54 protein-coding genes and 1 tRNA gene (1 of these 55 running past the window's edge) are annotated in these 57,671 nt (G+C 53.4%); 21 read left to right on the top strand and 34 right to left on the bottom strand.

Annotation, left to right across the window (positions count from 1 at the left end; genetic code table 11):
- Positions 1–107: 107 nt before the first annotated feature.
- Both TH468_RS17010 and TH468_RS17015 read right to left on the bottom strand, forming a co-directional pair.
- Entirely contained in the window at positions 108–1,772 is a 1,665-nt protein-coding gene (locus tag TH468_RS17010) for a thiamine pyrophosphate-binding protein (RefSeq protein ID WP_085645783.1), read from the bottom strand.
- 60 nt (positions 1,773–1,832) lie between these two features.
- Positions 1,833–2,531, bottom strand: coding sequence for a FadR/GntR family transcriptional regulator (locus TH468_RS17015; RefSeq protein ID WP_097051922.1), 699 nt, complete (start codon positions 2,529–2,531; stop codon positions 1,833–1,835).
- A gap of 234 nt (positions 2,532–2,765) precedes the next feature.
- Here TH468_RS17015 and TH468_RS17020 point away from each other — a divergent pair, with 234 nt between their 5' ends.
- The 5 genes from TH468_RS17020 (at position 2,766) to TH468_RS17040 (ending at position 7,023) form a co-directional block, all read left to right on the top strand.
- Positions 2,766–3,677 carry an NAD(P)-dependent oxidoreductase gene (locus TH468_RS17020; protein WP_168177170.1) on the top strand — a complete coding sequence of 304 codons (912 nt, stop codon included), beginning with the start codon at positions 2,766–2,768 and terminating at the stop codon, positions 3,675–3,677.
- 95 nt (positions 3,678–3,772) lie between these two features.
- The gene (locus TH468_RS17025) at positions 3,773–4,774 is read left to right on the top strand and encodes a TRAP transporter substrate-binding protein (protein ID WP_139834748.1); all 1,002 of its coding nucleotides are present in this window, start codon (positions 3,773–3,775) and stop codon (positions 4,772–4,774) included.
- A 99-nt stretch (positions 4,775–4,873) separates the two neighbouring features.
- Positions 4,874–6,166 (top strand): TRAP transporter large permease, encoded by a 1,293-nt coding sequence (locus TH468_RS17030; protein ID WP_062947850.1) that lies wholly within the window; start codon positions 4,874–4,876, stop codon positions 6,164–6,166.
- On the top strand, positions 6,163–6,666 hold the full coding sequence (locus TH468_RS17035) for a TRAP transporter small permease (RefSeq protein ID WP_085645787.1): 504 nt from the start codon (positions 6,163–6,165) through the stop codon (positions 6,664–6,666). Before TH468_RS17030 ends, TH468_RS17035 begins: the two co-directional genes overlap by 4 nt.
- A gap of 27 nt (positions 6,667–6,693) precedes the next feature.
- Complete coding sequence (locus tag TH468_RS17040) at positions 6,694–7,023, top strand: NIPSNAP family protein (protein ID WP_085645788.1); 330 nt, start codon at positions 6,694–6,696, stop codon at positions 7,021–7,023.
- A gap of 167 nt (positions 7,024–7,190) precedes the next feature.
- Here the strand turns inward: TH468_RS17040 and TH468_RS17045 are convergent, their stop codons facing one another.
- From TH468_RS17045 to TH468_RS17060, 4 genes are all read right to left on the bottom strand, one after another.
- Positions 7,191–7,886 (bottom strand): Crp/Fnr family transcriptional regulator, encoded by a 696-nt coding sequence (locus TH468_RS17045; RefSeq protein WP_168177171.1) that lies wholly within the window; start codon positions 7,884–7,886, stop codon positions 7,191–7,193.
- Entirely contained in the window at positions 7,864–8,640 is a 777-nt protein-coding gene (locus TH468_RS17050; protein WP_085645790.1) for a Crp/Fnr family transcriptional regulator, read from the bottom strand. The genes TH468_RS17045 and TH468_RS17050 overlap by 23 nt, the downstream gene beginning before the upstream one ends.
- A gap of 70 nt (positions 8,641–8,710) precedes the next feature.
- The gene (locus TH468_RS17055) at positions 8,711–9,379 is read right to left on the bottom strand and encodes a Crp/Fnr family transcriptional regulator (RefSeq protein ID WP_085645791.1); all 669 of its coding nucleotides are present in this window, start codon (positions 9,377–9,379) and stop codon (positions 8,711–8,713) included.
- On the bottom strand, positions 9,366–9,989 hold the full coding sequence (locus TH468_RS17060; RefSeq protein WP_168177172.1) for a hypothetical protein: 624 nt from the start codon (positions 9,987–9,989) through the stop codon (positions 9,366–9,368). Before TH468_RS17060 ends, TH468_RS17055 begins: the two co-directional genes overlap by 14 nt.
- A 367-nt stretch (positions 9,990–10,356) precedes the next feature.
- Here TH468_RS17060 and TH468_RS17065 point away from each other — a divergent pair, with 367 nt between their 5' ends.
- The 10 genes from TH468_RS17065 (at position 10,357) to TH468_RS17110 (ending at position 19,373) form a co-directional block, all read left to right on the top strand.
- Positions 10,357–12,084: a nitrite reductase gene (locus TH468_RS17065; protein ID WP_085645793.1), complete on the top strand. Its 1,728-nt coding sequence runs from the start codon at positions 10,357–10,359 to the stop codon at positions 12,082–12,084.
- 74 nt (positions 12,085–12,158) lie between these two features.
- A complete protein-coding gene (gene cobA / locus TH468_RS17070; RefSeq protein WP_085645794.1) occupies positions 12,159–12,989 on the top strand; it encodes a uroporphyrinogen-III C-methyltransferase in 831 nt (276 codons plus the stop codon).
- Positions 12,973–13,311, top strand: coding sequence for a cytochrome c (locus tag TH468_RS17075; RefSeq protein WP_085645922.1), 339 nt, complete (start codon positions 12,973–12,975; stop codon positions 13,309–13,311). The genes cobA and TH468_RS17075 overlap by 17 nt, the downstream gene beginning before the upstream one ends.
- Positions 13,308–14,531, top strand: coding sequence for a cytochrome D1 domain-containing protein (locus TH468_RS17080; RefSeq protein ID WP_139834750.1), 1,224 nt, complete (start codon positions 13,308–13,310; stop codon positions 14,529–14,531). Before TH468_RS17075 ends, TH468_RS17080 begins: the two co-directional genes overlap by 4 nt.
- A gap of 9 nt (positions 14,532–14,540) precedes the next feature.
- On the top strand, positions 14,541–15,002 hold the full coding sequence (locus TH468_RS17085) for an Lrp/AsnC family transcriptional regulator (RefSeq protein ID WP_062960768.1): 462 nt from the start codon (positions 14,541–14,543) through the stop codon (positions 15,000–15,002).
- The gene (locus TH468_RS17090) at positions 14,993–15,565 is read left to right on the top strand and encodes an Lrp/AsnC family transcriptional regulator (RefSeq protein ID WP_168177173.1); all 573 of its coding nucleotides are present in this window, start codon (positions 14,993–14,995) and stop codon (positions 15,563–15,565) included. The genes TH468_RS17085 and TH468_RS17090 overlap by 10 nt, the downstream gene beginning before the upstream one ends.
- Positions 15,552–16,004: an Lrp/AsnC family transcriptional regulator gene (locus TH468_RS17095; protein WP_062960769.1), complete on the top strand. Its 453-nt coding sequence runs from the start codon at positions 15,552–15,554 to the stop codon at positions 16,002–16,004. Before TH468_RS17090 ends, TH468_RS17095 begins: the two co-directional genes overlap by 14 nt.
- Positions 16,001–16,534: an Lrp/AsnC family transcriptional regulator gene (locus TH468_RS17100; protein WP_062960770.1), complete on the top strand. Its 534-nt coding sequence runs from the start codon at positions 16,001–16,003 to the stop codon at positions 16,532–16,534. Before TH468_RS17095 ends, TH468_RS17100 begins: the two co-directional genes overlap by 4 nt.
- Positions 16,522–17,766 (top strand): heme d1 biosynthesis radical SAM protein NirJ, encoded by a 1,245-nt coding sequence (nirJ, locus tag TH468_RS17105; protein ID WP_085645795.1) that lies wholly within the window; start codon positions 16,522–16,524, stop codon positions 17,764–17,766. The genes TH468_RS17100 and nirJ overlap by 13 nt, the downstream gene beginning before the upstream one ends.
- Positions 17,763–19,373, top strand: coding sequence for a cytochrome D1 domain-containing protein (locus TH468_RS17110; RefSeq protein WP_085645796.1), 1,611 nt, complete (start codon positions 17,763–17,765; stop codon positions 19,371–19,373). The genes nirJ and TH468_RS17110 overlap by 4 nt, the downstream gene beginning before the upstream one ends.
- A gap of 16 nt (positions 19,374–19,389) precedes the next feature.
- On the opposite strand, the gene TH468_RS17115 is transcribed toward TH468_RS17110, so the two are convergent.
- The 7 genes from TH468_RS17115 to ric all read right to left on the bottom strand — a co-directional run bounded on the left by TH468_RS17115 (position 19,390) and on the right by ric (position 26,036).
- Entirely contained in the window at positions 19,390–19,755 is a 366-nt protein-coding gene (locus TH468_RS17115) for a cytochrome C oxidase subunit IV family protein (protein ID WP_085645797.1), read from the bottom strand.
- 7 nt (positions 19,756–19,762) lie between these two features.
- The gene (locus TH468_RS17120) at positions 19,763–20,383 is read right to left on the bottom strand and encodes a cytochrome c oxidase subunit 3 family protein (RefSeq protein WP_085645798.1); all 621 of its coding nucleotides are present in this window, start codon (positions 20,381–20,383) and stop codon (positions 19,763–19,765) included.
- 14 nt (positions 20,384–20,397) lie between these two features.
- A complete protein-coding gene (locus TH468_RS17125; protein WP_139834751.1) occupies positions 20,398–22,365 on the bottom strand; it encodes a nitric oxide reductase activation protein NorD in 1,968 nt (655 codons plus the stop codon).
- Positions 22,366–22,381: 16 nt separating this feature from the next.
- A complete protein-coding gene (locus tag TH468_RS17130; protein WP_085645800.1) occupies positions 22,382–23,191 on the bottom strand; it encodes a CbbQ/NirQ/NorQ/GpvN family protein in 810 nt (269 codons plus the stop codon).
- 128 nt (positions 23,192–23,319) lie between these two features.
- Positions 23,320–24,663, bottom strand: coding sequence for a cbb3-type cytochrome c oxidase subunit I (locus TH468_RS17135; protein ID WP_085645801.1), 1,344 nt, complete (start codon positions 24,661–24,663; stop codon positions 23,320–23,322).
- A gap of 27 nt (positions 24,664–24,690) precedes the next feature.
- Complete coding sequence (locus TH468_RS17140; RefSeq protein ID WP_085645802.1) at positions 24,691–25,143, bottom strand: cytochrome c; 453 nt, start codon at positions 25,141–25,143, stop codon at positions 24,691–24,693.
- A 185-nt stretch (positions 25,144–25,328) separates the two neighbouring features.
- Positions 25,329–26,036: an iron-sulfur cluster repair di-iron protein gene (gene ric, locus TH468_RS17145; RefSeq protein WP_085645803.1), complete on the bottom strand. Its 708-nt coding sequence runs from the start codon at positions 26,034–26,036 to the stop codon at positions 25,329–25,331.
- A 255-nt stretch (positions 26,037–26,291) separates the two neighbouring features.
- Between ric and TH468_RS17150 the strand changes: the two genes are divergently transcribed.
- From TH468_RS17150 to TH468_RS17160, 3 genes are read left to right on the top strand one after another with little or no spacing between them, the layout of a single operon-like run.
- Positions 26,292–26,996, top strand: a complete 705-nt coding sequence (locus tag TH468_RS17150; protein WP_246832373.1) for an SCP2 sterol-binding domain-containing protein — start codon at positions 26,292–26,294, stop codon at positions 26,994–26,996.
- Positions 26,997–27,020: 24 nt separating this feature from the next.
- Entirely contained in the window at positions 27,021–27,998 is a 978-nt protein-coding gene (locus TH468_RS17155; RefSeq protein ID WP_085645805.1) for a peptidase U32 family protein, read from the top strand.
- A complete protein-coding gene (locus TH468_RS17160) occupies positions 27,995–28,912 on the top strand; it encodes a U32 family peptidase (RefSeq protein WP_085645806.1) in 918 nt (305 codons plus the stop codon). The genes TH468_RS17155 and TH468_RS17160 overlap by 4 nt, the downstream gene beginning before the upstream one ends.
- Before the next feature lie 201 nt (positions 28,913–29,113).
- On the opposite strand, the gene TH468_RS17165 is transcribed toward TH468_RS17160, so the two are convergent.
- The 15 genes from TH468_RS17165 to TH468_RS17235 form a co-directional block, all read right to left on the bottom strand.
- Positions 29,114–30,103: an FAD:protein FMN transferase gene (locus TH468_RS17165; RefSeq protein ID WP_085645807.1), complete on the bottom strand. Its 990-nt coding sequence runs from the start codon at positions 30,101–30,103 to the stop codon at positions 29,114–29,116.
- Entirely contained in the window at positions 30,100–30,615 is a 516-nt protein-coding gene (locus tag TH468_RS17170) for a nitrous oxide reductase accessory protein NosL (protein WP_085645808.1), read from the bottom strand. Before TH468_RS17170 ends, TH468_RS17165 begins: the two co-directional genes overlap by 4 nt.
- Positions 30,612–31,436 (bottom strand): ABC transporter permease subunit, encoded by an 825-nt coding sequence (locus TH468_RS17175; protein ID WP_085645809.1) that lies wholly within the window; start codon positions 31,434–31,436, stop codon positions 30,612–30,614. Before TH468_RS17175 ends, TH468_RS17170 begins: the two co-directional genes overlap by 4 nt.
- Positions 31,433–32,362, bottom strand: a complete 930-nt coding sequence (locus TH468_RS17180) for an ABC transporter ATP-binding protein (protein WP_085645810.1) — start codon at positions 32,360–32,362, stop codon at positions 31,433–31,435. The genes TH468_RS17175 and TH468_RS17180 overlap by 4 nt, the downstream gene beginning before the upstream one ends.
- On the bottom strand, positions 32,352–33,650 hold the full coding sequence (locus TH468_RS17185) for a nitrous oxide reductase family maturation protein NosD (RefSeq protein ID WP_085645811.1): 1,299 nt from the start codon (positions 33,648–33,650) through the stop codon (positions 32,352–32,354). The genes TH468_RS17180 and TH468_RS17185 overlap by 11 nt, the downstream gene beginning before the upstream one ends.
- 11 nt (positions 33,651–33,661) lie before the next feature.
- A complete protein-coding gene (gene nosZ / locus TH468_RS17190; RefSeq protein WP_085645812.1) occupies positions 33,662–35,578 on the bottom strand; it encodes a TAT-dependent nitrous-oxide reductase in 1,917 nt (638 codons plus the stop codon).
- Positions 35,579–35,596: 18 nt separating this feature from the next.
- Positions 35,597–37,936, bottom strand: a complete 2,340-nt coding sequence (locus tag TH468_RS17195) for a NosR/NirI family protein (RefSeq protein WP_085645813.1) — start codon at positions 37,934–37,936, stop codon at positions 35,597–35,599.
- 462 nt (positions 37,937–38,398) lie between these two features.
- Complete coding sequence (locus TH468_RS17200; protein WP_085645924.1) at positions 38,399–39,394, bottom strand: ABC transporter permease; 996 nt, start codon at positions 39,392–39,394, stop codon at positions 38,399–38,401.
- Between the two features lie 26 nt (positions 39,395–39,420).
- A complete protein-coding gene (locus TH468_RS17205) occupies positions 39,421–40,161 on the bottom strand; it encodes an ATP-binding cassette domain-containing protein (protein ID WP_085645814.1) in 741 nt (246 codons plus the stop codon).
- 64 nt (positions 40,162–40,225) lie between these two features.
- Entirely contained in the window at positions 40,226–41,209 is a 984-nt protein-coding gene (locus tag TH468_RS17210; protein ID WP_085645815.1) for an ABC transporter permease, read from the bottom strand.
- A gap of 3 nt (positions 41,210–41,212) precedes the next feature.
- Positions 41,213–42,730, bottom strand: a complete 1,518-nt coding sequence (locus TH468_RS17215; protein ID WP_085645816.1) for a sugar ABC transporter ATP-binding protein — start codon at positions 42,728–42,730, stop codon at positions 41,213–41,215.
- Between the two features lie 99 nt (positions 42,731–42,829).
- Positions 42,830–43,777, bottom strand: coding sequence for a sugar-binding protein (locus TH468_RS17220; protein WP_085645817.1), 948 nt, complete (start codon positions 43,775–43,777; stop codon positions 42,830–42,832).
- Positions 43,778–43,911: 134 nt separating this feature from the next.
- A complete protein-coding gene (locus TH468_RS17225; RefSeq protein WP_085645818.1) occupies positions 43,912–44,916 on the bottom strand; it encodes a Gfo/Idh/MocA family protein in 1,005 nt (334 codons plus the stop codon).
- 84 nt (positions 44,917–45,000) lie between these two features.
- Entirely contained in the window at positions 45,001–45,996 is a 996-nt protein-coding gene (locus tag TH468_RS17230; protein ID WP_210402259.1) for a substrate-binding domain-containing protein, read from the bottom strand.
- Between the two features lie 36 nt (positions 45,997–46,032).
- Entirely contained in the window at positions 46,033–47,013 is a 981-nt protein-coding gene (locus tag TH468_RS17235) for an NAD(P)-dependent oxidoreductase (RefSeq protein ID WP_085645819.1), read from the bottom strand.
- A 302-nt stretch (positions 47,014–47,315) separates the two neighbouring features.
- Between TH468_RS17235 and TH468_RS17240 the strand changes: the two genes are divergently transcribed.
- Positions 47,316–48,368, top strand: coding sequence for a LacI family DNA-binding transcriptional regulator (locus tag TH468_RS17240; RefSeq protein WP_210402260.1), 1,053 nt, complete (start codon positions 47,316–47,318; stop codon positions 48,366–48,368).
- Between the two features lie 24 nt (positions 48,369–48,392).
- Here the strand turns inward: TH468_RS17240 and TH468_RS17245 are convergent, their stop codons facing one another.
- The 5 genes from TH468_RS17245 to TH468_RS17265 form a co-directional block, all read right to left on the bottom strand.
- Entirely contained in the window at positions 48,393–49,385 is a 993-nt protein-coding gene (locus TH468_RS17245; protein ID WP_246832374.1) for an SMP-30/gluconolactonase/LRE family protein, read from the bottom strand.
- 18 nt (positions 49,386–49,403) lie between these two features.
- Positions 49,404–50,405 carry an ABC transporter permease gene (locus TH468_RS17250; RefSeq protein WP_085645820.1) on the bottom strand — a complete coding sequence of 334 codons (1,002 nt, stop codon included), beginning with the start codon at positions 50,403–50,405 and terminating at the stop codon, positions 49,404–49,406.
- A 9-nt stretch (positions 50,406–50,414) separates the two neighbouring features.
- Positions 50,415–51,440: an ABC transporter permease gene (locus tag TH468_RS17255; protein ID WP_210402261.1), complete on the bottom strand. Its 1,026-nt coding sequence runs from the start codon at positions 51,438–51,440 to the stop codon at positions 50,415–50,417.
- The gene (locus TH468_RS17260) at positions 51,437–53,002 is read right to left on the bottom strand and encodes a sugar ABC transporter ATP-binding protein (RefSeq protein WP_210402262.1); all 1,566 of its coding nucleotides are present in this window, start codon (positions 53,000–53,002) and stop codon (positions 51,437–51,439) included. Before TH468_RS17260 ends, TH468_RS17255 begins: the two co-directional genes overlap by 4 nt.
- Before the next feature lie 74 nt (positions 53,003–53,076).
- Positions 53,077–54,189, bottom strand: a complete 1,113-nt coding sequence (locus TH468_RS17265; RefSeq protein WP_085645823.1) for a substrate-binding domain-containing protein — start codon at positions 54,187–54,189, stop codon at positions 53,077–53,079.
- 442 nt (positions 54,190–54,631) lie between these two features.
- Here TH468_RS17265 and TH468_RS17270 point away from each other — a divergent pair, with 442 nt between their 5' ends.
- Together TH468_RS17270 and TH468_RS17275 are read left to right on the top strand one after the other, a co-directional pair.
- A complete protein-coding gene (locus TH468_RS17270) occupies positions 54,632–55,837 on the top strand; it encodes an ATP-binding protein (RefSeq protein ID WP_085645824.1) in 1,206 nt (401 codons plus the stop codon).
- Positions 55,818–56,540 carry a response regulator transcription factor gene (locus tag TH468_RS17275; protein WP_085645825.1) on the top strand — a complete coding sequence of 241 codons (723 nt, stop codon included), beginning with the start codon at positions 55,818–55,820 and terminating at the stop codon, positions 56,538–56,540. Before TH468_RS17270 ends, TH468_RS17275 begins: the two co-directional genes overlap by 20 nt.
- Before the next feature lie 1,074 nt (positions 56,541–57,614).
- Here the strand turns inward: TH468_RS17275 and TH468_RS17280 are convergent.
- Positions 57,615–57,671 (bottom strand) — tRNA-Ile (locus TH468_RS17280) (it continues 20 nt past the right edge of the window).

The following is a 57,671-nucleotide window of genomic DNA, read 5'->3' on the forward strand; positions in this document are numbered from 1 at the left end:
CGCCGGCAATCAGATGTTTTCCTGTCAGGTTGTAGAACATTGGTGCTTCCTGTTTTTCTCAAATCATCTGATGAATTTTTCTATGGGTAGAACCCGCGAATGTTCATTTACTGCGCGCTTGCTCGAAGTTCGGACAAGGAGAACCTCGGGGTAAGGTCTTCGGGGTCGGTGATCACTTCAATCACAGCCGACTTTCCCGATGCTGCCACCGCGTCAAAGGCGGCTGCAAACTGTTCTGTTTTTTCCACCCTGGCGGCTGCAATGCCATAGGCCTCGGCAAGTTTGCCAAAGTCCGGATTGACGATGTCGGTTCCGCTAACCCGACCGGGATAGTTTTTTTCCTGATGCATGCGGATGGTACCATACATGCCGTTATTTACCAGAATGACGATCACGCGCGCACCGAATTGTTGTGCGGTTGCCAGTTCCTGAAGCGTCATCTGGAAACAGCCATCACCCGCAAAACAGATGCTGAGCCGTTCGGGATGACGCAGGCTGGCCGCAATGGCGGCAGGCAGACCGTACCCCATTGTACCGGATGTCGGGGCAACCTGGGTTCTGAAACGGCGATGCTGATAGAAACGATGCACCCAAACGGTATAGTTGCCTGCACCATTGGTCAGAATTGCATCTTCGGGCAGATTTTCATTCAGATGCTGAATGATTGCTGCCAGATTGACCGGGCCATGCGACGTAGGGTTTGGCCTCGACCAGATCAGATAATCTTCACGCGCGGCCTTTGTCCAGTCGGCCCAGACCGTTTTGGCGATTGGGGCATTGCGTTTCACCAATGCAGAAAGTGCCTGTTTCATGCCGCTGCAGACGCCAAACTCCGGTGCATAAACACGCCCGATTTCATTTGCATCCGGATGGATATGAAGGATTTTCTGCCTAGCGACCGGGACATCAAGCAAAGTGTAACCCGATGTTGTGCAATCCCCTAGGCGTGCGCCCAGAACCAGCAAGACATCGGCATCGCGAATCCGCTTGGCTAACGCCGGGTTAATGCCCAAACCGGCATCTCCGACATAAGAGGAATGCAACGCTGACATTCGATCCTGACTACGGAAACTGCATGTAACCGGCAAGTTCCATGCCGCCGCAAAATCAGCAAGATCGGCACAGGCCTGTTCATCCCAGGTTTCACCACCAGCAATGATCAAAGGTGATTTTGCCTTAGAAAGGATTTCGACAATTTCCACAACCTGCTCATCCGACGGCGCGGCCTGTATCGGGGTAACTTTTGCAGGAAGCACGCCCATTTCGACCACATCCCGCAGCATGTCTTCGGGCAAGCCAAGAACAACCGGGCCCGGACGGCCAGAGGTTGCAACCTGAAAGGCACGGGTCAACAATTCGGGAATGCGCGCCGCATTATTGATTGTCGCTGTCCATTTCGTCTGGGTTCCGAAGATCGCCTTGAGATCAAACTCCTGGAAAGCTTCGCGTTCTTCGTCATCCCGCCCGATCAGGCCGACCAGCATGATGAGCGGCGTTGAGTCCTGATAGGCAACATGCACACCAGCATATGCATTTGACGCGCCGGGGCCGCGGGTGACCAGAACAATGCCCGGACGCCCGGTCAGTTTGCCATCCGCGTCGGCCATAAAGGATGCAGCGCCTTCATGCTTGGTTGCGACAAATTCGATTTTCGGGGTATCGACCAGTGCATCCAGAACCGCCAGGAAACTCTCCCCCGGCACCCCAAAAATACGATCGACGCCCTGCTGAACCAAGACATCAGCGATCAGTTGACCTCCCGTGCGTTGCATCGGTGCCTCCACTAGACTGTTATTGATGTAAATTTTTACAGGGGCCTGGCGCCCCTGATTTTATGTGTCTGCTAGGTCTGCGCGATCCGCCAGACGTTGTGCTGCAAGCGAATAGTGATACCGCACAGCCTGCGACGCTGCGGTTTCATCCTGCGCGCGAATGGCCTCAAGCACAGCCTTGTGTTCGGCTAGAACTTCCGCACTCCATTCCGTGACGCGCGCATTCTTCATGGCAACAGACCGCAATTCCATATCGATCCGGGTGTCAAGCATCGAAAGGAATTCCAGAATATACTGGTTGCCGGATGCCTCTGCGATCCGCTGATAAAAGCTGCGCTCTGCCAGTACATGCTTTTCTGCTGCGGCATCCCCACCCGACAGCGAGCGTTCCATGCTGTCATATGCCGTATCCATGAACTGCAGGTCTGCATCCGTCCGATGAACGGCGGCAAGCCCGGCGGCTTCGGATGTGATGCCTGTGCGCAGTTGCAGGATTTCAAGCAGTTTCTGGCGTTTTTCAAAGCATGCAGGACTGATCCGGAAGGCGCTTCGCGCGCTGGGCTCTGCAATGAAGGCGCCAACACCCTGCCGTGAATCCACCAAACCATCATGCTTTAGACGCGAAATCGCCTCGCGGATAACAGTTCGCGCAACACCAAAGCTTTCCGCCAGGCTTTGCTCTGTCGGGAGCTGTTCACCCGCCGACAGCTCACCTTCCAAAATCATGCGCGACAGCTTCTGGGAGATATCATCCGTCAAGCTCGGGCGCCTGCTTAGGCGTGTGAAAGAGTCCAACTGCCAATGCCTTTTTTCAATTCGTACCGATCAAGTCACCATTGATCCTTGCTTGTCGGCTTTATGCAAGCCCAACGATGTTTTTGTCAACATAAAAACAGGTTGTCAGACAACAAGAGGACATGCTATGCGAATGACCTATAAAGTTCACCCGCCGTCCGATACGACTGAGACAGCGGTTAAAAAATGGAGGAAAACGTGGCTTTTGAGAAAGTTTTAGGTTTTGTCGGCTTGGGCGGCATGGGAAGTGGCCTTGTTAAGAACATGCTGCTCAAAGGGGTTGCCGTTCATGTGATGGATCTCGATCCGAAGAAAGTCGAACTTGCTGAAAGTCGCGGTGCGAAAGTCTCCTCCTCCGTTTCTGAAATGGCCAGAACATGTGATGTGCTGGCGTTCTGTATCGGCAGAGCCGAGGACGTTCAGAAGCTGACCATCGATGGCGAAACCGGCTGTCTTAAGGATATGAAACCGGGGCAGATCATTCTGGACCACACAACCACAAGCCCGGATCACGTTGATCTGATGAGCAAGGTCTGCGGCAATGCCGGTGTCCGTTATTGCGAGGCACCAATGACGCGTACACCGCTTCATGCCGATCAGGGCTGCGTGAATGTTCTCTACGGTGGCGATACAGACTTGCTTGAGGAGCTTCGCCCCCTTTTTGACACCTATGCCGAAAATATCTTCCATGTTGGTCCAAGTGGCCATGCCATTCGCCTTAAACTGATCCACAACTTCATTGCATTCGCCAATGTGGCTTCCTTCTGCGAGGGCTTTGCGCTGGCGGCGAAAGAAGGACTGGATATGACCAAGGTCATCGACATCATTTCAGCCGCTGGCGGCAAAAGCGGCATGATGGACCTGTATGGTCGCAAGACTCTGGAACGCGATTTCACCCCGTATATGGCCCTTGAATGGGCGGAAAAAGATGTCGGCTATTACGTGCGCTGGCTCGAAAAAGCGGGACTACCGGGCTTTATGGCAAGTTCCGTCCATCAGACCTATTCGCTGGCTTCCATCATGGGCTTTGGTCAGGAAGGCTGCACGGCCGTGATCAAGGCATACGAGAAGCTTTCCGGCGTCGAAGCCGCCTTCCCCAAAGATTCCTGAGGCCTTCCTGAAGCCTCTTTGGGGATCACTTGAAATGCCATCCCCCAACAAGAAAAAGCGTGTGAAGCGCATTTATATTCACCGGAGGAAACATCTTGAAAAACCAAAGAATGACCAAGGCTGCCTTGTCGGTTCTGGCAACGCTGCTTTCCGTTTCAGCAATCTCGTCAATCCAGTCCGCACAGGCTGAAACCGTTTTACGCCTGTCGCATTTCGCGGCCGAAACGCACCCGGGGCATATTGCCGCCAAGCAGTTCAAGGAAAACGTTGAAAAGCGCACCAACGGCGAAGTCGTCGTTGAACTGTATCCTGCAAACGAACTGGGCGCGCCGCCAGAGCAACTTGAACAAACCGTTCTGGGCATCATTGACATGAACCTCCCGACGCAGGGAGCGCTCGATAAATATGAAAAGGCATTTGGTACGGTTATGACGCCGTTTGCCTTTAGCAGCTATGACGAAGCACATCGGGTTCTTGACGGACCGTTTATGGAATGGGCGGCTCCCAAGCTTGAAAAGCAGGGTCTGGTCATGCTGTCGAACTGGGAATACGGCTTCCGCAATGTGACCAACTCGGTCAGACCGATCAATTCGCCAGATGACCTTGCGGGCCTGAAGTTGCGCACGCCGCCAGAACTGCAAATCGTCGCAGCCCTTGAAGCCGCAGGGGCACAGACCACACAAATCGCCTTCCCTGAATTGCCCGGCGCCCTTACCGCCGGTGTTGTCGACGGACAGGAAAACCCGATTGGCGTGATTTATCACAACAAGCTTTATGAATTGCAGGACCATCTGGCACTTACACGCCACGTCTACAATTCCATGGTGCATGTCATGAACAAGGCAAAATGGGATGCGCTTTCGGGCGAGGAACAGACGATTGTTCGTGAAGAAAGCGTCGCTGCGGGTAACCTGATGCGCAAACTTGTCCAGGAGCAGGAAGAAAAAGAACTTGCCGCAATCAAGGAAAGCGGCGTTCAGGTCACAGAGCCAGATCTTGCCAAGTTCAAGGCAAAGATGGGTCCAGCATATGAGCGTGTAAGCGAATATTCCGGCGAGGAAAATATGAAAACATTCCTTGGTTTTCTCGAAAACTAAACCAGAAATCTGATCGGCGTTTTCCCGATAAGCTTTCTTCGGAGGGGGTGTTCCGTACCCCCTCCTCTCGCACCCTGTCTTTTCTGAAAGTCTAAGATCATGCTCGCACTCATTGTGCTTCTTGCACTTGTAGGGTTGATCGTTTTTGGTGTGCCAATTGCCGTCGCACTGGCTGTCACCGCGATCGGCACCTATGTGGCGCTTGGTGAAACCGCAATTCTGACGATGTTGCCGCAACGCATGTATTCGGCGACCACATCCTTTACCCTTCTTGCGATCCCGTTTTTCATCCTGGCAGGTAACCTGATGAATACAGGTGGCGTGACAGAACGCATTTTCCGGTTTGCATCGGCCCTGGTCGGGCATATTCGCGGCGGTCTTGGACAGGTCAATGTCGTCGCCAGTCTGATTTTTTCCGGCATGTCGGGTGCCGCTGTTGCCGATGCAGCCGGACTTGGCCAGGTTGAATTCAAGGCAATGCGCGATCGTGGATATGATGAACGATTTTCCGCCGCAATCACCGCTGCATCTTCGACCATCGGACCGGTTTTTCCGCCCAGTATTCCGTTTGTGATTTTTGCCAGCCTGACCGGTGTTTCCGTCGTAAAACTCTTCCTGGCGGGTGTCGTGCCTGGGCTTTTGATGGCCGTTGCGTTGATGGCCGCCGTTTACGTGGTTGCGGTTATTCGCAAATTCCCGCGTGAAATGCGCGCAAGCTACCGCGAACTTTGGGCATCGTTCAAGGCGGCATTCCTTCCGCTTGGTACCCCTGTCATTATTATCGCCGGTATTCTTACCGGGATTTTTACCCCGACCGAAGCCGGTGTTACAGCAAGCTTTTATGCCGCATTCCTTGGTCTTTTCGTTTATCGCGAAATCCGCATTGCCGATTTGCCAAGCATTCTGTGGAATACGCTGCTTCATACCATCCGCGTGTTGTTTGTAATCGCTGCCGCCGGTTTCTTTGGTTGGCTCTTGATCCATCAGCGGGTCCCCAACAGCGTGATTACGGGCCTTTTGTCCCTGTCCGATAATCCGGCTGTCATCATGTCGCTGATCGTGGTGATCTTGCTGGTGCTTGGCATGTTCCTTGAAGGAATTGCGGTGATTGTCATCACCGTTCCGATTTTCATGCCGATCATGACCACGCTTGGCGTTGATCCGGTTCAATTTGGCGTCATCATGATCATGTGCTCGATGATCGGCTTGCTGACACCACCCGTCGGCATGGTGCTGTTTGCAATATCAAGCGTAACACAAGTCCCGATCTCGCCGCTTGTTCGTGAACTTTGGCCCTATCTGCTTGGCATCGTTGCCGTTCTGGTTCTGGTGATTTGCATCCCGCAAGTATCAACCTGGCTTCCCGAACTGGTCATGGGAGGCGGCAGATGATGAAATCACTGACGCTTATCGACCGTTTCGTCGGCGTCGTATTGCGCACAATCGCCATCGTCTGTCTGGCTGTTCTGATGGTTATTCTCGGTGGCAATGTCATCGCGCGCATGACCGGCTGGTTTTCGCTGGGCTGGTATGATGAGATCATCGAACTGTGCTTTGCCTGGATGATCTTTTTCGGTGCTGCCGAACTTTGGCGGGAAAACCAGCATTTTCGGATCGACTGGCTTTATTACTCGCTGCCAAAGGCGAAACGACGCATCCATACGATACTCGTCTCCCTGATCAACATTGTCTTCCTTGCCTTCCTAATGGTGGAAGGAAGCAACCTTGCGCAGAAAAGCTCGGCATTAACGCCAATCATCGGGTTCCCTGTAGCCCTGCTCTATGCCTGTATCCCGATCAGTGCAGCCATCATGCTGGCCTATGCCATTGCAGATCTTTTCAGACATTCCCCCCGGCATGCCGCCGAGGTTGAAGTCATCGACGATATGTAACCCCACATGAAACCAAGGAAATTGAACATGATTTACGATCACCGCACCTACACCTGCCGGCCGGGCACCATTGCCAAGCACCTGAAGCTTTATGAAGCAGAAGGTTGGCAGATTCAGAAAAAACATCTGGGGGATCCGGCCGTTTATGCGGCAACTGAAACGGGTGACGTCAATTCCTATGTCCACATCTGGCAATACGAAAGTGCCGCCGATCGCGCGGCGAAACGCGCCAAGCTGAAAGCCGATCCGGAATGGCAGGAATATCTGAAAAAATCAGCCGAAGCTGGCTATCTGATCAGTCAGATCAACAAAATCCTTGTTCCGACGGGTTTTTTCTCTGATCTGAAAAAAGACTAAGCTGATTAAGGGCAAATGGCACACAAAAAGCTATTTGCCCTCTCACCTCAAGCCTAAGATAAAACCGAGAGCAACAAGTTACCCTTAACCCAAAATCCAGTTGCTTCACTCGCAAGGCATCCGCTTACTAGCTTGCCACTATTTGGCGATAAAATCGTATGAAGCTCTTACCGAGACAGCTCTACTAAAACCGCCCTATCAAGAATTCTCAGCTTCGATCCTGCTGCAATTGCACCGGCAGCTTCCAGTTTGCGAAGCGAGCGAGAGAATGTCTCTGGCGTAATGCCGATCCGGCTTGCGATCTGACGTTTTTCAGGAAAGTTCGTCTCGTCCTCGCCACCCAGATTCTCGCCACTGCGTTCTTCGAAATCGATCAGGAAAGACGCAATTCTCTGGATCGGTTTGGTGTGGCGAATTTTGAAAATTTCTTCGAGGAAGAATCGTTCCCACCGCAGAAGTCCGGCAAGGACTTCGGCCATGACATCGGGCGCACTGCGTAAAACGGAAAGATAGGTATCGCGCGGAATGGCGATGATCTCGCAATCTTCCATGACCTCGCATTCCACCGGATATGCCCGACCGGCCAACGAAACGGCTTCGGCGAATGCCCCCGGTTGGGTCAGGAAATGCATGACGGTTTCTTCGCCCTGCGGGGAAACCTTTACAAGGCGCAAGTGCCCGGAAAGCAGGACATAGAAGTTACGGGCAACATCACCGGCACGAAACAGATGTTCGCCGCGCGAATGGCATTCAACACGACATTTTGCCATCAGATTATCAAGCCGCGCCGCGCCAAGAGCAGACAGGAACGGGACCTGTCGGACGATATCGTAATCGATTTCAGACAGCGGTCTTGAACGCATCTTCGCCCCCTTCCTTGGCATCATTCCCAGACAACCCGCACCAATCGGCCAGCATTTCCGCATCTGCAATCCGGATAATGTGACCATTGGCATGTTGCGAAACACCAATTTCAGAAAGTTTCTTAAGCGCGCGCGAGATCGTTTCGCTGGTCATTCCCAACTTGCGGGCCAAGGCAGACTTTTCAATGGTCAGGGGTGTTTCATGCACACCGTCAATCGGCACCGCATCTGCCAGGAAATAGATCGCCAGACGTTGTGCCGCAGACCGGCATTTAAGCTCTTCGGCCTGTCGCAACATCTGACACAACCGTTCTGTCATGGCCGACATCATGGTCAGTGCACGGTCGAAATGGGCCGTAAGAAAATCGGCAAAGCCAGCACCATCAATACGAACCGCTGTTGTTGCCTCCAAGGTACGAACCGAAACCGCATAACAGCCATCGGGCACCAATGCGCATTCCCCGACAAGCTGACCATTCCCCAGAAGATCAATGACCCCGTCTTTACCGTCCCGATCCTTGAAAGACAATTCGACATGCCCGTTCACAATCAGATAAAGCGCTGACGCCGTTTCATCTGCCGAAATCATCATTGTATCAGTGTCAAACCTGACCCATTGGCATAGGGATGCCAGTTCAAGGATATCTTCCTGCGGCCATGTTCGGAAATAGTTCGCAAAGCGAAGAACACCGGAAATGCGTTCGACATCATTCATCACGGCATCGTCCATTGTAGAAAAAAGGGAAGATTGCATTTACTGGAATAACTCTAACATCAGCCCAGATGATCAAGTTTGTTCCAGATCAATTTTGATCGGAAAACGCTTATCGACGCGAGAACTGCCTTAGCCCTTCTACATCAAGGATGCTCATCCTTGTATCCCGGGCAATAAATCCGTCGTCTTCAAGTTTGCGCAATGCGCGTGAGAATGTTTCCGGGGTGACACCGATCCGGTTTGCGATGACATGCTTGGGTACGATTTCCGCATCGTCAGACTGCGAGAGCAAAAATCCGGCAAGGCGCTGCGATGGGCTTCGCTGGCGCAAATCATTGAGCTCCCTGTAGAAAAACCGTTCCCTCTCGATCAATGACTGCATCATCCGACCAATCATCGCCTTGTCATTCCTGAGGCGATTGACCAGTTGCAGCCTGCTGATTGCGATGATCTGGCTGCCCGGATCGCATTCGGCAGACACCGGATACTTTTGCCCGGAAAGGACCACAGCCTCGGCAAAAGACTCGCCTGCTGAAACAAGATGAAAAAGGGCGACACGCCCATCACCGAGAATTCGAAACAGACGCACCTGTCCCTTGATGACAATAAAGAACTGTTCGGCGGGCTCCCCCTCGCTAAACAGCAATTCACGGCCTTTATAAATCACAACGGCCGCGCCATTTGTCATCGATACGATTTCATCGCGCGAGAAGGCAGAAAGAACTGCCACCTTCGACATCAGACTGAAATCCGCATCATTCAGGTTACGGCGTGACATGATCGGCTCCAAACTCTGTCCGAGCTGACTGCGATGGTTGAAAACTGATTCTGCGATGATGTCGACCGCAATTCACATGATCGGCCAACAGCGAAGACAACTCCCACCACGTGCCAACCGGTGCGAGCATGCCGACTTTCTCATCAGACCGGGAATTAACAGAAGCCGGAATATCAATGCGGCAATGCGCCCCGTCCCCCGTCATAAGGGGAACAAAAAGGGCATTTCTGCTCCTGGTCATGTTTCGCCAGTTGGCGAGAGACGGTTGGCCATCAATCTGAACATTGTGAATGTCATCATGATCAAGATGCCGGCAAAGCATCCCGCGCAACTGCTGCATTTCAGGCGATGGGCAGATGTCACTCTTCTGCCCGTGTGACACCAGAAAAATTGCCGTTTTATCCTTTTGATTTCCCCCCGCCTTTAACCGGGTAGCAATTCGAGCTGCCAGCATCCGGTCATATCCGGGCAAGTGCCCAGCAAACGGCAGAAGTGCCTTCTGCTCCAACCGGGCATCGGCAACAAGTGCGGACAGTTCAGCCACCAAACCGGCACCCGGCGTAAAGAACAGGGGAAAGACAAGCACGTCAGACGCCGAATTCCGCGTCATGACCTTCAACACATTCCCCGCTGATGGAGTTGATCGCAAAAATGAAAGGCGGATGTCGAAATGCGGTAACAGACGTTGCAGATGCGCGGAAAACATCACGCCGGGCACTGCACCCGTTCGTCGCGTTCCATGCGCGACAATCATCAAAACCGGATCGCAGACGGACATAACCATTCCCCTGTTTCACTCTCTCTGAACGCATTTTGCGGGCTTTTCCCCCAAGCGTATTGACTCCCGTCAAGAGTGGAACGGCTCAAAACCATAATGTTCTTATGGTTATTTGATCATCATCAAGGCTGCATCGCGTCGAAAGATCAAATCTCCGCAACCGGGAGCGAAGGCTTTCATTTTCCTAATGGAGGGACGCATGAAACTCACAACTCGGCTGAAACGGTCGGCGGCACCGCTTGCACTTGGTTTCGGCCTTATCTTTGCCTCGGTGGCAATCGCCCAGGAAAAACATCCTGACAGCGAAAGCACCTATGAACCCAGTCTCGAGTCACTTCCGACTGATGGATCACAGCCTGGCGCACACGAAGGTGTGCCCACGATGACGGCCGATGAATTCAATCAGGGTCGCAAGATTTTCTTTGAACGTTGCGCAGGTTGCCACGGCGTGTTGCGCAATGGTGCAACCGGCCCTGCCCTGACAACGGACCGCACCCGCGATCTTGGTTATGACTATCTGCATGACTTCATTACCTATGGATCGCCGGGCGGCATGCCGAACTGGGGAACGTCGGGTGAACTGTCCGAAGAACAGGTCGACATCATGGCCCGCTATGTCCTGCAGGACCCGCCCCAGCCGCCGGAATGGGGTATGGAAGCCATGAAGGAAAGCTGGAAAGTCGCCGTTCCGGTTGACCAGCGTCCGACCAAGAAGATGAACGATCTTGATATCGAAAACCTCTTCTCGGTAACGCTTCGTGATGCAGGTCAGATCGCCCTTATCGACGGTCACGACTACAAGATCAAATACGTTATCGACACCGGATATGCTGTTCACATTTCGCGTGTATCTGCATCGGGTCGATATCTGCTGGTTATCGGTCGTGATGCCAAAATCGACATGATCGATTTGTGGATGAAAGACCCGCAGGTCGTCGCGTCCCTTAAGGTCGGTCTGGAAGCACGGTCTGTCGAAACATCCAAAATGAAGGGATGGGAAGATAAATACGCCATCGCCGGTTCGTACTGGCCGCCGCAATATACGATCATGGACGGCGAAACGCTTGAACCGCTCAAGATCGTTTCGACCCGTGGCATGACCTATGATGAACAGGAATACCATCCGGAACCCCGTGTTGCGTCCATCGTGGCATCGCACTACAACCCGGAATTCGTGGTTAACGTCAAGGAAACCGGTCAGGTTCTTCTGGTCAACTATCAGGATCTTGACGCTCTTCAAGTCACCTCGATCAGCGCGGAACGGTTCCTGCATGACGGTGGTTTTGACGCAACAGGCCGGTATTTCCTTGTCGCGGCCAACGCACGGGACCGCGTTGCCGTCATTGATACCAAGGAACGCAAGCTAAGCGGGATTGTCGATGTTGGTATCAAACCGCATCCGGGTCGCGGGGCGAACTTCATCCACCCGGAACTCGGTCCGGTCTGGGCAACCAGCCATCTTGGCGATGACACCATTGCATTGATCGGCACTGATCCGGAAAAACACCCGGAAAATGCGTGGAAAATGGCGGCATCCATTGACGGGCTCGGCGGCGGGTCGCTGTTTATCAAAACCCACCCGAAATCAACCAATCTGTGGGTTGATGCACCGCTGAACTCGGATGCCGAGATTTATCATTCGGTTGGTGTGCTTGACATCAATAATCTTGATGCCGGTGTTGAAACACTACCGATCGCCGAATGGGCCGATCTGGGCGACGAAGGTGCGCAGCGCGTTGTTCAGGGTGAATACAACAAACAGGGTACTGAAATCTGGTTCTCTGTCTGGAATGGCAAAGCTGAAAAGTCAGCCATTGTGATTGTTGATGACAAAACCCGGAAGCTCAAGAAGGTCATCAAAGATGATCGCCTTGTGACCCCGACGGGCAAATTCAACATCTACAACACCCAACACGACATCTACTGATCTGCAGAACCGGAGGCCATCCACGGCCTCCGGACTTCCCGCATTTGAAACCTTGCCAAAACAGGGGAAAAGCCATGCAAAAATCCGGGCGTATTTATCTTGTCGGAGCCGGGCCAGGCGATCCTGAATTGCTGACCATAAAGGCAGCACGCCTTCTGGACCGCGCGGATGCCGTTATCTATGACCGGCTTGTCTCCGATGAAATACTTGAACTGGCCAACCCGTTTGCAGAACGCGTTTATGTCGGAAAATCCACAGGATCCCACAGCCTGAAGCAGTCCGAAATCAATACGCTTCTGGTACATATGGCCAGAAAACATTGCCACATCGTTCGTCTGAAGGGCGGGGATCCGTATATTTTCGGACGCGGGGGTGAAGAGGCAGAATGGCTTAGCCTGCATGATGTTCCGTTTGAAGTTGTTCCCGGAATTACAGCCGCCGCAGGATGCATGGCACAACTTAATCTACCGCTGACCCATCGCGGTCTGGCAACCAGTGTACGCTTTGTCACCGGTCACATGCAGGCAGACGCAGAACCCCATCACGACTGGCGTTCTTTGGCCGATCCGGACACTACGCTTGCGATTTACATGGGCGTAAAAACCATGCCGGTAATCGCGGGCAAACTGCTTGAACATGGGTTGCCCACCGATACGCCGGTGATGATTATCGAAAACGGCTCCACACCGGATCAACGACATTTCCGCAGTACGCTTGGCAATGTCTGTGACGATCTGAACCGCCTAGATTTTGACCCACCCTGCATGATTGTCATTGGCCGCGTCATTTCACTAGCGGATCGACTATCACTGCCCGAGGCCGAACTTCTATCCGAAAGCCGGTTTGACCAAAACCCAGCACCCGACTTCCCCGATGGGGGTCTACGTTATGCCCATACTGCGTAATTCCCTCGTGATCGTGATCACCACGCTCGCTTTGGCGGGGACCTATTCAGTAAGTGCGGAAAACGCGACTTCTTCCCGAAGCCCCCATGCGCTGGAGCAAATGGTGCGTCAGGATTGCGGTTCCTGTCATGGCCTAACGTTTAAGGGAGGTCTGGGATCGCCCCTTTTACCGGAAAGCCTTGCGGCTTACAGCGTCGAGGATTTGACAACCATCATCCTCGACGGATTGCCCGGGACAGCCATGCCACCCTGGCGCGCAATCGTGACACCCGATGAGGCCACGTGGATGGCCCGCTATCTGAAAACAGGAGAACCCGAATGATGCGCATTGCATTTTCGGCCCGCATTCCTTCCACCGCGTTACAGGCAACCCGCAACCTTTTGGTTTTTGGGGGCATTTTGCTTTTGGCGGGCTGCGCAAATATCTCATCCGTTCGCGGGACGGCTGATCTGGCAACCGTCGTTGCCCGGGCCACTGGCGAAGTTGCGATCCTTGATACAAGCACCCGCCAGTTTACCGGAATTGTCGATGGTCTGGGGGATCTGTCACATGCCTCGATCGTTTATTCCCGGGACGGCCGGTTTGCGTTCGTCTTTGGCCGCGACGGCGGATTGACCAAGGTCGACATCTTGCAGCGCAGGATTATCGACCGGACCCTGCAGGCAGGCAACAGTATTGGCGGAGCCATCAGCCAGGACGGCAGACTGGTGGCGGTTGCCAATTACGAACCCGGTGGTGTACGTGTTTTCGATAGTGAAACACTCGATCTAGTCGCAGACATTCCCGCAACCATCGGCGACGGCCCAGATCGTTCGAAGGTCATCGGGCTGGTTGATGCGCCGGGTAACCGCTTTGTTTTCAGCCTTTGGGATTCCGGCGAAATCTGGATTGCCGATTTTTCAACCGGCACCATCCCAAAGATCCGCCGCTATAAAGATATAGGAACGCAGCCCTATGACGCGCTGATCACATCCGATGGTCGCTATTACATTGCCGGCCTATTTGGCGAAGACGGCATGGCATTGCTTGATCTTTGGTATCCGGAAAATGGCGTGCGCCGCATCCTTGATCATTACGGCATGGGCGAAGAACGCTTACCCGTTTACAAAATGCCCCACCTTGAAGGCTGGGCGATTGCGGGGAAACGCGCATTTGTACCCGCCATCGGTCGCCACGAAGTTCTCGTGATTGACACCGAAAACTGGCAGCAGATCGGACGTATTCCCGTCCATGGACAGCCCGTTTTCGTCATGGCCCATCCCGATAACAGGCATGTCTGGGTCAATTTCTCGGTCCCGGATTACGACACCGTCCAGATAATCGACACGGAAAGTCTGGCAATCGTCGAGGAACTGAAACCCGGCACCGGTGTCCTGCATATGGAATTCAGTCCACGTGGCGATCAGGTCTGGCTGTCCGTTCGTGATGACAACAAGGTCGTTGGATACAACCCCTACACGCTCCAGCCGATTGCCGAACTTCCGCTCCCCAGTCCCAGTGGTATTTTCATGTCTGACCGTGCCGGACGGATCGGGTTGTAGGAGGCCATCATGAGCACCGAACTCACCCGCCTACAGACCCGGCTGATCGAACATTTTCAGCGCGGTTTCCCGACGACGCCACGCCCGTTTGAAACCATCGCCAATGAACTGGGCACCAACGAAGACGCGGTGATTTCCGCCATTTCCGATTTGAAGGACAAAGGTTATCTCGACCGGATTGGCGCGACCTATGCGACCGGGCGCGCAGGGGCATCAAGCCTTGCGGCGATGGAAGTTCCAGATGATCAGCTTGAAAAAATTGCCGCCCAAGTCAGCCACTTTACCGAAATCAATCACAATTACGAACGCGAAGATAAACTCAATCTATGGTTCGTCGTGACCACCGCCGATCAGGCCAGTCTGGATACGACAATCAAGGCAATCGAAGCCAAGACAGGCTTCCCGATATATCGGATGCCGATGATCGAACATTACCGTCTCGATTTGGGATTTGCGTTGAAATGGAACTGAGCGAGCTTCAACACCGGCTGATCAAAAGACTGCGCGACGGCTTGCCAATCGGCAAACGTCCCTACGCAAATATTGCCAATGACCTCGGCACGACCGAGGAAACGGTGATCGAAACGCTTGAACAGCTTATCGCCCACAAGGTTATCAACCGTTTTGGCATGATCATCCGTCATCGCGCACTTGGTTATCAGGCCAATGCGATGTGCGTTTTCGATATCGGTGATGATGCGGCATCCGACATTGGCAAGGCCATGGCGACACTGCCTTATGTCACCTTGTGTTATCGCCGGGAACGGGTTGCCGGTGTCTGGCCATACAATCTTTATTGCATGATCCATGGTCGCGACCGGCTGACCGTCCGGGCACAAATCCGCCATCTGATCGCGCGTCTGGAACTGCATGATGCGCCCCACAAGGTTCTTTTCAGCAAGCAATGCTTCACCCAGCGGGCGGGAAAATATGGTGCCCCAGCGATATCCGCATCCTTATCCGCATCCGGGCCTGCATCGACGCAGACGATCCCGTTCCCGATAAAATCAGGGAAGTACCATGAACAAGCTTGAACGCGATCTGATCAATAATCTTCAAGGCGGTTTCCCGATCTGCGCCCACCCGTTTCAGGTTCTGGCCGAACGTCTTGGTTATGACGAACAAACCGTCATTGACGGTGTCAAAAGGCTGATCGCGGACGGATATGTCAGCCGGTTTGGGCCGCTTTACAACACGGAAAGACTTGGTGGTGCTGTAACCCTTGCCGCGATTGCTGTCCCACCTGATCGCTTTGACGAGGTCGCCGAACAAGTCAATGCGTTTGACGAAGTCGCTCACAATTACGCCCGTGAAGATGCGCTTAATATGTGGTTCGTGATCCTTGCCGAGGATGAAAAAAAACTTCAGCACGTCATCACCCGGATCGAAAACGCAACCGGCCTTCGGGTGCTGAGTTTCCCAAAGGAACGGGAATATTTCCTTGAATTGCATCTGGAGGTTCCCGATCAATGATTTCCTTTCTGAACCAACCAGAACTGCCGGAACTTGATGAAATCGATCATGCCCTGATCCATGCGACGCAAACCGGATTGCCGTTAACGCCGTCACCCTACGGGGATATCGCGCTGGGCCTTGGACTTGGCCCGGATGAAGTTGAACAGCGCTTGCAACGGTTGCACGATGTCGGTGTCATCCGGCGGATCGGCATCATTCCCAACCATTACCGGCTGGGCTATCGCGCCAACGGCATGAGCGTCTGGGACATCAATGATGAAGCCGTTGATGCCATGGGCGAGATGATCGGAAAGCTGGATTTCGTATCGCACTGCTATCGCAGGCCGCGCCACCTGCCCGGTTGGCCATTCAACCTGTTTGCCATGGTCCACGGTACGACACGTGAAACGGTCGAGGCCAAGGTTCAGGATATCCTCGACCTTTTGGGCGAGAATGTCCGCAACCACCGCATTCTTTACAGCAACCGAATCCTTAAAAAAACCGGCCTGCGTTGGCGCAAAAGCGGAGAAAAGAAATGTTGCGGTTAAGCCAGTATATCCGTGCTGCCATCGACATTGCCGAAAATGGTACGGCTCCCGTTGCGACCTCGCGTAAGCATGCCCCGCTTTCCAATCGTGGGCCTGTCGTTATCTGGAACCTGATCCGGCGGTGCAATCTGACCTGCAGGCATTGCTATGCCTCCGCCGTTGATAAGGATTTCCCGGGCGAACTGACGACAAAACAGGTTTTTCACACCATGGAAAATCTGCGCGATTTCAATGTTCCGGTGTTGATCCTGTCGGGTGGCGAACCGCTTATGCGGCCCGATATTTTTGATATTTCGGCCTATGCCAGGGAACTTGGTTTCTATGTCGCACTGTCAAGCAACGGAACCCTGATCGATGATAGAAACATCGATCAGATAGCAGCCGCCAATTATGACTATGTCGGGATCAGTCTGGACGGGCTTGGCGCAACACATGATTATTTCCGCCGCCTTGAAGGCGGGTTTGATCTTGCGCTTCGGGGGGCAAAACTATGCCGTGATGCCGGATTGCCGGTTGGCATCCGTTTCACCATGACCCGCGAAAACTATCAGGACCTTCCCGGCCTTCTTGACCTTGTTGAACAGGAAAAGATCGACAAGTTCTATTTTTCGCATCTGAACTATGCCGGTCGCGGAAACCACAACCGCAAGGACCATGCATTCTACAATATGACCCGCGAGGCACTTTTGATGATGTTTTCCCGCTGCGAAGCAGATGTCAAAGCAGGCATCGCGCGCGACTATGTGACGGGCAACAACGATGCCGACGGGGTTTTCCTGAAATTCTGGATTGACGAACATTACCCGGCAGCATCCAACCAGATCGGGAAAATGCTGCAACGCTGGGGCGGGAACGCATCGGGTGTCAATGTTGCCAATATCGACAATCTGGGCAATGTCCATCCCGATACCATGTGGTGGCAACACACATTGGGCAATGTCCTGAAACGGCCGTTCTCGGAAATCTGGCAGGATGTCAGCGACCCTTTGATGGCCGGTCTAAAGCAACGCCCCCGTCTTGTGCATGGTCGCTGCGGCGAATGCCAATATCGCGATATTTGCGGCGGTAACACGCGAACGCGCGCCTATCAACTAACCGGTGATCCGTGGGCCGAAGATCCGGGCTGTTATCTTGATGATGCCGAACTTGGCATTGCTGGCGACCATAACCGTATTGAAACCGTTCCGTTTTCCGCAACCAGACGCCACGGTCAGGTGGAGGTCACATCATGACCACCGTCGTCAAGTCTGCCTTGGCGCGGATCGGCCTTGGCACGATGCTGGTTTCCGGTTTGATCGGCACGACAAACGCCTTTGGCCAAACCGCCCTTTCATCTGCCCAGATTGCCGATGCCAATGCGTTATATGCAACGCATTGTGCCGCCTGTCACAATGGCGACCGGCTGGGTGGAATGGGTCCGGCCCTTTTACCCGAAAGCCTCGAAAAAATGCGCGGCAACGGCATTTCGGATGTCATTCGCGATGGCCGCGCGGCAACGCAGATGCCGGCCTTTGGCGAAACCCTTGCCGCAACGGAAATCACCCTTCTGGCCGACTGGTTGCGACAACCGATGGACAGGTCGCCAGAATGGGGCATGTCCGAAATCGTCCAAAGTCACGACGTTTTCATCGATCCGGCGGAACTGCCCGACAAACCGAAATTCGAAGGTGATCCTTTAAACCTGTTCACAATTGTCGAGGCGGGCGATCATCACGTCACGATCCTTGATGGTGATACGTTCGAACCCCTTGATCGTTTTCCAACCCGCTTTGCCCTGCATGGCGGGGCGAAATATTCTCCGGACGGTCGTTTTGTCTATCTGGCGTCGCGCGATGGCTGGGTTCAGATGTATGACCTTTATTCCCTGCAAACCGTTGCTGAAATCCGGGTCGGCCTGAATACGCGAAATGTGGCGGTATCCGATGACGGCCGCTATGTGATGGCGGGCAACATGCTGCCGCACAATCTGGTTTTACTGGATGCACGGGATCTGACACCAATACGCGAGTTCGCCGTTATCGGTGATGATGGCAAATCATCTCGTGTTTCGGCGGTATATACCGCACCACCGCGCCATAGCTTTATCGTCGCCCTGAAAGACCTGCCCGAAGTTTGGGAAATTTCCTATGCCGATGATCCACGTCCGGTCTATCCCGGTTTCGTTCATAACTACGAAGCCAACATGGTCGAAGCACTGGATGTTCAGAACGGCCCATTCCCAGTCAGACGTATTCATCTTGATGATAGTCTGGATGATTTCTTCTTCGATCAGGATTATCGCCACCTGATCGGGGCGACGCGCAATGGCCGCGATGGGCAGGTAATCAATCTGAATGTCGGCCGAAAGGTTGCCGATATCGCACTGGAAGGCATGCCCCATCTTGGTTCAGGCATCACCTTTGACTATCAGGGCCATTCGGTGCTGGCGACACCGCACCTGAAAGATTCCAAAATCAGCGTCATCGACATGGAAAGCTGGCAGACCATCAAAACCATCGCAACAAAAGGCCCCGGATTTTTCACCCGCAGCCATGACAACACGCCTTATGCCTGGGTCGATGTATTCTTTGGCCCGGACAAGGACGTGGTCCATATCATCGATAAACGCACACTCGAAATCGTCAAAACGCTCCGCCCCGAACCCGGCAAGGTCGCGGCCCATGTCGAATTTGACCGCAGCGGCAAACACGCGCTGCTCTCGATCTGGGACGATGACGGCGCAATCATCGTTTACGATGCCCAAACATTCGAAGAAATCAAACGCATCCCGATGAAAAAGCCGGTTGGGAAATATAACGTGTTCAACAAAATCACTTATTCCGCCGGCACCAGCCATTAAAATCGGTTCAAACGGCTTAGCGGTTCATTAAAATCATGGCTGCCTGTGCGGCCAGAACGCCTGCGAAAATCACGATCAGAAACGCGATGAACAATCCCCGCCATCCGCCCGCAGATGGACCAAGTCCAAGATAATATCGCAAAATCAGCCACGCCTTGAGGCTCCCGACCATCATGATAGTCATGGCGGGCACAATGCCAAGCATCGCACCTGTACGATCATCACCGATCAGGGCAAGAACCATCGACATGACGGTCGTGCCACTGGCGAGCAACCAGACAAAAATGGCCGTGCGCGACGAAAGCCCATGCCCGTCGCTTGGCATCGTGGACGAGGCTGAAATATCGTCGGTTTCTGTCGCGACTGGAAGATGTCGGTCCATGGTTTCCTCACCGCAAAAGATAGATCACAGGAAACACCAATACCCAGACCATATCGATCATGTGCCAGAATGCCGTTCCGGTTTCGATATTTGTCAGGTTCGGCCATATGGCAACAACGCCCAGCACCCCAAGCCCCATCACCACATGCAGGGCGTGGAAGCCGGTGATCAGGTAATAAAGCGTGAAAAACGCGCTGGATTCCAAACCGATCCCGGCATCAATTTTGGAGCCATATTCAATAAGCTTCACGATCAGGAAAACGATACCCAAAACCGCCGTCCCCGCCAACCAGACCCGGCATTGCAGAACTGCATCCTTTTTGATGGCACGAATGGCAAAAACGGCAAAAAGGCCGCTTGTCAGAAGAACAAGCGTATTAATCCCGCCCATGACCCGGTCAAGGTAAAACTGATCATTGGCAAATCCCGCTGGGTCACCAATTCTTGCCGCCGAAAATGTCAACAGAAACGCCCCAAAGACAACCAGTTCCGACAGGATCAGAACCCACATCAACGGATGCCCCGGCAACGCTTCAAGCCCACCCCAAGCATCCGAAGCAGATTGCGGGTCATGATCCTTCAGGCCGAAACCGTCATGCTGCGTAACCGTGTCCTGATCGAGTCCCATCTGACACCCCGTTTTCAACGTACAAGTTGGCGATAGATACGTGGTAAGGCCGCCGGAAGGTTTTCCAGCTTGCTGACAATTGCGTGCCCGCCTGCCCCAAAGATATAGGGGAAGTAATCCTGTGCCCTTTGATCGACCGTTACACCGAAAAGGCCAAGCCCTGCCTTTCGGCATTCACGTACCGCACGGCGGCTATCCTCTATGCCGTAGCGACCTTCGTAATGGTCGATATCATTTGGCTTGCCATCCGTGATTACCAGCATCAACCGGTGTTGGTGCGGTCGATCTCCCAACAGCTTTCCAACATGGCGGATGGCAGCCCCCAACCGGGTGTAATAACCGGGCCGAAGCTTCTGTATCCTTTTCTGGGTACGGGGTGACCAATCCTCGTCGAAATTCTTGATCGCATTGATCCGCACCCAGTCGCGGCGACGGGATGTAAAGCTGAAGACACCAAATTCGTCCCCGCAGGCGTCCAGCCCACCGGCCAGCACCGAAAGCGCCTGCTTTTCGACATCAAGAACCCGGTGATCCTGTATCCAGGCATCGGTCGACAATGATACATCGACCAGTACCGCAACCGACAAATCGCGTGCCCGTCGAACCGTGTTCAGATACAGCCTGTCACTAAGTTCGCCACTGCCTTTCTGGTCACACCGGGCGCGCACCAATGCCTCAAGGTCAAGCTCGCTTCCGTCACATTGCGCGCGCAGCGTTTCATGGCGCGGCCGAAACGCTTCGAATTGGCGGCGAACCTGACGGATTTGGCGTCGTTCGGTTTCACCCGGATGCCAGACATCACACTCACTGACTTTTTCATCACCGGATTGCATGATGACTTTGCAGAAATCCGGGCGATACGATTGATGACGGTAATCCCATTCCGGATAGGTCCATTCACCAATCACGCGTCCTTCATCAGCTTCGCGTGGCGGCAGATCCAGATCGAAACGCAATTTGGTTGCCGCTTTGCGTTTGCAGTCGGAAATTTCCATTTCGTCGAGCTCGTCGGCCGCTTTTTTCGCGTCCTGCTCGTCCTCGTCATCCATCGGCCGATTGACATTGACCATCTCGGCAATCGAAAGGATTTTTTCAAACCGGTTTAATGCGAGGGGATCATTGCGACCAGCCTGATCATTCTTGCGCCGGCGGGCGCGCTTTTTGTGTTCCTGACTGCCATCTGACGAATTTCCGTCCTCGTCCATGTCGGTATCGGCAACACGACCGGCCGTGCCCGAACAAATGGCCTCGCCCCAAAGCGGAACGGGAAGAAACGGCGCATAACGATGCGGTTGCAAACCCGCAATATTGATCAGACCTGTAATGTCGGCATTAGCGCCAACGGCGTTCACAACAGGCCATAGATCGTTTTCATGCGGCTGCCCTGTGGCCCCAAGAATCTTCAGAACACATTCTTCGATATGCTGTTCGCATCGGGGCAGGGGACGAACCGGTCGCAACGCCAGAAACGCATCATACAGGCGTTGCCGCAAACCGATGATACCGGGGAAATTGTGGCACACATCCCGATCGGTTTGTCGTGCCCGGGAAAGCCGCATGATATCGGCCAATAACGGGCTTTGCGCAATGTCCGCCGAAATGGTTTGCGGTTCCGAAACCGCAAACCATGCCATCAGCCAGATATAAAAATCACGGTTAAGGTCACGCGACGGAAACAGTGAAATGGACGCCGGCAGCTTTAACGATGCCTCATTCATTTCGGCCATTGTGATCTGTTCATCCACCAGACCGATCCGCTGCCGCCAGCGTAACCGATGCCCCGAAACCCGTTTATCGATCTGGGCAAATTCCAGCGCCGGATCACCACCAAGGGTGCGAAAGATCACCGGCAAATGACTGCGCAATTCGGCAAACGTGATCGCGTGCTCAGCATGATCGCGATAGCTTTCCTGATTGCGCGACGCAATCCGGTGCCAGATCATGCCGACCTGTTCTTCGAATTCCAGAAAATCGAAACTCATCATCGCCTCCCGGCTGTCAGCCCCGGATAATCCCGATGGCCTTGCGAAGGCCCGCCTTGATATCCGCGTCATCCGACAGAGGTTCGATGATGGCGGCATTGATGGCGTCATCAAATGCAACATTGGCCATCAAAAGTGTCGCGCAATAAACCAGCAACCGGGTTGAAACCGCTTCTTCAAGATCAATACCGGTAAGCTTGCGAATATTGCCAGCGATACGCACCAGAAGGGCTGCGCGTTCAACATCGATCCCGGTTTCACGCATGATCACCGCTTTTTCGGTTTCCGCATCCGGGAAGTCGAACTCGACCGCCAGAAAACGTTGCCGGGTCGATGGTTTCAGTTGCTTCAGAAGGTTCTGGTAACCAGGGTTATAGGACACCACCAGCATGAAATTGGCCGGCGCTTCCAGAAGCTCGCCCGTCCGGTCCAGCGGCAAAAGACGACGGTCATCAGTCAATGGGTGCAGGACCACCGTCACGTCCTTGCGCGCCTCCACCACCTCATCGAGATAGCAGATCCCACCGTGGCGGACCGCGCGCGTCAACGGGCCATCCACCCAAACGGTTTCCCCGCCCTTGATCAGATAGCGCCCCGTCAGATCCGCCGCCGTCAAATCGTCATGGCAGGAAACGGTATAAAGCGGAACACCAAGCTTTGCCGCCATATGCGATACAAAACGCGTTTTCCCGCAACCGGTCGGTCCCTTCAGCAACAAGGGCAGATGCTGCTGCCAAGCCGTTTCAAACAACTGCTGTTCATTGCCGGTAGACTGATAATAAGGAACGTCCTGATCTGGGAGTACGTCTTTAAGAGCGGTCTGCATGTGAATGCTCCTTGGAAAATAGAAAGGCCGAAAATGACAACGACCGGTCGCGGGAACCAACCGGTCGTTGTCCGCCATGTGTCGTCATGGAAGAGAGCATGAAATCGAACACACAGACTTGATTGCCGTCATTCGGCGGGCTGACGTGCCCCTGCGGTTACGCGTCCACCTCGCGGTGCGACCACAAGCGACCAGATGATCATGGTGACACCGATCAGCACGACTACCCCCGCTCCCAAACGCATCCAGTAGAACAGGGCAACCTGATCCTGCACCTCCATGTAATTCATCCCCAGAACACGTTGCAGATGGGTCTGAACGACACCCGCAAATGTCAGGGTAAAGGTCATGAATGCCATCGCACTGGTCGTGATCCAGAAGCCCCACATATTGAGCTGCTGGTTATAAGGTTCACGCCCGCGAAGATAAGGCAGCGCATAGGTGAAGATTGCCAGATTAAGCATCACATAGGCCCCGTAGAAAGCCAGATGGCCATGTGCTGCGGTAATCTGTGTTCCGTGGGTGTAGTAATTGATCGACGACAGGGTATGCATGAAGCCCCATACGCCCGCGCCAAAAAACGCCATGACCGAACAGCCAAGCGACCAAAGTAGGGCCGCCTTGTTCGGATGATCCCGACCACCTTTCCAAACCATGTAGAAGCAGAAAACAACCATGGCAAAGAAAGGAACGACTTCCAGCGTCGAAAACACGTTACCGATCCACTGCCAATATCCCGGAGTTCCGATCCAGTAATAGTGATGGCCGGTACCCAGAATGCCGGTAAACAGCGAAAGTGAAACCATGACATAAAGCCATTTTTCAACGACTTCGCGATCAACACCCGTCATCTTGATCATCAGAAACGCCAGGATCGACGCCATGATCAGTTCCCATACACCTTCGACCCACAGATGCACGACATACCACCAGTACATCTTGTCTACCGCAAGGTTCGACGGATTATAGAACGCAAACAGGAACAGCAACGCGACGAACCAAAGGGCAACCATCAGTACGTTCGATACTGCGGTTTTCCGCCCCTTAAGCAGTGTCAGCGTGGTGTTGTAAAGGAACATCAGCGCCACCACGACGATACCGACCTTGATCGGCAAGGGCTGTTCAAGGAACTCGCGTCCTTCGTGATAGCCAAGGATGTATCCGACAACTGCAGCAGCGGTTGCCGCCATGAACAGCCAGAACTGGATGATCGCCAGTTTCGGGCTGTGCAGTTCGGTTTCGCATTCTTCGGGCAGCAAATAATAAGCCGCCCCGAAATACCCCATCAACAACCAGACGATCAGGGCATTGGTGTGGATCATGCGAATGACGTTGAACGGCAATAGTTCGGACAAAACGTTTGGAAAAACATAGACAGTGCCCGCCACCACGCCGAACAGAATCTGGGCTGCGAACAATGTCAGCGCACCGTATATGTAATACAGCGCAACCTTTTGCGATTGATATTTCATTGTAGCCTCGTTTCCATCAGCACCGGATTATCCCGCCTCGTTTGGCGGCCAGTTCTGGGTGTCGATTTCACTGGTCCATTTCAGGAAGTCGACAAGCTCGTCGAGCTCCTGATCTGTAAGGTTGAATTGCGGCATCTGGCGGCGGCCTTCGATGCCTGTGGGCTGTGCGGCCATCCATGCCTTAAGCATATCGCGCGCACCTTCCGGATCATCTTCACCGCCATACCGCACCCAGACATTGCCAAGTTCAGGCGCGAAATAGGCACCCTCGCCCAAAAGCGTATGGCAGTTGATGCATGAATTACGTTCCCAGACATGCTTGCCCGCGACAACCGATGGCGTCAGCTGATCCTGATTGCTGGACTCGTTGACGATATAGTTGTGGCTGTGCAAGGTCAGTCCGACGAAGATGACCAGAAAGAAGATCGTTCCGCCGTAGAAAATGTTCCGGGCGGCAGATTTTGTCAGTCGTTCCGACATGTGAACGGATCCTCACTCCGATTGGCAGTTCAATGCCGCTCTGTCCCCAAAACGGCGTCAGGCAATCATTTCCCGACTGGACGTTTCCCACCTTGACTACCGTCAAACGAAAAAAGCCCAGCACGATGGCGGGGCAGGTGGGGTCGGAAATACACGGCAGGAAGGATTAGGTTAGCCAGACAAGGCTATTCAAAACGCGGAAACAGTATTTCATTCTCAAGATGGATATGCGCCACCAGGTCCTCGACCAGCTTGGCCGTGCCGGAATAAAGCGCCCGCCATGAACCACAGACACCGTCGGGCAACGCGAAATTGTTGGTCAGCTTTTGCAGTTTATGGATGGCTTCAGCATGCTCGTCATGTTCTTCGCGCATGCAATGGATCGGCATGATCAGGGGAATTGTGCTGGCACTGTTGCGTTGCATTTCGCGCATCGCCGGGAACAGAACCATTTCCTCTTTCGCCATATGGGAATCAAGCTTCTCCGTCATTTCAAACAGCGCGTCGGCCAATCCCGTCGGGGCTTCCGGATGATCTCCGTGAACCGCCTCGACCTTGCGGGCAAGCAGGATAAGCTCGGCCAGTTCATCACGATGTGTCTGATGATACCGATCCAGAATAAAATCGATGAACGCATCGATATCATTTGGATCCGGCAAGGTCAGTGGCCCCTTGGGCAAATCGCACAATTCACGGGCAATCAGACCGGCATCCAGTCCTTTCGCACTGGCGACCTCGTCCAACGACTTGTTGCCTGAACAGCAAAATCCGATTTTATGGCGTCGTAAAATCAGGGTTGCCCCCGGAAAACTTGCGACCAGATCGCCGATCTTGCGATGGATCAGATTTGCTGAATTGGCAGGATCCTGATCATGTGTGAAATCGGATTGCATGCTGGCGGACCTCCATCCCCGGATATTGATCCAGCCAAGTTTAGGCACCTTCCCAAAAGTCACGTTGACGATGGTCAAGTAGCCCTGCCCGGAATTTTGCAATTCCCCCTGCCCGATACTGTCTTGGAAAAGCAGAACCTTTCCACCTTATCAAGAACCGTAAAAATTCCAATCTTTCAGTGATTTGACGGACATCAACACCTTAAAACCCAAACAGGACAATACTTCCGGCACCAATGTGGTCCGGAGTCCGCCGTGTCAATCAAACGCCCGTCATTTACGCCCTTTCTGCTGATGAACCCCGTCGTGCGAAATGTTCCGGCATTCGCGCTTGAACGCCTGTGCCAGCACGCCATGGCAACCATGTATCGCCGACACAAACCCGTTTTCGAACGGGTCACCGAACGTGAAACATTTGCCCTGCTCGTATGCCCGACGGACCTTGATCTCGACCTTTTCCTTGCCCTTGATCCCAAGGCCCCCGTCCTGCGCCCGGCCCATGAGGGGGATGACAATATCATCGCAGCACGGATCATCGGCCCGCTTCCGGCCCTTCTGGAACTGCTCGAAGGAAAATCCGACGGGGACGCGCTGTTTTTCTCGCGCGCATTACGAATAGAGGGCCGGACCGACCTTGTCGTTGCCCTTCGCAATGCCCTGGACGGCGAAGAAATAGACCTGCGTTCAGCCGTCATTGAAAGTTTCGGTGCATTGGGCCCGGCGGCACGTCTGGCACTGCGCGCCGCCGAAGCGGCATATCGCCAGATGCAATCGGACATGGACCGGGTTGCCGATACCCTGATTTCCCCGATTGAAAAACGTCTGGGCGGACTTGACCGGCGTCTTGGCGAACATGCGGAAAACATTTCAGGGCTTCAGAAATCAGTAAAACGTCGCACGCCCCGCACCGCTCAGACCGCGCTGGCGGGTGATGATTTCGCCCTGCCTGATCCTTCATAACCGACAAACACATACAGGGATTTCATGGAACTAGTTTGCCCGGCAGGAACCCCCGCCAGTCTGCGTGCCGCCGTCGAAGCCGGTGCGGATGTTGTATATTGCGGTTTCCGCGATGCGACCAATGCCCGCAACTTTCCGGGGCTGAATTTTTCCCGACCCGAACTCGCCAACGCCGTTACATTCGCACATAAACATGGCGTGCATGTCTATCTGGCCTGCAACACCTATCCAAAGGCCGGTTCCGAAGACATCTGGCACAAGGCCGTCGATGATGCGGTTGCAATTGGTGTTGATGCGGTCATTCTGGCCGATATCGGTTTGCTGCGCTATGCGCGCGATAAACATCCCGATGCACGCCTGCATCTGTCGGTACAGGCATCGGCCTCGAACGAGGAAGCCATTCGTTTTTACCATCGTGAATTTGGCGTGCGCCGTGTGGTTCTGCCGCGTGTCCTGTCGCTCGAAGAAATCCGGATGTTAAACCGGCGCATTTCGGTGGAAACCGAAGTTTTCGCCTTTGGGGGCATGTGTGTCATGGCCGAAGGACGCTGTTCGCTATCTTCCTATGCCACGGGGGAAAGCCCCAATATGAATGGCGTTTGTTCACCAGCAGCCCACGTCCATTACGAGGAACGCGTCGACAGTACCGTTTCCCGCCTTGGCAATTTTACAATCAATGTTTACGGCAATGATGAAAAGGTCGGATATCCCACCCTGTGCAAGGGCCGGTTCCGCGCTATGGACAAGGCCGGTTATCTGTTCGAAGAACCCACCAGTCTTGACGTCACCGCAATCCTGCCTGAACTCGCCGATGCCGGTGTAACCGCCCTTAAGATCGAAGGGCGCCAACGCGGCAAGGCCTATATCTCGCAGGTGGTCGGCGCGTTCCGCGCGTCCCTTGACCGCATTGCCAATGGGCAAACCGGTACGCGCAGTAATCTGGCCGCCCTTAGCGAAGGTCAGGCAGAGACAACAGGTGCCTATCGGAGAAGCTGGCAATGACGAAATCAAGACTGGTCATGGGCCCCATTCTTTTTCACTGGGATGAAAACCGCAAACGGGATTTCTATGCCCGCCTTGCCGATGAAATCGATGTTGATACAGTCCATGTTGGTGAAGTCGTCTGTGCCAAACGCATGCCGTTCTTTGACAAACATCTGCCCGACATCATCGAACGGCTTCAGAATGCCGGAAAGGAAGTCGTCTTCTCGACACTGGCCCTCGTGATGAATGAACGCGAGATCGCCCAGCTTCGTGAAATTGCCGAAATGCCGGACCTTCTGATCGAAGCCAACGACATATCTTCCATCGGCCTGCTTTCCGGCCGCCCGCATGTCGTCGGGCCGTACATCAATACATATAACGAAAGCACCCTGGACTACCTGATTTCCAAAGGTGCACACCGCGCATCGCTTCCCTGGGAATTGCCGATGTCATCGATTGAAGCCCTTTGCAACGCTCGGAAAACGGCCGAGATCGAAGTCCAGATATTCGGGCGTGTCCCGCTTGCCATATCAGCCCGGTGTTATTCCGCACGCGCACATGGCTTGCACAAGGACGGCTGCCGATATGTCTGTGGCGAGGCCCTTGATGGCATGGATATCGAAACGCTGGATCACACACCGTTTCTTGCCGTCAATGGTCTGCAAACCCTGTCCAGTCACTATCTGGAATTATCAACCGCTATTGATGATCTGAAAGATGCCGGTGTTAACGCCTTCCGGATTTCACCGCACACTCTTGATATGGTGCGCGTTGCCAATCTCTACCGTCGTCTGATCGATGGTGAAACCTCGTCTGACGAGGTCAGGCAATCGTTGCTGGAAATGCAAAACGATCTGGCTTTCGCGGATGCCTTCCTGCACAGCCTTCCGGGTGCGGACCTCCGGGAAACGCTTGGTTCCCGGGCTGAATAATTTTCCCCACCGCGCAAATATCCCGGTCCGGAATACAGATATGAAAAGGGCCACAGCCTGATGAACTGTGGCCCTTCGATACATTGTGCAGGGGAGTAAACAGCTCAATGTATTGACGATGGCTGGAGTATAATTGATTTGTTTTGATACTCCTTGACGGTCGTCAATCAGGACTGCCTTTGCGGGTTTTCTACCTTCTGATCACACATCAATTTCTATTTCCTGCGCCTCGCCCAAAGGCACAAGAAGGATTTTTCGAACAGGCAGATGACGCGCTGCATGCCGTATTTCGGTTTCACGCATCATCGAAAACGCGGTTGAAAACGCATCTGCATCGGTTGCAGTATCTGCAAAGACACTCACCCTTTCCCACAAGGCGGGCGAAGTTCCGCTGCGCGGGTCGATCAGATGGGTATAATTCCCGTTCAAACTGAACCTGAATCCCGAACCTGACGACGTTGCCAATGCACCATCATATATCCTGATTCCACTGGATGACTGTGCATCGTTCCCGTCAAATCTTACCGGCCATCCCGTACCGTCTATTCTGGAGCCAATCGCATATTTTTCGCCAAGGTCAACCAGCACATTCTTCATGCCGTTTCGCCGGAAAACCCCCACGACACGGTCGGTGATGTAACCCTGCGCCATACCGTTCAGCGTGACCTGCATGCCCTGCTGCGCAAAGGAAACCCGGTTCGGCTCAATCCGGATTGCCTCATATCCGATCAAGGATTTCAGCCTCCCGATTTCTGCCTGAACTGCACCTTCATCAGTCATAGCGATCTGCTGCGACAGTTCTGTTAGCCGCGCCCAAACGGTCTGGATCGTCGGATCGAATGCGCCATCGGTATGTCTGGAAATCATGGCAGCGCGCGACATCAGTTCAACAAATTCCTGTTCGGGGTTTTCGACAAATCCATCGCGATTCAAGCGCGAAATTATCGCATCCGGCCGATACAGACTGAACATGTTTTCCAGTCGTTCGATTTCCCAAAGTGCCGACGAAATCATTTCATCGGCCTGATCTTGCGAAAGGCCGTCCAGATAAATCGCGGCCTCTGCACCAAGGGCGGTTCCCTGCCAACGATGCAGCTTATCTGGCGCGGCGAAAACCTTGGGGGATGCCAAGGCGATTGATGCCGCACTGGCAAACAGGGTGATAAAGCGACGACGGTTCAAATGTGTCATGACGCACCTCCATCCGAAGGTCCAAGATCAAAAACGTAATCATCGGGGATGTTCTTGTAGTCGACAATCTGCCCCCCATGCGCGGTTACGAATAACTGAGCCGCGGCAAGGGTCCCGAATGGCACGGCTTCGCCAATTCCCATGCCGCTTGTCATGTCACTGCCGATCACGAAATGTGCGCTATCAACGGCCACCCAATTTGACGGCGGGGATTGCCAGTCGGCATAACCGGTCATGTCACTGACGTAAATGACAGCCACGTCACGGGCTTCACCGGGCATAAGCGTAAACGCAATCGCGTCACGTACCGACGGGAACCATAAAATTTCGCCATTCGATTTACGGTGCAGCTGGGCCTTTGGCCCCGGATGATCGGCAACAATCATGCCGCAGAAAAAGCCAGAAACATCGCGTGTCAGATCCTGTGGACCGGGCCGTGCGACAATCTCCTGCTCGCGGCATCCCGCAAGCAGGATCGCTCCGAAGATCACAAACGGTAAAATGGCTTTCATAACTGCTTCCTCCGAAACAGCACCACCGCCAGTATCAGCGGAACAACAACCCACATGCCGAGCGAGAGCACGGGTGCGAAACCGTTACCGATACCTTCAAGGTCCGATATCACCAGCCCGGCCGCAACCCGGACATCCTCAAAACCCGAAAGATTGATCATGCGAAATGCATCAGCCGGATTGACGGTCAGAAGCACATCGAAAACCGGTGCGCTTATGCCTTCACCGCCATCGGCAACCAACGCCCCCAAAAGCGCCATGTCATAAACGATCACCAGACAAAGCCACACACCAAACGCCAGAGCCGCCGCGGCACTCCGTTGACGGGGCATGGCACTGATGGCCAATCCAAGTGCTACAAAAGCCGCCCCCAGCACAACCGAACTCCCTATCAGAACGCCAAAGGCCATCCAGTTGGCGCTTTCAATCCCCCCGTAAACAAGGACAAGTGCCGCTGATCCGAAACCAAGAACAGTTGCCAATCCAAGGCCCAGCGTCTGGCCCAGAAACTTTCCGATAATGATGTCGGATCGCGACAGCGGATAGGTCAGCAACAAAAGCATCGTCCCGCGTTCAACCTCGCCCACCAGCGCGTCATAGGACAACAGCAACGCCATCAATGGCAGCAAAAAGACCGAAAGGCTGGCCAGACTGACGATCGTAACAGCCAGTTGATCGACGCCAACGGTGCCCGCCGGCGCACTTCCCAGAAAAGTAAGGCTAAGCGAAAACAGGACCAGCGCCGCGGTCGCGCCCAAAAACCAGCGATTGCGAATTCCGTCCCGAAATTCCTTGATTGCAATGATGACAAGTTCTCTCATGACACCACACTTTCTTTCTGGAAATGCATGTAGAGATCGCCAAGCGACGGCAACCTGATGTCAACGTCGTCAAGCTCCGGCACGGTGGCCGACAGATGCCGCAATACGTCAATCTTGCGTTCGGACGGCAAGGTCAGATCAAGACCGTGATCGTTGATCCGCTCACAACCGATCCCGTCGGGAATTTTTTCGGCACAGGCGGCCCCCATTCCCGGTCTGGTGATCAGGCGGATATGCACCGGCAGATTGGCCCGCCTGCGCAGATCATCGATGGTTCCCGATGCAATCAGTTGGCCCTTTCGCATGATCGCGATTTTGCGGGTATGGGCTTCAAGCTCCGTCAGCGCATGCGACGACAGAATGACAGTGACACCACTGTCTTCAAGTTCGCGCACGATGTCATAAAAGGCGTTGCGCAATTCAGGATCAAGGCCGGTCGTGGGCTCGTCGAGCATCAATATCCGCGGATTGCCCAGCAATGCCTGCGCAAGACCAAGACGCTGACGCATCCCTTTGGAATAATGCCCAACCCGCTTATGCGCGGCTTCGGCAAGCCCGACACGTTCAAGGATCCGTGCGCAGTCAGACACGGGATGGTGTTTCAACCGGGCAAAGAAAGCCAGCGTCTCCGCACCGCTCATGCTGTTATAAAACGCGATATTTTCTGGAAGATATCCAAGAAACCCATGCGCGTTTTTTCCACGATGGCGGGATGTGCTTTCCTCGCCAAGAATGCGGATATTTCCCTTGTCAGGACGCATAAGACCAAGGATCAGCTTGATAAGTGTCGTTTTACCCGCGCCATTATGGCCAAGTAACGCAACACTCTCGCCTGCGCCAATTTCCAATGACAGATCGTTGACCGCGTTTTGCTGATCGAACGTCTTGGTCACTTTTTCAAGCAGAATTGCAGGATCAGTCGGCATGATAGCCGTCTCCTTCAAATCGGGCGATAACCGGCGGTGCCATTAGCGGATGACTGTCAATCACGCCCCCCGGATGCAGTGCCGGAAACCGGGACTGCGCCCATTTCAAAATCTGTATTGCGGGTGCATTCAGCAAAAGCTTGGCGGATGGATGGGCCCAGACGACCTGATCAAGCATGTCATTTGGCCGATAGGCCCGATCCCCAAGACCATCACCATCCAGATCGAATGCGGCATTATCGCTCCAGTAATTTCCGCGACCGTTTTCAGACCATTCAAGCCAGCGTGTACCGACATACTTGACCTGTGTCCGGTTTCCGGAAAACGCATTGCCAACAATGACATTGCGTTCCGATCCGGCGGTAAACTGCACACCGATCCCGCAGCCCTCGAACCGGTTTCCCCGAAAATCGTTCTTGTTGGAGTTATAAATAAAAACGCACTTTTCGCCGCCACGATCCACGACATTTCCGCTAAATTCGGACTTATTGGCATAGTTCAGCAAAATGCCGTGGTCACGATCCCCGCGTGACAGGTTGTTCGTTACCTTCAAACCATCCGAAAACATCAACGCATAGCCGACCGTATTGTCAAAGGAACTGTTGTCCCGGATTTCGCTGTCATGCGTATACATGTAATGAACCGCAAAACGGACATTGCGAAATTCGTTACCGATGAACCGGTTCTGTTTGCTGGTCGTCACAAAAATACCGTCGCGGCCCTGCGATATTGCGTTCCCGATCACGACCGATCCCGGTGTATTCCAAAGCTGCACCCCATTACCACGTTCGTTTACGCGCAGGTCCTGCCGGCCGACGATGATATTGTTCCGCACGGTCGCGTTTTCCGGACCTGAAAGATAAATGCCGATCAGATTGTCACTGATCACACTGTCTTCAATGACGGCACCGTCGCCATTGGGGGTTACAAAAATCCCGCTATCCTGTGTTGATAAATCCAGTCCCGATCCCGTCACGGTAATACCGCGAAGCATTACATCCGGCCCGTCGATGGTAATCACATTGCCGGTTCCATTCCCGACAATCCGCACGTCATCGCCACCTTCAAGCGTGACCGGACGATGCAGAATGATCGGCCCGGAATAATCTCCCGGGCCGAGCAGAATCCGGTCACCGTCCTGTGCCGTGTCGACAATCTCCTGCAATCCCTTAACTGACGGGCTTGCCTCGATTTCCGACGCATGCAGCGACGAGAATGTTGCCCCCCAAACCGCCAGCGCAGATAAACCGGTTCGAATGACAGTCTTTGGACAGATGACCGGAAACATCGTGCTTATCCTTACGCCGGTTTAACCAGCATACGGCCGCGCATTTCCATATGCAGCGCATGGCAGAACCACTGGCAGTAATACCAGTGCACACCGGGTCGATCGGCCTTGAAGGTCACCGATGCCGTTGCCTGCGGTGCGACTTCCATTGCCACACCATAGTTCCCGATTGTGAACCCGTGCGTCAGGTCGTCGACATCATCGATATTGGTGATGAAAACGGTAACCTCGTCGCCCTGATTGACCTCGAACTTGTCCATGCTGAACATCGGCGCGTTGGAATACATATAGACACGCACCTTGTTGCCATCCCGAATGACAATTGAATCGCCTTCAAGATCGACACCGTCCTTTTTCGCCCAGTTGCGGGCTTCGGCAAACATCGGATCATTGCGATCCCAGAGATTGACCGGATTGACCACCGAACTATGGACAATGATGCAATCATGCGGTTCGGCAAATGTCGGACCGTCATGAACGACCTTTGGTGCATCACCGGTAATGTCAATCAGCTGATCGTTTTCCGGCTTCAGCGGACCGACATTAAGGAACCGGTCTTTCGAGAACTTGTTAAGGGAAATAAGCCATTTGCCGTCCGCATCCTTGGTTTCACCCATGGAAGTGTGGTTATGGCCCGGTTGATAATGGACATCGACCTTGGCAAGGATCGGATTGACGTCTTCACCGTTGAACTTGCGAACCGCGGCATCGATGTTCCATTTGCACATCTGACTATCAAGGAACAGGGTGGTATAAGCGTTCCCCTGACCATCAAATGCGGTATGTAACGGACCCAATCCAACCTCGGGCTCGGCCACCACAACACCGCGCGGTTCGATCCTGTTTTCGAAGCAATCTTCGAACTTGCGTACATCCAGCACGGTAACCGTCGGGGACAGCTTGCCGTTAATGACAATATGCTTGCCATCCGGTGCCGTGTTGCAACCATGCGGGCTGTTCGATACCGGCACATAACGGGTCAGCGGCGATCCTTTGCGGCCGTCAACGACCTTGACGCCGTTGATTTCCTTGTAATTGCCATTCTTGATCGCCTGTTCGATACGCTCGATCGAGAAAATGACCGCCCAGTCCTGCTCGCTTGACGTCATTTCGGCAAGCGTCACACCGTTTTCAGAGTTATAGCAGGTCGAAACCGCATATTTGCCCTGATAATCCGCATCACAGTTATCAAGGTTGCCATCAACCATCACCTGCCAGGCAACTTCCATCGTGTCGCCGTCGATTGCGGTAAAGATTGCATGATACTGCGACGGATCGTCTAGAATGGATCCGTCATTGGGAACCGGAACCCGATGTTCACCATTGGCAAAGACATAGCCTGTGCGCGGGAATTTCTGCGGGCGCAGACCATGGATATCCGACGCGTTCGGAATTTCGATGATCTTGTCACATTTCATGACGTCACAGCGAATGCGGGCAACACGCGTGTTCGCCTTGTCATTCACAAACAGGTAACGCCCGTCATAGGTGCCATCCGTGAACGACATGTGCGGATGATGCAAATCCCCGTTCAGCCAGATTTCACCCTTGTCGGCCAGATACTTTTTGGTTTCTGGCAACAGGCCTTCGGTCAGGATTTTGCGGCTTTCATTCGTCAATCCCCAACCGGTTGCACTACACCGGTTGAAGACCGGAATGCGCATCAGCTCGCGCATGGAGGGAACCCCCATAATGCGGACTTCACCCGACTGCCCGCTGCTCCAGAAGCCATAATATTCGTCAAGATCACCTGGCAAAACCTCAACCGATCCGGCAGCCGCTTTTGCAGCCGTTGGTGCAAGGATTGAACCCGCGGCAATGCCCGCAGCACCGGTTGCACCTGCAATTCCTGCCAATCCTGCCATCTTTGCCGTTCCGCCGAGCAAGCCGCGTCGGCTGATCTTATAGTTCTCTGTTTCATTCGACATAATGGAACTCCTGATATGTCACAGCTGGTTAGACGCACCGTTGTTTCCGTCCGAAGACTTCGGATTGGAACAACTTGCGCCGCATCCACCGGAGCCACAGCTCGCGGACGATGGTTTCGAATGAGAAGTCGTTTCGGTTTTCGTTTGAGGTCTGGAAGTTTTTGAACCGGATTGCAGTGCCATGCGGCGTTCAAACCGGGCCAGTTTCTGGATCATGACCGGGCAACTCTGGTCGTCGTAATACAGTTCCTGGCAATGAACGCAGTACAGGCATTCATTCGGGTCAATGTGCCCGTCAGGATGAATGGCCTGAACCATGCATTCGTTTGCGCACCGGTGGCAGGGGGAACCACAATCACGATACCGTTTCAGCCAGTCATTGACCCGGATCCGGCCAGGTATCGCCAAAGCCGCCCCCAGCGGGCAAAGGTAACGACAGTAAAACCGCTCGATGAAAAGCCCCGCGACCAACAGCAGAACCGCAAACAGGACGAACGGCCAATCGCGCATGAAGGATAGAATGATCGCCGTCTTGAACGGCTCGATCTCGGCCAGATGCTCGGCCTGATCGAACGCATGGAACGAGATTCCAAACAGAACCAGAAAGGCGATATATTTGATCGGCCAAAGGCGCTGATGCAGGCCAAAGGGAACTGCGATTTGCGGAATGCGAAGCTGTTTGGCCAGCTTGTTCAAAAGTTCCTGTAACGCTCCAAACGGGCAAAGCCACCCGCAATAGGCCCCACGCCCCCAGAATATCAGCGACGCCGCCACCGCGAACCACAGCAGGAAAATCAGCGGATCCATCAGGAAATAGGACCAGTCAAAACCCGACCCGAAGGAATTGGCAACCGTCAGGACATTGACGACCGAAAGCTGTGCATTGGCATAATATCCAATCCAGACCACGGTAAAGATCAGGAACCCGGTCCGTATCCGCTGCGTCAGTTTGCGACGGCGGACAAACCAGTCCTGGAAGAAGAACAAGCCGGTCAGAAGCAGGATTGCGCAAGACAGGATGACAATATCGACAATCCGGTTCGTCCATATCCGCTTCCAAAGCGCGTCCCGGTTTTGGGTATCGGTACCAGATTTCTGTACACCAACCTCGTTGGCTTTTTCCGAAACATTGTCCGATGCCGCCGTCGCAACATCGATCTTGCGCAGATATTTCACCGGTGGCGCATAGTCGACGCCAAATGTCGTAAAGGCCTTTTCCAAAGCGCCTAGCTGGCGCTGGACCAGAAGCTGCAAATGCCACGGCGCAGTTGGATCAAACGGCACTTCTTCCGGGATAACAAAAAGAGCAACTTCCCTGAAACGCGGCGCACCCTCGGCCGCAATTTCCCCGAGGCGCTTGTGATGTTTGTCACGGAAACGGACACTGTTATCGCCCTGTATAACCTGAATACGGTCAAACACCCCGCCGCGGACATAGCCTGAACCCTTGAAGGAATATTCACCGTTCGCCGCAACAAGCAACGCCTGCTGGCCGGGCTTCAGAACCTTCTGAAGATTGGCATATTCCGCATCGCCCAGCAGATTATGTCCGATCATCGGAATGGAAACGAGAGCGGTATATAGATCAATGAACGGGCCGTCGGTAGCGATCCTGGCTTGATCGTTGCCACTACCTTTACCTTGCCCTCTGTCGTCAGTTCCCTCGAAGGCCTGCGCAACATCGTCATGCGATAGCCACAGACGCCTAACCGACCCGTCGCCAAGCAATTCATCCCAGCTTGCCTGCCCGTCTTGCGACATATCGACGGCGAATTTGTCGCCCTTGCCGCCCGGCTGCGCCAACCCGCCCAGACCAAGTGTTCGGGCCACCTTGATTGCCGAGCGCCGAATTGAATCGTCAATCACCATGATGGTGACGGTGGCACCACTAACGATATCGTCAGGCAACGCATCCAGCTCTTCGCTGCGGGCATATTCGGCTATGTTAAAACCGGTATAGCCCGCGATGTAGTCCGTGATTTTGCTTTCAGGAATGCCAACCAGCACGATCGGTTCTTTGTGGGCAACCAGTCGTGCACCGGTAATAACACCCTGCATCGAGATGCCGACCAGAATGTCGATTGGTTTGCCGGAATAACCAACCGAATTGGCCCAGTCGCTATTTAGGAAAATGTAACCAAGCTGGTTACTGCCGCTATAGACGGGAACAAGATGATCTGTTGTTTGCTCCTCGCCGATATGATCGGCTCCGGGCATGATGCTTACAGCATCAAGCGACACGACATAATCGTCAAGCGTCCCGGCAAAACTGCTGGTGAACGCAAGCCCCCAACTGATGACTGCCAGCAGAAGCAGGCGCAAGCCCGATAACGAAAATGATCCAGATACAACAACCACGGCACGTCCCCACCAAACTGATGTTCCGTAATCTGAACACCAGTGAGAGGGACCTTATCGGATCCGGAAACGCCATCACTTGACTCAGGTCATGTCAAAATTGCGAAATCGCAATTGCCTGATAGCTTGTCGTTTTATCTACGCAAAAACGTCATTTTTGATCACGCTCTCTAAAATTGATGATTTCGAAACTTCAATACCAAACGACATCCGGGACGAGAGCGGTCAAAATGAATGGGGTGGTACGTGCAAGTGCCGTTAAGCTCATATCATAAAGCTATGTAACCCCGAATTATGACAATTCGGGTGATTGCTGCATCAGTCTGATTTTATGCGGGATGATGAGGGGGCGATGGAGCAGTGATTACGCTTTGTAAACACTGTCAGGTGCCGCAAAAGATGACAAAAACCTGCGGAATTGGCAGAGAAGGTGACATTTCTCTAATGGTACTTTTGTTAAGTCTACGACTTTCTCTGCCTAAAGCGATCAAACGCCACGGCAATCACGATGAACGATCCAACAAACGTTCCCTGCCAGAACGTGCTGATACCCAGCAAAATCAGACTATTGCGGATCACTTCAATCAATAATGCACCGACCACAGCACCAAATGCAGTACCTCCTCCACCTGCAAGATTGGCACCGCCAATGACAGCGGCGGCAATGACAGTCAACTCCATGGCCTGACCAAGATTGGTCGTAACCCCACCGAGCCAGCCAACTTCCAGAACCCCGGTAATACCTGCCATCAGGGCTGAAAACATATAAACGCTGACTTTGATGCGCGCGACGGGAATGCCGGTCAGAACTGCCGCGTTTTCATTCCCGCCAATCGCGAACAAGTGCTGGCCCCAACGTAAATGCCGGAACGCGAAAGCCGTCAGGCATGCCAGAATCACCATGATGATCAACGGATGAGGAAGGCCAAGCGTCGAACCGCCACCAAGCCACAACAAAAAGTCATGATCCGGACCGAACTCATAGATCATTTTGTTGTCAGAAAGCACCATCGCCAAACTGCGTGCGACCGACAGCATGCCGAGCGTGACCACGAATGGCGGCATTCCCGCATAGGCAATCAGCACACCATTGACCGCCCCCACAAGCAGCGAGATACCAAGTGCGGCAAGACAACCGAGCCAAAATGGCATTCCAGCCGACATGATAACGCTAACCGTCATCGCAGAGATCACTAGCGTAGAGCCAACAGAAAGGTCGATCCCGCCGGAGGCAATGACGGCTGTCATGCCAAGGGCGATAATCCCGACAAACGCAAAGTTGCGGGTCACGTTAAAAAGGTTGCGCTCGGTTGCGAAACTATCGGTAAGGAGCGTCAATGCCAGGCAGGCAAATACAGCCGCCATAAACACCCAGAAAATCTGCTGACTTGTGATCCGCGCGATCAATCCGTGATGTTGAGAACGATTGATGACTTCTGCAAGAGTTGGCGTTGCCATATTCATTGTTCCTTTTTCATGTCCACTCATGCATGCTCAATCGCGCCAGTGATCAGGCCTGTAATTTCTTCTGGCGATGAATCAGAAGCTTTCTTGTCCGCAACAAGTTCTCCGCGCCGCAAGACAACAACCTTGTCTGCGACCTCAAAGACATCCGGCATCCGGTGGCTGATCAGAACAACAGAAATACCGTGATCACTAAGCTGCCGGATAAGGTTCAGGACTTCCGCCACCTGCCGAACGGAGATCGCAGCCGTGGGTTCGTCCATCAGAACGATCTTGGCGTCACTTAAAAGGGTGCGTGCAATCGCAACCGCCTGACGTTGCCCGCCAGACATTTTGTGTACCAGATCACGTGGACGGGTTTCCGATTTCAAACGCGCAAAAAGCTCGGCGGATTTGCTGCGCATGAAGGCATAATCAACAACCTTAATCGGCCCGATCCTGCGGGTCGGCTCACGTCCCAAAAACACATTCGACGCTGCACTCAGATTGTTGCAAATCGCCAGATCCTGATAGACGACCTCGATACCGGCTTTCTGCGCATCCAACGGCTTGTGAAACGCCACTTTCTGATCGGAAACAAGGATATCACCCGACGTCGGCGCAAAGTTCCCCGCAATCACCTTGACCAAGGTGGATTTCCCAGCCCCGTTATCGCCCATAAGCCCGACTACTTCGCCCGGCGCAATGGCAAGGGACACGTTATCGAGTGCCTGTATGGCGCCATAACGTTTGGATATGTTTTTAAGTTCAAGCACATTCATGAACACCCCCCTTCCCTGCGGGTTCACTTAACGTGATAACAAGCAGACGGTTTTCTTTTGTGATTTATGGCTTTTGCAGCAAGCCCAACGCTCTCTCGGTATTTTTTCTGGTGCGATACGACGCAAATTGCTGATCTGCCAGAACACCCAGCAAAATCACGGCGCCCATTACTGCGAAATTCAGCGATGACGGAATTCCCAGCAAATTCACCAGGTTCTGCAGTTCTTGTAGCAACACAGCCCCAAGAACGATCCCGATGACCGAACCTTCGCCCCCGCGTAAGGAACATCCGCCCAGCACAGCCGCAGCAATTGCATACAGCTCGTAAAAGTTACCGTGTGAAGACGGTTGGACTGACTTGGTGAACATTGCGAAATATATTGCCGCGATGGATGCGAGCACGGCACAGATCACATACGCCATCACGGTGACGAAACGGGTGTTTATCCCTGAAAAGCGCGCGGCTTCCTCGTTTTTGCCTACCGCACAAAGGTGACGACCAAAAACGGTGTGATGCAAAACAACCCACATCACCGCCGCCACAATCAGCATCGCAAGGAATGAGTGCGGGACGCCGAAACTCCGCCCGATTGTAAGCCATTCCAGTTGAGGATAGCTGGAACCAAAAGGAAATCCTGCAGTGGATTCCGCTGTGTATCCACGTGCGATGCCGCGATAAATCAAAAGCCCACACAAGGTAACGACAAATGGCTGCAGCCTGAATCGTGTAATCAGAATACCGTGCGCCAGCCCGATCAGAACACCAAGGCCTATGATGATCGCCATGGCTAGCGGCCAGGGAACGCCAAACTTACCGACCATGTCGACGAATAACACACCAAGCAACGCGATCACCGATCCGACCGAAAGATCAATACCGCCGGTCATGATGACAAACCCTTGCCCAATGGCAAACAGGCCAAACAGGCCAATCAGATTTGCGGTATTGCCAAGGTTGATGGGCGACAGAAATAGCGGGTTGCGCATATAAACGATTGCGCCAACCACGATAATCAGAATGCCAAGACCAATATCTTTTTTTTGCATTTCTCAGGCCTCTTCCAGCACTTTACCGACAGCAAGATTGAGCACATTGCTCTCGGAAAAGCGAAAGCGCGGCAATTCCCCTGTAATCAACCCGTCTTTCATCACGACAATCCTGTCTGAAACCCCGATTACTTCTTCCATATCGCTCGATATCATCATCACCCCTACTCCGCGGTCGGCCAGTGATCGCATCAATCCATAAATCTCGGCTTTTGCACCGACATCGATCCCCCGTGTCGGCTCATCGAAAATGATGACTTTCGGATCCATGGACAGCCATTTTGCCAGAACGACTTTTTGCTGGTTGCCACCAGACATTTCATTGGCAACCCGGCGAACATCATGTGTCTTGATCGCCAATGTAGTCCGCTGCGCTTCTGCAACCGCGATCTGACGTTTCCGGGAAACAAGCCCGCATGATGTGAACGCCTGCAAGTTGGCCATCGTGACATTTTCCAAGATCGGAAACTCAAGGATCAACCCGGCCCGCTTGCGGTCTTCCGGCACAAGATAAAGCCCTGCTGCGATGGCATCGGCCGGGCTATTGATCTCGACCTTTCTGCCATCAATCAGAATTTCTCCGCCAAGCTTGTCACTGGCACCAAATATTGCCTCGGCCAACTCTGTGCGACCTGCCCCGATCAAGCCCGCCACGCCAAGGATTTCGCCAGCCATCACATCAAAACCGGCAGTGCGATCAGGCTTGCTTTTGATCGCAAAGTTTTTGACAGACAGAATGGGTTTGGTCGCAGGCACCGACGGTGGCGTGTAAAGTGCCTTGAGCTCCCGTCCGATCATCATGCGAATCATCGCATCATGCGTGACCGCGTCGCGCTCAAGCTCCCCGACATTTCGACCATCACGCAGCACAACCGCGCGATCAACGCATTCCTCCACCTCGCTCAGGCGGTGTGAAATATAGACAACTGCAATCCCTTGCGCCTTAAGGTCGGCAATGACCTTAAGCAGCATGTTGGTTTCAGAAAGTGTGAGGCTTGACGTCGGCTCATCCATGATGACCAACCGCGCATTCATCGCCAAGGCCTTGGCGATTTCAAGCAACTGACGTTCCGCCAGGGACAATGTGGAAACCGGTGTTTCCGGCTTGAATGGCGCGCCAACACGCTCGATGAGCGGCTCCGCCATTTTATTCATGGCTTTGCGATCGGTCAGCCTAAGAGGACCTCGCACCACCTCCCGACCGAGGAAGATGTTTGCGGAAACATCCATGTTGTCGAAAACATTCAGTTCCTGATGGACGAACGCGATCCCCGCTTGTTGGGATTGTTTGACGTCAAACGCGTCGTACTGCTGACCATCAAGGATAATTTTCCCGGATGTCGGGGTAATCAACCCTCCAAGAATCTTCATCAGGGTTGACTTTCCGGCCCCGTTTTCACCAAGAAGCCCAACAACTTCTCCTGCTTGGATCTGCAATGAAACATCATTAAGGGCCACCACACCGGGATAAACCTTGGTGACGCCTTCAAGTCGCAGATCAAGCCCATGCACTGCACTCATATACTCGGCTCCCCAATGTCCATTCGACATCGTTGGAAAGGTGCGAGCGGGCGCACTCGCAGATTTCGTGCGTCCGCTCGCTAGGCAGGGGGAAGAAAATTACCCGCCTATTCTTTCCTTAACGACGGCCTCGAACTCATCAACATTGGATTTGTCGATTACCTGCGTCGGCACGATGATCAATCCATCTGCCGGCACCTTCGACTTATCGCCCTCAAGATAATCCGCCATCAGGTGCATGCCCTGATAGCCCCACTGGTACGGGTCCTGAACAACCGTGCCAGCAAAGCTGCCTTCGCGCACTGCGCCAAGCGTTACAGGGTCTTCATCAAAGGCAATAACGGTCACCTGCCCCAGTTTGCCAGCGGCCTGCAATGCTTCGTAAATTTTGGGCGGGTTGTAGGAATAGAACCCGACCATGCAATCAATGTCAGGATTTGCCGCAAGCACGTCATCGACGTTTGAACGCGCACGCGCAAAGTCGACATCATCACCACGCACATCGACAAGCTCGATACCGCTGCCTTCAACCGCCTGACGGAAACCGGCGATACGCTCAATCGCGTTGTCGGCACCAAGGAAACCGACAAAGCCCATGCATTTACCGCCATCTGACAGTGCTTTCACGGCAATTTCACCGGCCTGGACGCCTGCCGCAACGTTGGATGATCCAAGATAGGCGATGCGATCACTTTGCGGGGCATCACTGTCGGTCGTAAAGAGCGGCACCTGGGCTGCGATGCGATTGAACGCGTCGATAGAGTTCTTTGGATCTGCCGACGAAATCATGATCGCATCAGTCCCCCCGGCGACCAGATCATCCATCAGCGCATTCTGCAGGGCTGCCGTTCCCTGTGCAGGATACCGGAATTGCAGCTCATACCCGGGTAGTTCTGCCTGTGCTGCCTCGACCCCGGCTTCTGCAAGTTTCCAAAAGTCCGAAGCAGCATTCACCACGAATGCAAGCTGCTGCTTTTCTTCTGCTAACGCCCCGCCAGCCAGAACCATTGACAGGCCGAGGGTTGCGAATGTTGTTGCAAATTTCATGCGTTTAATCCTCCCGATTAACAATCCGCACGACTGTATTTATAAATTATCCGTGCGGCTCATAATTAATAATATCATTAATAATTTTGGATCAAGCGTTTTTCACCTAGGGTTGGGTAAGTTGATGACTTTAATCACAGATTAATCCACGTTTTTTGCTCTTCGCTCGCAAAAACCGCATCAAGAACACGCATGGAGGCAATCGAATCCTCGATGCCGTATGGCAAGGTTGCCCCTGTCAAAATGGCCTGCGCGAACCTTTCCGCCTGTTCGGTATACTGATCACACGCTGGCAGGATCTCGCAGCCAGCCAGACCACCATCCGGGCTCTCGCCCGCATCGACAATCAGGGCGGTTTCCTTATCCGCAGGCGCGTTGTACGGAATCATGATTTCAGCCCGCGCCTTCGTACCAAACACGTTTAAGGTCTGATACGGGCACAACTGCGTTGAAACCATGAATGACAATTGACGACCGCCCCCGAAATCCGCAACAACACTGGCCATGCGATCGGTTCTGAACCCGGGATCACGGTCGATCAGCGCCATGACGCGCAGGGGCTCGACCTCGAACAGGAACCGCCCTGCTGTGATGGGATAACACCCGATATCCATGATGGCACCACCACCGGCCTCTGGCCTGTTGCGAATATCCTGCCCATCATTGTTAAAGTAACTGAATGCCGCCTGGATCGCCCGCACCTCCCCAAGCTCACCGCTTCTGACCATCTCGCGGACACGTATCCATTGCGGGTGGTAGCGCACCATAAAGGCCTCTGCGACCAATACATTTTTCGGACACGCACGCAGTCGCTCTGCATCGCACGCACTTAATCCGATCGGCTTCTCGCACAGCACATGCTTCCCGGCCCGCACCGCAGCCAGCGTCCAGTCGACATGCATGTGATTTGGCAACGGGTTGTAAATCGCGTCAATTTCCGGATCCGCAATCAACGCCTCGTAAGACGCGTAAGATTTTTGAATACCAAGATCATTGGCCACCCTTGCTGATCGCCCTGCATTGCGCGATGCAATCCCCAACACATTCGATGAGGGGGATTTTTTGATTGCCGGAATAACTTTCTCCACACCGATTTTGGCTGTCGAAAGAATGCCCCAGTTGATTTTTGAATTTATCACGTCGTCTTCCGCCCCATGTGAGTCCGGATAAAAATCGAGCCGGATCTGATCAACAAATCCGGCTCAGCTCATCAAGGAATGGTATTAGTTATCCGCGCAAAAACCCGGATCCGACTGATTGCAAACATCCAGCCCCGTATAGAGCGGATCATCTACCTTTTTGCCATTGATCAGTTCGATCATCACGTCAGGCGCCCGATACCCCATTTCAAACGGACGCTGACCAACCTGCGCATGACTGCGCCCGTCGCGGAATGCCTGGGTCTGCGGGGGAAGTGTATCGCCTGCAATCAGGATCAATTCCTTGGACTTCAGCCGATCCATGACCTGATCGGTAACCTGGGCGTAGGCCTGTGGCGCGAACTGCGCCCACCCCCCAATCAGAATGAAGGCATCAAGATCGGGATTTGCCGTAAAGGTATCCGCCATCTGCTGGTTGGCAAGATCCACCTGATCATTGGTAAAGACCGGACAACCTTCGATTTCCGTCCAGCCATTGCTACTCGCAAGGCGCTCGGTCCCTTTTGCCCCGGAAATCGTGTCGCGGAAGCCAGCGGCGCGTGCGTTGATATTGTCTGCCGCAACGTTCCCCAGCTGCAAACATACCGAGCCCCCATCCGGCTTAAGCATCATGGCTTCTTCGGCCATTTTTACCCCCATCAGATAGTTATCGGTTCCGAGATAGGTCGCGCGCAAATCGCGATCTTTTTCAAGAAAATCTGCATCAATGGTCATCACCGGAACATTCGGGTTGATCTGACGAATTCGGTTTGCCATTGCCGGCGCATTTGACGGCGAAATTGCGATTGCAGCAACACCGCGGGTCAGCAGATCATCGACAATCTGGACTTCACCCGCCTCATCAGCACTGGATGCAGGCCCGGTATACAAACACTCATATTCAGACTCCATGTTCTCCGACATCCACTTCTGGCAACCCAGATTGATTTGTTCGAAGAACGGGTTATCCAAGCCTTTAACCACAATGGCCAATGTCTTTTTCCCATCGGCATTTGCAGCGCCAACACCTGTCGCAAAAATCAGCGCAGATGTGAGAGTTAATAACATTTTATGTTTCACGTTTAGCTCTCCCTAGTTGGTCTGGCCCGGAACTGATCACCCCGGATACCAGATTTTCCGAGGATCGCTCGGGCTTCTCTCATACGCCCAGGCCCGCTCGATCATCTCCTCGAAATCTACTTGCGGCCGCCAACCTAATGCGTGCCGCGCCTTGGTGTTATCAAGCCAGTTGCTGTGAAACGGTGTGGGAATTTCCACTGGTTCCATGTCACGCGTACGCACCAGATAATCTGCCACCTTCGCGTAATCGACCGGCTCATCCATAGAGATATTGAAAAGTTCCTGCATCGCCGCAGGATGATCGAGGGCTGCCATCAAGGCTGCAACCAGGTCATCGACATGAACAAAGTTGCGCTTAAGAGGCGCGCAAGTTCTGTCGCGCATCAACGGCACAAAATTGCCCTCTGCAAGGCGCGAAGCCTTTTCTGCGCTGATCAAGTCGCTCCAGATCGGGCCACCAAACTGGTCAGAACCGAACGACAGCGCATACCTGAAATCGTCTTTTTCCATGATCCAGGGCGCACGCAAAACGGTGCCATTCAGGCCATACTGGATCTGGTATTGCTCTATCATTACCTCTTCGAGCACCTTGGTCAGCGCATAGCAGCCGCTATAAGCCTGCCTCGGGGAGGTTTCTGTGATTGGCGCCGGATATTCCTTGAAAATATGCCCGACAGAGCAATCCCCGCCAATCAGAACAAACTGCTTTAGGCTCGGCGACTGGCGCGCAGCCTCCAGAAGCAGGAACATTCCCTTGATCGCAACATCAATGACCAGATCGGGGCTTTCTTTCACCGCGGCCATATGAAGAACGTGGGTGACACCATCCATCGCGTGCGCAACAGCATCCGGGCTGGACAGAGACCCCGTAATAACCTCCACCCGCTCACTCGTCTCGATCCTGCGGTTGTGGCATAGCGCCACAACCTTGGCCGATGAGTATCTTTGGTTATCAAGAAATGCGGCCAGAAATGCCTTTCCAACCTTTCCCGTTGCACCCGTGATCAAAATATTCATTAATTATCCTCCCTATTGAATTAATAATATTAATTAATAATATGGAGTCAAGTAACCTCAGGATAGAATGTCGATATAAATTCAACCGGAAGACTGATTACTAATTATGCTGCAGGCGCGGCAGACGGCTTGTCTTGATCGGCTTGAAAAGGTATTACCAATGTCGGCTTGGTGGTTTTAGGTGTTCGCCAACCCGTTCAATTCTAAAGGTGAAAACGCTGTCTATCCTTCGTTTTTGCACCATCTGACGCAATCACTGCAAAATATCGGTTGGCTAAAAGACCAGAGGCAAAACGAGTTCAATGTCGCAAAAGAAACATTACGGTGGCCAAAATCGCCCGACGATGATGGATGTTGCCTCAATGGCTGGCGTATCGCAGGCAACAGTCTCGCTGGTCCTGAACGGGAGCCCAGCCAAACTGACTGAATCAACACGCCAACGCGTAATCGATTCTGCGAACAAACTTGGCTATCAGCTTGTTCGGCGTGAGAATCAAGTCGCGCCAAGCAACAAGTCACGGTCAGTAATTATCTTCATTGCAGATGAAATCAGCACCGACCCCTGGATGGCGCTGGCCTTTGAAGGGGCGCACAACAAGGCCCTGGAATACGGGATCAATGTTTGCCTCGCGGTCAGCCACGGCAATGCGACCATTGAGGCAAGCATCGTCAATCAGCTCGCAGACTCGAACGTCATCGGGATCATTTACGGTACAATTCTTACCCGGCTGGTGGAATTACCAGCGGCCCTGTCAAAGAAACCAACCGTTCTTGTCAATTGCTATGACAGCACGCGCACCCTTCCGTCCGTTTTGCCCGGTGACCTTCTGGGTGGACGGGCAGCAACAGAACGCCTGATACAAGCCGGTCGCAAACGCATTGCGATCATTAACGGCCAAAAAGGTGTCGATGCCTCGCGCGATCGCCTCAAGGGATACCGCCAGGCACTTTCAAGCAACGACATCCCGTTTGACCCAACACTTGTCCGTCCGGGCAACTGGGAACCATCAACCGGTTATTCGATGACACATGAGCTCATGGCACTCGACAATCCGCCAGATGCGATTTTCTGCGCCAATGACCTGATGGCACTTGGCTGTTTTGACGCGCTGCGCGAACTCGGAAAAAGGATCCCGGATGATGTGGCTGTGATCGGCTTTGACGATCGCGAAATTGCACAGCACACGCACCCTGCCCTTACGACACTTATTCTACCGCATTACGAAATGGGTGAAATTGGTGCCGAACTGCTGATCGACAGCATTGGTGGTCTTCTGGCGACACCAAACCAGATCAAGGTCGAATGCCTGATGGTCGAACGCGATTCTGTTGAGAAGCCCAAAGACAACGCCTGATCCTGGGCGCCGTATTCGGACAATCTACCGAACCAATGCCTCGCTATTGACGTGGATGGCATAAACACTTGTCGTTGCCGTCATCAGGATCTCGTTTCCGCGCGCGCCACCAAACGTTAAATTCGATACTGTTTCGGGTACCAGAATTTTACCAAGCAATGTGCCCGCAGGATCAAAGCAATGCACGCCATCTCCTGCAGAACTCCAGACATGGCCGTGGCAATCAACTCTGATCCCGTCAGGCAAACCGTTATCGATCTTGGCGAACACACGACTGTTTTCAAGCCGGTTGCCATCCACCACGTCGTAAACACGAATGACCGCCGGGATGGAACTGTCGTGGCTGCTTCCTGATTCTGCGATGTAAAGCAACTTTTCATCATTGGAGAATGCCAGCCCGTTTGGCTGATGAAACTCCGATGCCACACTGGTCAACGTGCCCGTGGCTGGATCAAGGCGAAATACGTTGTTGTATTTCTGCTCTGATACGGCCTTATACCCCTCATAGTTTGACAATATCCCGTAGGTCGGGTCTGTAAACCAGATCGATCCGTCCGATTTGACGACGACGTCATTTGGCGAGTTCAGCCGATGCCCCTCAAACTCCTCCACAAGCGTCGTGACTGATCCGTTATGTTCGGTGCGTGTAACTGATCTTGTACCGTGCTGGCAGGTAACAAGACGTCCGTTCAAATCGGTCGTATTCCCGTTGGCAAAGTCTGAATGGTCACGAAAAACATTGACCGAACCGTCACACATCCAGCGATAAATTTTCTGGTTAGGGATATCGGAAAACAGCAGGCACTGATGAGCAGGAAACCAAACCGGTCCCTCTGTCCACAAGTGCCCGCCAGAGAGTTTTCTGAGCCTGACATTTGCCAACACAAGGTCGCGGAACCGAGGGTCGATAATCTGATACGGCTCTATCATACCGAATATCTCTTCGTGTTTGTCTGCGGCACAGCTAGCCAATGGAAAGTCCTTTGCTACAGTCACGTGGTGTCGGAAATTTTGCATGCCTAAGCACAAACGCCATCACCGCACCAACTGTTGCCGTCCATAGATCAACAACATTCCAATGATAACCACGCCAAACACCACCTGACGGAAGGTATCGGCAGGAATATCAACGCCGAGCTGGGCAAAATACCGTTGGGGCTGAACCACTGAAAGCATCGATTGCAGGATTGTAATCAAGATAACACCTGCAATCGTTCCGACATATTTGCCACGCCCGCCCAGAACATTGGTTCCACCAAGGATAATCGCCGCAATTGTCGGCAACAGATACGGATCACCCATCGCTTGGTATGAACGGTTCGCCCATCCTGCCAAAAGGACACCAGTCAGCGCAGCACATGAACCGGAAAAGATAAAGCACGCCAGAATCACCTTGCGCGTATCAATGCCGCTCAGAAAGACAGAACGTTCCTGATTTCCGACCGCATAAATCCTCCGGCCAAGGACCGATCGGTTCAGCATAAAGACGATTGCAGCCCCAAGAATGATCCAGATAAGAAGCGGATTGGGAATGCCCGGGATGAAATGCCCCACCGCCAGTTCACGCATGAATTCGGTTGCACGGTCCTGCGGGGCAAAACCACCAGTGTGATAAACCATTAGACCTTGTGCGACTGCATTCATGCCAAGCGTAAAGATCATGGCCGGCGCACGCAGATAAGCCACGCCCAAGCCATTCACAGTCCCGATCAGTGCCCCACACAGAACACCAAATGGGACGGCAAGTGTAACGCCCCATTCCGGCCCGAGGAACCCGGTGGCACCGGTTGCCATCATGCCACCCACACCGATGGTCCAGGGAATGGACAAATCAATATGCCCCAGCAAAATGACCAGCATCACACCGCTTGCCACGACGCCAAGGAAGGAGGCGGTGTGTAGCTGCTGGATCAAATATTTCGGTGACAGAAAGGCCGGTTCGACCATGGCCCCGATCAGAAGCAGAACAACCACACATGCAAACGCAATAAGCGTTGCCCGATCAAATTGTCTTGCGATTACGCCTGAAACACTCATTTTTCTGCCTTACCGATAAATATCTAGTCTGTTCTTGATTCTCAGGACGCGCAGCGAACCGAGACTGACCGCAACAAGCAGTACGACGCCGACAAAAAGCGGCTGCAAGACAGGATTGATGTCAAACACGATCAGCAGATCCCCAACGGTTCGCATGACAAACGCACCGAAAATCGAGCCAACCGCACTGCCGACACCGCCAAATAATGACGTGCCCCCAATGACGACAGCCCCGATGGAATTAAGCGTATACTCGTTGGCAATCGACATCTTCGCTGCCCCGGAATAGGTCAGCGCCGTCAAAAGGATGCCGCCGATGGATGCCAACAACCCGCTTAGGGTATAGGCCAGCATCTTTGCCCGATTGATTGGAATTCCCGACATGTATGCCGCTTGCTCGGATGAACCGATGGCAAATGCCGCCCGTCCTAGGACAGATCGGCGATACGGGATCCAGATAAACACAACCACGGCCAGCAACAGCAAAACCGTGTGTGGCACGGCAAATGTCGAACGCGTCATGAAATCGGCTAGTTCAAAATTGACCAATCCGCCCGGCTGCGGCCGAATGGCAAGCGCGATACCGAAATAGACCGCGCTGGTGGCAAGCGTCGCAATCAGTGGCTGCAGCCGGCCATAAACGATAATCACACCATTTACCGCACCACATGCCAGCCCAAGCAACAGCACACCAAAAATGCCGAACGTGGTTTCAATTGGCCCACCGACAACAATCGTCGATGCCAGGCAGTTTGCCAGAACAAAGGTTGCGCCCACCGACAAATCCAGCCCGCGGGTAATAACCGGCAAGGTTTGCGCCATCGCGACAAGTGCTAGCAACGCGCCCTTGTTGGCAGCGGTGTTTATCATGTTGGGCGACAGACCCGCCGCCTGCTTCCAGCCATATACAATGAACATGGTGGCAAAGATCAGCATTGCGATCAGAACACCGCGCTGCGCTGCTGACAAGCGACCAACCCAGCCAAAGTACTTTTGACGTGAAACCATATCTGCTGGTTCTGAGCTCACATTCATAGCGATGCTCCCTGTATCTTCTTGGGTTTAGGCCGGGCCGCAGCCTGTTCAGGCAGGTTAAGCGCAGCTGAAACCAGATTTGTTTCGTTAAGGTCATCGCCAGCAAGAGTTCGAATGATCCTGCCGTCATACATAACCAGCACACGGTCACAGCAACCGATCAGTTCATCGTAATCGGTGGAATACAAAAGGATTGCACATCCTTCTGCCGCCAGTTTCTGCAACAGCTGATAGATTTCCTGCTTGGTGCCGACATCAATGCCGCGGGTTGGATCATTCAGCAGAATGATGCGTGGCTTGGTCATCAGCCACTTGCCGATCACCACCTTTTGCTGGTTACCGCCGGAAAGTGCTCCGACAGGCCCGTCAATGCCATCTGCCTTGATCTTGAGAAGTTCGACCATCTCGTCGATTGCGGCTTCTTCTGCGCGCGTATCAACAACACCCATCCGGCTCATTTTTTCGACCGCAGCAAAGGACAGGTTCTCGCGCACAGTCATCGACAACATCAGACCTTCGTATTTGCGGTCTTCAGGCACCAGCGCAATACCGATATCATCCGCCTTCGCCATCTTTGGGCTGTTCAGTTTTACAGGCTCGCCATTGATTTCCACCGATCCGGTTGCCCCTATCAGGGTGCCAAACAGCCCCAATTGCAGCTGACGTTGCCCCTGCCCGTCCAGCCCGCCAAGCCCGACGATTTCCCCCGGCCGCATTTCCAGATTGATGCCATTGAGTTCATCGTTCCACGAAAAGTCGGTGACCTTAAGGATTGGCTCAGAGGCCGCAGGTCTGCTGCTTTTGGCGGGATAGACACTACTGTATTCGCGACCGATCATCATCTCGACAACCGCACTGTCGGATTTCGTGCCATTCTTGAACGTTTCGACTTTGGTGCCGTTTCGATAAACCGTGCAGGTATCTGCCAGTTCGGCAATCTCGGGCATGCGGTGCGAAATATAGATGATCGCCATCCCCTCATCGCGAAGGCGATGAAGCATCTTGAAGACCTTTTCGACATCGGCCGCTGTCAGCGCGGATGTCGCTTCGTCAAGGATCAGAATTTTGGGATTACGGGCCAGTGCCTTGGCGATTTCCACCATCTGACGTCGGGAAAGCGACAGATTGCTGACGGTTTCCATTGGATCAATGTTTTCACCGCCGACCCGCGCCAGTGCCTCTTCGGCGATGCGCCGCTGAGCACGGTAATCAATCATCCCGAATTTGCGTGGCGGACGGGTGATGCCAATATTGTCTGCTACCGTCAGGTCCGGCAACAGGGACAATTCCTGAAATATGCATGACACGCCAAGGTCATTGGCCTGTTGCGGATTTGCAAAGCTGACCTGTTTGCCATCGATCTCGATCGTGCCGCTATCGGGCTGTACGACGCCCGAAAGGATCTTGATCAGCGTTGATTTCCCGGCCCCGTTTTCACCAAGCAGCGCATGGATTGATCCGCGTTGCGTATCAAAGCTGACATCTTCAAGTGCGCGGACACCGCCATAACGTTTGGTTATGCCCGACATGGATAATAAATAGGGAGATTTGCTCTCTGACACGGCAGTTTTCCTAACGTTATTGAACACCGCCGATGCCAAACCTGACATCGACGGTATCCAGTCGTTTATTGTTGTTAGTTGTTCTCGCCCGTCTGAGACGCGATTTCCTCTGCCGTGAAGCCAATGTTGCAAGCTTCGAAATTGTTGCCAGCAAAGAAGCTACCCGGCAGTTTTGGGAACATCTCGACACCTTCCTTGAACGGTGAATAGGAAATCGATGTCGGCAGCGCGATTTGCGATGGAACGATTTCACCCTTCAGGGCCGCAATTGCGGTTTTAATCGTGACTGATGATTGTGCTGGTCCTGTCCCGCCTGACTGGCAGGCAAGTCCTGCACTGTTGCAAAGCTGGCGAAACGCGTTCTCAGTTTCCCCGGAAATTGGCGCCTTGAATACGCCTGCATCAAGCATCGCGGTCGCGACACCTTGTGAACCACCCTGAACGTAAATCCCGTCAAATACGCCACCGGCAGCAATGGCATCTGCTGTCACTTTCTGACCGTCACCAGGTGCCCAGTTGCCAACAACATCGACGACTTCAATATCGCGTCCGGATTCCTTGATTACCTCGTGGAAACCTTCATTCCGTGCGATGTCTACAGGTTGCCCTGCTGGGCCACGCACATGCAGGAACTTGGCAGGACCATCACCGCTTTGCTCCAAAAGGAACTTCCCGGCCGACATGCCAAGCCCTTTTTGATCAACGTTGATCGCGATCTGGTTGGGATCATCAATCACGTTGTCAAACGACAGAATGACGACATTGACTTCGTTGGCCTTACGCACCACCGATCCGAATGCGCGCGTGTTGTTGGCGTTGATGATAATTGCGTCAAAGCCCTGATCGATAAAGTTGTTGGCCGCTGCAATCTGTGCCGCGATGTCTTCACCGACAGACACAACCTTGAACTCTTCGATATCAGCAGCGACTTCCGGCTGTGCTGCATAGGCTTTGGCAACGGCAATCATCTGAACACGCCAATCATTGGCAATAAAGCCATTCACAAGCGCAATCTTGTAGGGCCCCTCGCGTGCAGGCCACTGGAAGTAGGCTGTGTCATCGGAAACAGGCGTGAAGCACGACGGATCCGCACCCGGACCGGCAACCGTATCGGGGCCAGCAGATGCAACCTGTGCAGCCACCATCAGTGCGACAGCGGCGGTCGTCATAGTCAGTAGTTTTTTCATGGTAGTCCTCCCGTTGGATGCGCTGTTCTTTATCGCTTCCTCAGCAGGTCAGCGCCCCTGCCCGCATTGTGCAAGTTCTTGACGTCTCGTTTTCCGCATGCCGGATCAGACACTTCTGATCAACGAACAGAAATGACGGAACTTCAGATGTTTCTAAGAGAAATTTCGTTCTCACGCGGTTTTTGCGTCGACCGAGCATTCCCCCCTGATGTCAGCATGTGACTTGTTGTTTTTGTTTGTTTCTTTGCCGTCGAGCGGCAAGGCATCCGTGGATGCCAGCAAAGGCACACACGAAACCATGGCGCAATCTTCATATTATCCGATTAAATCGTAAAGAGCAGTTTCCGCAGAACGCATACGGTGTTACGCATCCAAGTTGCGGGTTCCCGCAAGACAAGAGAATTGCCTGTGAATATTATCGAAGAGCTGGAGGAAACCACCCATGTCGGATCTTGCTCATTACCTTCGCATATCTAATTTGCTTGCGGGAAATCTCGATATTCACTCGGCATTAAGCTCGGTCAAAACCGAGATCGAGAAGATCATCGAGTTTGATCACCTTGATGTATGTCTGATTGACACGGACAAAAGGTGGGCAACGGCTTACGAGGTGGGAGTAGAAACGGCCTGGAGCAAGATGCGTTCGGACGTTCACAAAGCCCCAATCCGCGATATTTTACGGGGTAAAACAGATCATCTATTGACGGGAAATGCCCTTCAGGACCAGCGCTTCCTTTTCCCCGGCGCAGTCAGCGCCCCGATTATTGACCATGAACTTCGCAGTCGTGTCAGTGTCGGGATGAAGGTTCTTGGCGAAGTCGTTGGCTCGTTGAATTGCTCTTCGAAAAAGGAAGACTTTTACAATCAAAGCCATCTGGAACAGATGCGTATTCTGGCAGATATGCTGGCACCTTATTTCTACGCCTTGCGCGCTAATGAAAAGGCCAACAAGGAAGCCATCATTCGTGCCGAAATCCTTGCCCGTGAAGAAGGACTGCGCCTTGGCGCACTCAGCCTAACCGATGCGCTTGAGGCAGAACGCCAGCGCATCGGCATGGACCTGCATGATCAAACTTTGGCCGATCTGACACGCATTGCGAGGGACCTCCGCCCCGGTCTGAGCGAAGCACAGTATTTAAGATTGCAGCAGCAAGTCCAAAACATGATTCAGGGGCTGCGCGATATTATTGATACCTCTATCCCTTCCATTCTCGACTTGTTTGGCTTCCATCACGCGATACAGACGCATCTTGAACGCGCCGTAAGCTATGACAGCGTCATGCAGTTCAAGGTGCATGATCAGACAGACGGGGCAATTGACTTGCTGCCTGAAACAACACGTATTGCGGTGTTTCGTATCTGTCAGGAAGCCATCAATAACGCAGTTCTGCATTCAAATGCTTCGCACGTTTCTGTTTCGATCGACAAGAGTTCTGACGGCTGCCTGACCATCAAGGTTTCAGATAATGGACACTTCAGACCTCAACCAAGAAAACCATCCAGTGGCTTGGAACATATGAAAACGCGTGCCCGCCTGATCGGTGCAAAATATGCCCTGTCAACCTCGGACGGCACACAAGTAACAATTCAGCTGCATCAAGCGACCAGACAAGAAGGAGAAAAGATGAATGAAAATATTGCTGGTTGAAGATGACAACATGCACGCGGATTTCCTGATGGAAACCGTCGAACACGCATTGCCCGAATTTGACGAAATATTACTGGCACATAATGGCAAAGAAGCCGAAACGTTGGCGCATCAGCATCAGATTTCGGCAATCGTGATGGACCTGCGCATGAAGGAGCATAACGGCATCGAAGCGGCGCGAACCATTTGGGCGGAACGTCCGGACAGCAGAATACTTTTCTGGTCAAACTATTCGGACGAGGCATATTTGCGGGGGATTACACGGATTGTCCCGGATCAGGCAGCATATGGATATGTTCTGAAAACCGCGACGCAGGACAAGATGCGGCTGGCTTTGCGTGCCGTCCTTATCGAAGCCCAGATTGTAGTTGATCGCGAAGTCCATCAGATACAGGCCCAGCAAATGCGCTCCCGCAGTGCGCTGACAGAATTCGAATATCTGATATTACTTGATTTGGCGCTGGGTCTTCCTGACAAAGCTATTGCCATGCGTCGGAAACTGTCGCTCCGCACCGTCCAGAACCGCTTACTATCGCTTTATGACAAGCTCGAAGTAGAGTCTCAGGACCAGAACGAAATGGGCATTGTGCTGAACAAACGAACGCGCGCTGTCTCCAGCGCCATTGCGCGCAAAGTAATCAATCGCGAGGGTTTGATTGTTGCGAACAAAGAACTCGGCGAATGGCTTACACGCGCTCCTTGATTACAGCGATCAGCATCCCTTCCGATTCTATCTCCTGTACGACTAATGGACCCAAAGCCATAACCCCGAATTATGACAACTCTGCAATCGATGCGTTGAGCTCATTGCGTGCGGGGGCGGGAGGAGAAGAGGAGTGATCGAGCGTTTTGTGTGTGCGACTTACCCGAATCGATGAACAGTGTTTCAATTCAGCCTGCAACTACCCTTCAAAGAAAGAGGCGGACGATGTCCGGGAAAGCTGAATCGCGCATCAGCGATGCAGTCAAATCAGAATCAGCAGACCGCGCTCGTCTGAGTACATCAGCCAAAAACCGGATTTCCTGCAATCCGGGAAGTCCCGACGAACCCGGGGCTTCGGCATCCTCGCCAACGGAGCGCAGATCCGCTGCCTTCCGTCTCATGACCTGCTCCGGTCACTTCCGTCCATGGCGGCACTTCCCGCATCCAACGAAGCCCGGATAAACCTCGGGCATTAGCAGCCATCCTCGCAACAGACAGCCTTCGGCCCCACTCCGGTCACGTTTGGCAATGGCGGCACTTCGCGGTAACCACCGAGGTCCAGACAAACTCCGGGCGTACGGCCCCCATTGGTCCACCATCGACGGCCCACGCTCAATGCTGCCCGCTGCTGCCATTGCTGCCGCTCCCGGCAAATTTAATGCTCCCTCTCCAACAAGACGCACCTCTCCCGTCATGACAAATGATCGGGTTAGTCCCCCAGTCCTAATCCTCGGGCAGAATGCCGCCATAATGGCTCCGCCATCCGCCGCCCCGTATCCTGCGGGGCACCCCGCCGCCCTGCCCGTGTCTGTGTCCGCGTCTTTGCCGCTGCATCCTGATCACCTCTTTCATCCGGCCCCAAACGCAAAAACCCGCGAGGCACAAGGCCTTGCGGGTTTCGGTCCGGGTGCATTTCTCCCGTTGACTTTTCTCTTATGCCACAAACAAAAGAACAAATCAAGAACTTTTACGAAAAATATGGTAGGCATTTTAGGGGAAATGTGCCCCACGACGCATGTTTTCGTGGGGCATCTTTGCCATAAACCGTTTATAATAAACGATTATTTTTATGGATGGTAGGCCCGGAGGGACTTGAACCCCCAACCAGACCGTTATGAGCGGTCGGCTCTA

The organism is Thalassospira sp. MCCC 1A03138 (genome assembly GCF_002115785.1).
GTDB lineage: Bacteria > Pseudomonadota > Alphaproteobacteria > Rhodospirillales > Thalassospiraceae > Thalassospira.

Excerpts from the sequence above, each read along its gene's own strand:
- TH468_RS17010 (WP_085645783.1), bottom strand. The coding sequence starts at position 1,772 with ATGCAACGCACGGGAGGTCAACTGATCGCTGATGTCTTGGTTCAGCAG.
- TH468_RS17030 (WP_062947850.1), top strand. The coding sequence starts at position 4,874 with ATGCTCGCACTCATTGTGCTTCTTGCACTTGTAGGGTTGATCGTTTTT.
- TH468_RS17035 (WP_085645787.1), top strand. The coding sequence starts at position 6,163 with ATGATGAAATCACTGACGCTTATCGACCGTTTCGTCGGCGTCGTATTG.
- TH468_RS17040 (WP_085645788.1), top strand. The coding sequence starts at position 6,694 with ATGATTTACGATCACCGCACCTACACCTGCCGGCCGGGCACCATTGCC.
- TH468_RS17045 (WP_168177171.1), bottom strand. The coding sequence starts at position 7,886 with ATGCGTTCAAGACCGCTGTCTGAAATCGATTACGATATCGTCCGACAG.
- TH468_RS17050 (WP_085645790.1), bottom strand. The coding sequence starts at position 8,640 with ATGCAATCTTCCCTTTTTTCTACAATGGACGATGCCGTGATGAATGAT.
- TH468_RS17055 (WP_085645791.1), bottom strand. The coding sequence starts at position 9,379 with ATGTCACGCCGTAACCTGAATGATGCGGATTTCAGTCTGATGTCGAAG.
- TH468_RS17060 (WP_168177172.1), bottom strand. The coding sequence starts at position 9,989 with ATGACGCGGAATTCGGCGTCTGACGTGCTTGTCTTTCCCCTGTTCTTT.
- TH468_RS17065 (WP_085645793.1), top strand. The coding sequence starts at position 10,357 with ATGAAACTCACAACTCGGCTGAAACGGTCGGCGGCACCGCTTGCACTT.
- cobA (WP_085645794.1), top strand. The coding sequence starts at position 12,159 with ATGCAAAAATCCGGGCGTATTTATCTTGTCGGAGCCGGGCCAGGCGAT.
- TH468_RS17075 (WP_085645922.1), top strand. The coding sequence starts at position 12,973 with ATGCCCATACTGCGTAATTCCCTCGTGATCGTGATCACCACGCTCGCT.
- TH468_RS17080 (WP_139834750.1), top strand. The coding sequence starts at position 13,308 with ATGATGCGCATTGCATTTTCGGCCCGCATTCCTTCCACCGCGTTACAG.
- TH468_RS17085 (WP_062960768.1), top strand. The coding sequence starts at position 14,541 with ATGAGCACCGAACTCACCCGCCTACAGACCCGGCTGATCGAACATTTT.
- TH468_RS17090 (WP_168177173.1), top strand. The coding sequence starts at position 14,993 with ATGGAACTGAGCGAGCTTCAACACCGGCTGATCAAAAGACTGCGCGAC.
- TH468_RS17095 (WP_062960769.1), top strand. The coding sequence starts at position 15,552 with ATGAACAAGCTTGAACGCGATCTGATCAATAATCTTCAAGGCGGTTTC.
- TH468_RS17100 (WP_062960770.1), top strand. The coding sequence starts at position 16,001 with ATGATTTCCTTTCTGAACCAACCAGAACTGCCGGAACTTGATGAAATC.
- nirJ (WP_085645795.1), top strand. The coding sequence starts at position 16,522 with ATGTTGCGGTTAAGCCAGTATATCCGTGCTGCCATCGACATTGCCGAA.
- TH468_RS17110 (WP_085645796.1), top strand. The coding sequence starts at position 17,763 with ATGACCACCGTCGTCAAGTCTGCCTTGGCGCGGATCGGCCTTGGCACG.
- TH468_RS17115 (WP_085645797.1), bottom strand. The coding sequence starts at position 19,755 with ATGGACCGACATCTTCCAGTCGCGACAGAAACCGACGATATTTCAGCC.
- TH468_RS17120 (WP_085645798.1), bottom strand. The coding sequence starts at position 20,383 with ATGGGACTCGATCAGGACACGGTTACGCAGCATGACGGTTTCGGCCTG.
- TH468_RS17125 (WP_139834751.1), bottom strand. The coding sequence starts at position 22,365 with ATGAGTTTCGATTTTCTGGAATTCGAAGAACAGGTCGGCATGATCTGG.
- TH468_RS17130 (WP_085645800.1), bottom strand. The coding sequence starts at position 23,191 with ATGCAGACCGCTCTTAAAGACGTACTCCCAGATCAGGACGTTCCTTAT.
- TH468_RS17135 (WP_085645801.1), bottom strand. The coding sequence starts at position 24,663 with ATGAAATATCAATCGCAAAAGGTTGCGCTGTATTACATATACGGTGCG.
- TH468_RS17140 (WP_085645802.1), bottom strand. The coding sequence starts at position 25,143 with ATGTCGGAACGACTGACAAAATCTGCCGCCCGGAACATTTTCTACGGC.
- ric (WP_085645803.1), bottom strand. The coding sequence starts at position 26,036 with ATGCAATCCGATTTCACACATGATCAGGATCCTGCCAATTCAGCAAAT.
- TH468_RS17155 (WP_085645805.1), top strand. The coding sequence starts at position 27,021 with ATGGAACTAGTTTGCCCGGCAGGAACCCCCGCCAGTCTGCGTGCCGCC.
- TH468_RS17160 (WP_085645806.1), top strand. The coding sequence starts at position 27,995 with ATGACGAAATCAAGACTGGTCATGGGCCCCATTCTTTTTCACTGGGAT.
- TH468_RS17165 (WP_085645807.1), bottom strand. The coding sequence starts at position 30,103 with ATGACACATTTGAACCGTCGTCGCTTTATCACCCTGTTTGCCAGTGCG.
- TH468_RS17170 (WP_085645808.1), bottom strand. The coding sequence starts at position 30,615 with ATGAAAGCCATTTTACCGTTTGTGATCTTCGGAGCGATCCTGCTTGCG.
- TH468_RS17175 (WP_085645809.1), bottom strand. The coding sequence starts at position 31,436 with ATGAGAGAACTTGTCATCATTGCAATCAAGGAATTTCGGGACGGAATT.
- TH468_RS17180 (WP_085645810.1), bottom strand. The coding sequence starts at position 32,362 with ATGCCGACTGATCCTGCAATTCTGCTTGAAAAAGTGACCAAGACGTTC.
- TH468_RS17185 (WP_085645811.1), bottom strand. The coding sequence starts at position 33,650 with ATGTTTCCGGTCATCTGTCCAAAGACTGTCATTCGAACCGGTTTATCT.
- nosZ (WP_085645812.1), bottom strand. The coding sequence starts at position 35,578 with ATGTCGAATGAAACAGAGAACTATAAGATCAGCCGACGCGGCTTGCTC.
- TH468_RS17200 (WP_085645924.1), bottom strand. The coding sequence starts at position 39,394 with ATGGCAACGCCAACTCTTGCAGAAGTCATCAATCGTTCTCAACATCAC.
- TH468_RS17205 (WP_085645814.1), bottom strand. The coding sequence starts at position 40,161 with ATGAATGTGCTTGAACTTAAAAACATATCCAAACGTTATGGCGCCATA.
- TH468_RS17210 (WP_085645815.1), bottom strand. The coding sequence starts at position 41,209 with ATGCAAAAAAAAGATATTGGTCTTGGCATTCTGATTATCGTGGTTGGC.
- TH468_RS17215 (WP_085645816.1), bottom strand. The coding sequence starts at position 42,730 with ATGAGTGCAGTGCATGGGCTTGATCTGCGACTTGAAGGCGTCACCAAG.
- TH468_RS17220 (WP_085645817.1), bottom strand. The coding sequence starts at position 43,777 with ATGAAATTTGCAACAACATTCGCAACCCTCGGCCTGTCAATGGTTCTG.
- TH468_RS17235 (WP_085645819.1), bottom strand. The coding sequence starts at position 47,013 with ATGAATATTTTGATCACGGGTGCAACGGGAAAGGTTGGAAAGGCATTT.
- TH468_RS17240 (WP_210402260.1), top strand. The coding sequence starts at position 47,316 with ATGTCGCAAAAGAAACATTACGGTGGCCAAAATCGCCCGACGATGATG.
- TH468_RS17245 (WP_246832374.1), bottom strand. The coding sequence starts at position 49,385 with ATGCAAAATTTCCGACACCACGTGACTGTAGCAAAGGACTTTCCATTG.
- TH468_RS17250 (WP_085645820.1), bottom strand. The coding sequence starts at position 50,405 with ATGAGTGTTTCAGGCGTAATCGCAAGACAATTTGATCGGGCAACGCTT.
- TH468_RS17255 (WP_210402261.1), bottom strand. The coding sequence starts at position 51,440 with ATGAATGTGAGCTCAGAACCAGCAGATATGGTTTCACGTCAAAAGTAC.
- TH468_RS17265 (WP_085645823.1), bottom strand. The coding sequence starts at position 54,189 with ATGAAAAAACTACTGACTATGACGACCGCCGCTGTCGCACTGATGGTG.
- TH468_RS17270 (WP_085645824.1), top strand. The coding sequence starts at position 54,632 with ATGTCGGATCTTGCTCATTACCTTCGCATATCTAATTTGCTTGCGGGA.
- TH468_RS17275 (WP_085645825.1), top strand. The coding sequence starts at position 55,818 with ATGAAAATATTGCTGGTTGAAGATGACAACATGCACGCGGATTTCCTG.